General features: G+C 50.9%; 59 protein-coding genes, 1 tRNA gene and 2 pseudogenes (1 of these 62 running past the window's edge). 35 read left to right on the forward strand and 27 right to left on the reverse strand.

Annotated features, from left to right (window positions below; all coding sequences use genetic code 11):
* A partial coding sequence (locus VGS11_11095) for a hypothetical protein (GenBank protein HEV2120630.1) occupies nucleotides 1–587 on the forward strand: 587 nt, incomplete at its 5' end.
* Between the two features lie 281 nt (nucleotides 588–868).
* Entirely contained in the window at nucleotides 869–1,312 is a 444-nt protein-coding gene (locus VGS11_11100; GenBank protein ID HEV2120631.1) for a hypothetical protein, read from the forward strand.
* A 28-nt stretch (nucleotides 1,313–1,340) separates the two neighbouring features.
* Here VGS11_11100 and VGS11_11105 read toward each other — a convergent pair whose 3' ends face one another.
* The 5 genes from VGS11_11105 to VGS11_11125 all read right to left on the reverse strand — a co-directional run bounded on the left by VGS11_11105 (nucleotide 1,341) and on the right by VGS11_11125 (nucleotide 4,539).
* Nucleotides 1,341–2,210, reverse strand: a complete 870-nt coding sequence (locus tag VGS11_11105) for a hypothetical protein (GenBank protein HEV2120632.1) — start codon at nucleotides 2,208–2,210, stop codon at nucleotides 1,341–1,343.
* A 190-nt stretch (nucleotides 2,211–2,400) separates the two neighbouring features.
* Nucleotides 2,401–2,967: a hypothetical protein gene (locus tag VGS11_11110; GenBank protein HEV2120633.1), complete on the reverse strand. Its 567-nt coding sequence runs from the start codon at nucleotides 2,965–2,967 to the stop codon at nucleotides 2,401–2,403.
* 57 nt (nucleotides 2,968–3,024) lie between these two features.
* Nucleotides 3,025–4,113, reverse strand: coding sequence for a hypothetical protein (locus tag VGS11_11115; GenBank protein ID HEV2120634.1), 1,089 nt, complete (start codon nucleotides 4,111–4,113; stop codon nucleotides 3,025–3,027).
* Nucleotides 4,076–4,336 carry a hypothetical protein gene (locus VGS11_11120; protein HEV2120635.1) on the reverse strand — a complete coding sequence of 87 codons (261 nt, stop codon included), beginning with the start codon at nucleotides 4,334–4,336 and terminating at the stop codon, nucleotides 4,076–4,078. The genes VGS11_11115 and VGS11_11120 overlap by 38 nt, the downstream gene beginning before the upstream one ends.
* Nucleotides 4,333–4,539 (reverse strand): hypothetical protein, encoded by a 207-nt coding sequence (locus tag VGS11_11125; protein HEV2120636.1) that lies wholly within the window; start codon nucleotides 4,537–4,539, stop codon nucleotides 4,333–4,335. The genes VGS11_11120 and VGS11_11125 overlap by 4 nt, the downstream gene beginning before the upstream one ends.
* 213 nt (nucleotides 4,540–4,752) lie before the next feature.
* Here VGS11_11125 and VGS11_11130 point away from each other — a divergent pair, with 213 nt between their 5' ends.
* Nucleotides 4,753–5,034 (forward strand): hypothetical protein, encoded by a 282-nt coding sequence (locus tag VGS11_11130; protein ID HEV2120637.1) that lies wholly within the window; start codon nucleotides 4,753–4,755, stop codon nucleotides 5,032–5,034.
* Nucleotides 5,035–5,541: 507 nt separating this feature from the next.
* On the opposite strand, the gene VGS11_11135 is transcribed toward VGS11_11130, so the two are convergent.
* The 6 genes from VGS11_11135 to pyrI all read right to left on the reverse strand — a co-directional run bounded on the left by VGS11_11135 (nucleotide 5,542) and on the right by pyrI (nucleotide 9,173).
* Nucleotides 5,542–6,147, reverse strand: a complete 606-nt coding sequence (locus VGS11_11135; protein ID HEV2120638.1) for a hypothetical protein — start codon at nucleotides 6,145–6,147, stop codon at nucleotides 5,542–5,544.
* A 97-nt stretch (nucleotides 6,148–6,244) separates the two neighbouring features.
* The gene (locus VGS11_11140) at nucleotides 6,245–6,472 is read right to left on the reverse strand and encodes a hypothetical protein (GenBank protein HEV2120639.1); all 228 of its coding nucleotides are present in this window, start codon (nucleotides 6,470–6,472) and stop codon (nucleotides 6,245–6,247) included.
* A gap of 80 nt (nucleotides 6,473–6,552) precedes the next feature.
* Nucleotides 6,553–6,783 (reverse strand): hypothetical protein, encoded by a 231-nt coding sequence (locus VGS11_11145; GenBank protein HEV2120640.1) that lies wholly within the window; start codon nucleotides 6,781–6,783, stop codon nucleotides 6,553–6,555.
* 882 nt (nucleotides 6,784–7,665) lie between these two features.
* Nucleotides 7,666–7,986 (reverse strand): V-type ATP synthase subunit F, encoded by a 321-nt coding sequence (locus tag VGS11_11150; GenBank protein ID HEV2120641.1) that lies wholly within the window; start codon nucleotides 7,984–7,986, stop codon nucleotides 7,666–7,668.
* A gap of 10 nt (nucleotides 7,987–7,996) precedes the next feature.
* Nucleotides 7,997–8,647: an N-glycosylase/DNA lyase gene (locus tag VGS11_11155; GenBank protein ID HEV2120642.1), complete on the reverse strand. Its 651-nt coding sequence runs from the start codon at nucleotides 8,645–8,647 to the stop codon at nucleotides 7,997–7,999.
* 16 nt (nucleotides 8,648–8,663) lie between these two features.
* Nucleotides 8,664–9,173: an aspartate carbamoyltransferase regulatory subunit gene (pyrI, locus tag VGS11_11160; GenBank protein HEV2120643.1), complete on the reverse strand. Its 510-nt coding sequence runs from the start codon at nucleotides 9,171–9,173 to the stop codon at nucleotides 8,664–8,666.
* A gap of 33 nt (nucleotides 9,174–9,206) precedes the next feature.
* Between pyrI and VGS11_11165 the strand changes: the two genes are divergently transcribed.
* Nucleotides 9,207–9,362, forward strand: coding sequence for a hypothetical protein (locus VGS11_11165; protein HEV2120644.1), 156 nt, complete (start codon nucleotides 9,207–9,209; stop codon nucleotides 9,360–9,362).
* A 233-nt stretch (nucleotides 9,363–9,595) separates the two neighbouring features.
* Here VGS11_11165 and VGS11_11170 read toward each other — a convergent pair whose 3' ends face one another.
* The 4 genes from VGS11_11170 to VGS11_11185 all read right to left on the reverse strand — a co-directional run bounded on the left by VGS11_11170 (nucleotide 9,596) and on the right by VGS11_11185 (nucleotide 14,491).
* Nucleotides 9,596–11,104: a DNA-directed DNA polymerase II small subunit gene (locus tag VGS11_11170; GenBank protein ID HEV2120645.1), complete on the reverse strand. Its 1,509-nt coding sequence runs from the start codon at nucleotides 11,102–11,104 to the stop codon at nucleotides 9,596–9,598.
* A gap of 66 nt (nucleotides 11,105–11,170) precedes the next feature.
* A complete protein-coding gene (locus VGS11_11175; protein ID HEV2120646.1) occupies nucleotides 11,171–12,139 on the reverse strand; it encodes a phosphate uptake regulator PhoU in 969 nt (322 codons plus the stop codon).
* Nucleotides 12,140–12,198: 59 nt separating this feature from the next.
* Nucleotides 12,199–13,344, reverse strand: a complete 1,146-nt coding sequence (hflX, locus tag VGS11_11180; GenBank protein ID HEV2120647.1) for a GTPase HflX — start codon at nucleotides 13,342–13,344, stop codon at nucleotides 12,199–12,201.
* Between the two features lie 325 nt (nucleotides 13,345–13,669).
* A complete protein-coding gene (locus VGS11_11185; protein ID HEV2120648.1) occupies nucleotides 13,670–14,491 on the reverse strand; it encodes a polyphosphate kinase 2 family protein in 822 nt (273 codons plus the stop codon).
* Nucleotides 14,492–14,600: 109 nt separating this feature from the next.
* Between VGS11_11185 and VGS11_11190 the strand changes: the two genes are divergently transcribed.
* The 8 genes from VGS11_11190 to VGS11_11225 all read left to right on the forward strand — a co-directional run bounded on the left by VGS11_11190 (nucleotide 14,601) and on the right by VGS11_11225 (nucleotide 27,828).
* On the forward strand, nucleotides 14,601–16,568 hold the full coding sequence (locus tag VGS11_11190) for an MFS transporter (GenBank protein ID HEV2120649.1): 1,968 nt from the start codon (nucleotides 14,601–14,603) through the stop codon (nucleotides 16,566–16,568).
* Between the two features lie 30 nt (nucleotides 16,569–16,598).
* Complete coding sequence (locus VGS11_11195) at nucleotides 16,599–17,522, forward strand: methyltransferase domain-containing protein (protein ID HEV2120650.1); 924 nt, start codon at nucleotides 16,599–16,601, stop codon at nucleotides 17,520–17,522.
* A gap of 143 nt (nucleotides 17,523–17,665) precedes the next feature.
* Nucleotides 17,666–18,004, forward strand: a complete 339-nt coding sequence (locus VGS11_11200) for a hypothetical protein (GenBank protein HEV2120651.1) — start codon at nucleotides 17,666–17,668, stop codon at nucleotides 18,002–18,004.
* A 387-nt stretch (nucleotides 18,005–18,391) separates the two neighbouring features.
* On the forward strand, nucleotides 18,392–19,558 hold the full coding sequence (locus VGS11_11205; protein HEV2120652.1) for a hypothetical protein: 1,167 nt from the start codon (nucleotides 18,392–18,394) through the stop codon (nucleotides 19,556–19,558).
* Between the two features lie 34 nt (nucleotides 19,559–19,592).
* Nucleotides 19,593–25,196: a hypothetical protein gene (locus tag VGS11_11210; protein HEV2120653.1), complete on the forward strand. Its 5,604-nt coding sequence runs from the start codon at nucleotides 19,593–19,595 to the stop codon at nucleotides 25,194–25,196.
* A 60-nt stretch (nucleotides 25,197–25,256) separates the two neighbouring features.
* Nucleotides 25,257–26,120 (forward strand): RHS repeat-associated core domain-containing protein, encoded by an 864-nt coding sequence (locus VGS11_11215; GenBank protein HEV2120654.1) that lies wholly within the window; start codon nucleotides 25,257–25,259, stop codon nucleotides 26,118–26,120.
* A 149-nt stretch (nucleotides 26,121–26,269) separates the two neighbouring features.
* A complete protein-coding gene (locus tag VGS11_11220; GenBank protein HEV2120655.1) occupies nucleotides 26,270–26,563 on the forward strand; it encodes a hypothetical protein in 294 nt (97 codons plus the stop codon).
* Nucleotides 26,564–26,568: 5 nt separating this feature from the next.
* Nucleotides 26,569–27,828, forward strand: coding sequence for a hypothetical protein (locus VGS11_11225; GenBank protein HEV2120656.1), 1,260 nt, complete (start codon nucleotides 26,569–26,571; stop codon nucleotides 27,826–27,828).
* A 322-nt stretch (nucleotides 27,829–28,150) separates the two neighbouring features.
* Here VGS11_11225 and VGS11_11230 read toward each other — a convergent pair whose 3' ends face one another.
* Both VGS11_11230 and VGS11_11235 read right to left on the reverse strand, forming a co-directional pair.
* Complete coding sequence (locus VGS11_11230) at nucleotides 28,151–28,621, reverse strand: hypothetical protein (protein HEV2120657.1); 471 nt, start codon at nucleotides 28,619–28,621, stop codon at nucleotides 28,151–28,153.
* Nucleotides 28,618–28,983 carry a hypothetical protein gene (locus VGS11_11235; protein ID HEV2120658.1) on the reverse strand — a complete coding sequence of 122 codons (366 nt, stop codon included), beginning with the start codon at nucleotides 28,981–28,983 and terminating at the stop codon, nucleotides 28,618–28,620. The genes VGS11_11230 and VGS11_11235 overlap by 4 nt, the downstream gene beginning before the upstream one ends.
* A gap of 57 nt (nucleotides 28,984–29,040) precedes the next feature.
* On the opposite strand from VGS11_11235, the gene pyrB reads away from it, so the two are divergent.
* Complete coding sequence (gene pyrB, locus VGS11_11240) at nucleotides 29,041–29,970, forward strand: aspartate carbamoyltransferase (protein HEV2120659.1); 930 nt, start codon at nucleotides 29,041–29,043, stop codon at nucleotides 29,968–29,970.
* Nucleotides 29,971–29,989: 19 nt separating this feature from the next.
* Here the strand turns inward: pyrB and VGS11_11245 are convergent, their stop codons facing one another.
* From VGS11_11245 to VGS11_11255, 3 genes are all read right to left on the reverse strand, one after another.
* Nucleotides 29,990–33,100 carry a UPF0182 family protein gene (locus VGS11_11245; GenBank protein HEV2120660.1) on the reverse strand — a complete coding sequence of 1,037 codons (3,111 nt, stop codon included), beginning with the start codon at nucleotides 33,098–33,100 and terminating at the stop codon, nucleotides 29,990–29,992.
* Between the two features lie 104 nt (nucleotides 33,101–33,204).
* On the reverse strand, nucleotides 33,205–35,448 hold the full coding sequence (gene nrdD / locus VGS11_11250; GenBank protein ID HEV2120661.1) for an anaerobic ribonucleoside-triphosphate reductase: 2,244 nt from the start codon (nucleotides 35,446–35,448) through the stop codon (nucleotides 33,205–33,207).
* Between the two features lie 457 nt (nucleotides 35,449–35,905).
* On the reverse strand, nucleotides 35,906–36,154 hold the full coding sequence (locus VGS11_11255; GenBank protein HEV2120662.1) for a hypothetical protein: 249 nt from the start codon (nucleotides 36,152–36,154) through the stop codon (nucleotides 35,906–35,908).
* An 8-nt stretch (nucleotides 36,155–36,162) separates the two neighbouring features.
* Between VGS11_11255 and VGS11_11260 the strand changes: the two genes are divergently transcribed.
* Nucleotides 36,163–37,524 (forward strand): ATPase domain-containing protein, encoded by a 1,362-nt coding sequence (locus VGS11_11260; protein HEV2120663.1) that lies wholly within the window; start codon nucleotides 36,163–36,165, stop codon nucleotides 37,522–37,524.
* A 30-nt stretch (nucleotides 37,525–37,554) separates the two neighbouring features.
* Here VGS11_11260 and VGS11_11265 read toward each other — a convergent pair whose 3' ends face one another.
* The gene (locus VGS11_11265; protein ID HEV2120664.1) at nucleotides 37,555–38,031 is read right to left on the reverse strand and encodes a pyridoxamine 5'-phosphate oxidase family protein; all 477 of its coding nucleotides are present in this window, start codon (nucleotides 38,029–38,031) and stop codon (nucleotides 37,555–37,557) included.
* A gap of 102 nt (nucleotides 38,032–38,133) precedes the next feature.
* On the opposite strand from VGS11_11265, the pseudogene VGS11_11270 reads away from it, so the two are divergent.
* The 9 genes and pseudogenes from VGS11_11270 to VGS11_11310 all read left to right on the forward strand — a co-directional run bounded on the left by VGS11_11270 (nucleotide 38,134) and on the right by VGS11_11310 (nucleotide 44,337).
* Nucleotides 38,134–38,659 (forward strand): annotated as a pseudogene (locus VGS11_11270) (nitroreductase family protein).
* 121 nt (nucleotides 38,660–38,780) lie between these two features.
* The gene (locus tag VGS11_11275; GenBank protein HEV2120665.1) at nucleotides 38,781–39,095 is read left to right on the forward strand and encodes a hypothetical protein; all 315 of its coding nucleotides are present in this window, start codon (nucleotides 38,781–38,783) and stop codon (nucleotides 39,093–39,095) included.
* Between the two features lie 122 nt (nucleotides 39,096–39,217).
* The gene (locus VGS11_11280) at nucleotides 39,218–39,391 is read left to right on the forward strand and encodes a hypothetical protein (protein ID HEV2120666.1); all 174 of its coding nucleotides are present in this window, start codon (nucleotides 39,218–39,220) and stop codon (nucleotides 39,389–39,391) included.
* A 180-nt stretch (nucleotides 39,392–39,571) separates the two neighbouring features.
* Nucleotides 39,572–39,699 (forward strand) — tRNA-Pro (locus tag VGS11_11285).
* A gap of 142 nt (nucleotides 39,700–39,841) precedes the next feature.
* Nucleotides 39,842–40,699 carry a hypothetical protein gene (locus VGS11_11290; protein HEV2120667.1) on the forward strand — a complete coding sequence of 286 codons (858 nt, stop codon included), beginning with the start codon at nucleotides 39,842–39,844 and terminating at the stop codon, nucleotides 40,697–40,699.
* Nucleotides 40,700–40,749: 50 nt separating this feature from the next.
* The gene (locus VGS11_11295; protein ID HEV2120668.1) at nucleotides 40,750–41,004 is read left to right on the forward strand and encodes a hypothetical protein; all 255 of its coding nucleotides are present in this window, start codon (nucleotides 40,750–40,752) and stop codon (nucleotides 41,002–41,004) included.
* Nucleotides 41,005–41,178: 174 nt separating this feature from the next.
* On the forward strand, nucleotides 41,179–42,120 hold the full coding sequence (locus tag VGS11_11300; protein HEV2120669.1) for an ABC transporter ATP-binding protein: 942 nt from the start codon (nucleotides 41,179–41,181) through the stop codon (nucleotides 42,118–42,120).
* Nucleotides 42,120–43,079: an ABC transporter permease gene (locus VGS11_11305; protein HEV2120670.1), complete on the forward strand. Its 960-nt coding sequence runs from the start codon at nucleotides 42,120–42,122 to the stop codon at nucleotides 43,077–43,079. Before VGS11_11300 ends, VGS11_11305 begins: the two co-directional genes overlap by 1 nt.
* Nucleotides 43,080–43,143: 64 nt before the next feature.
* The gene (locus VGS11_11310; protein ID HEV2120671.1) at nucleotides 43,144–44,337 is read left to right on the forward strand and encodes an acyl-CoA dehydrogenase family protein; all 1,194 of its coding nucleotides are present in this window, start codon (nucleotides 43,144–43,146) and stop codon (nucleotides 44,335–44,337) included.
* A gap of 97 nt (nucleotides 44,338–44,434) precedes the next feature.
* Here the strand turns inward: VGS11_11310 and VGS11_11315 are convergent, their stop codons facing one another.
* On the reverse strand, nucleotides 44,435–44,914 hold the full coding sequence (locus VGS11_11315) for a GNAT family N-acetyltransferase (protein HEV2120672.1): 480 nt from the start codon (nucleotides 44,912–44,914) through the stop codon (nucleotides 44,435–44,437).
* Between the two features lie 54 nt (nucleotides 44,915–44,968).
* Nucleotides 44,969–45,433, reverse strand: a complete 465-nt coding sequence (locus tag VGS11_11320) for a hypothetical protein (protein HEV2120673.1) — start codon at nucleotides 45,431–45,433, stop codon at nucleotides 44,969–44,971.
* Between the two features lie 165 nt (nucleotides 45,434–45,598).
* Between VGS11_11320 and VGS11_11325 the strand changes: the two genes are divergently transcribed.
* The 6 genes and pseudogenes from VGS11_11325 to VGS11_11350 all read left to right on the forward strand — a co-directional run bounded on the left by VGS11_11325 (nucleotide 45,599) and on the right by VGS11_11350 (nucleotide 49,835).
* Entirely contained in the window at nucleotides 45,599–46,456 is an 858-nt protein-coding gene (locus VGS11_11325) for an LLM class flavin-dependent oxidoreductase (protein ID HEV2120674.1), read from the forward strand.
* Between the two features lie 276 nt (nucleotides 46,457–46,732).
* Nucleotides 46,733–47,317 (forward strand): annotated as a pseudogene (locus VGS11_11330) (phosphotransferase).
* 20 nt (nucleotides 47,318–47,337) lie between these two features.
* On the forward strand, nucleotides 47,338–47,583 hold the full coding sequence (locus VGS11_11335) for a hypothetical protein (GenBank protein HEV2120675.1): 246 nt from the start codon (nucleotides 47,338–47,340) through the stop codon (nucleotides 47,581–47,583).
* A 139-nt stretch (nucleotides 47,584–47,722) separates the two neighbouring features.
* The gene (locus tag VGS11_11340; protein ID HEV2120676.1) at nucleotides 47,723–48,607 is read left to right on the forward strand and encodes an MASE3 domain-containing protein; all 885 of its coding nucleotides are present in this window, start codon (nucleotides 47,723–47,725) and stop codon (nucleotides 48,605–48,607) included.
* 55 nt (nucleotides 48,608–48,662) lie between these two features.
* Nucleotides 48,663–49,145 (forward strand): metallophosphoesterase family protein, encoded by a 483-nt coding sequence (locus tag VGS11_11345; protein ID HEV2120677.1) that lies wholly within the window; start codon nucleotides 48,663–48,665, stop codon nucleotides 49,143–49,145.
* Nucleotides 49,146–49,178: 33 nt separating this feature from the next.
* Nucleotides 49,179–49,835 (forward strand): class I SAM-dependent methyltransferase, encoded by a 657-nt coding sequence (locus VGS11_11350; GenBank protein HEV2120678.1) that lies wholly within the window; start codon nucleotides 49,179–49,181, stop codon nucleotides 49,833–49,835.
* Here VGS11_11350 and VGS11_11355 read toward each other — a convergent pair.
* The 3 genes from VGS11_11355 to VGS11_11365 are packed head-to-tail and all read right to left on the reverse strand — an operon-like array spanning nucleotide 49,832 to nucleotide 51,830.
* Nucleotides 49,832–50,185 (reverse strand): luciferase family protein, encoded by a 354-nt coding sequence (locus VGS11_11355; protein HEV2120679.1) that lies wholly within the window; start codon nucleotides 50,183–50,185, stop codon nucleotides 49,832–49,834. The two genes, VGS11_11350 and VGS11_11355, sit on opposite strands and share 4 nt — an antisense overlap.
* 14 nt (nucleotides 50,186–50,199) lie before the next feature.
* Nucleotides 50,200–51,324: a hypothetical protein gene (locus VGS11_11360; protein HEV2120680.1), complete on the reverse strand. Its 1,125-nt coding sequence runs from the start codon at nucleotides 51,322–51,324 to the stop codon at nucleotides 50,200–50,202.
* Between the two features lie 11 nt (nucleotides 51,325–51,335).
* Nucleotides 51,336–51,830, reverse strand: coding sequence for a hypothetical protein (locus tag VGS11_11365; GenBank protein ID HEV2120681.1), 495 nt, complete (start codon nucleotides 51,828–51,830; stop codon nucleotides 51,336–51,338).
* A gap of 148 nt (nucleotides 51,831–51,978) precedes the next feature.
* On the opposite strand from VGS11_11365, the gene VGS11_11370 reads away from it, so the two are divergent.
* From VGS11_11370 to VGS11_11390, 5 genes are all read left to right on the forward strand, one after another.
* Nucleotides 51,979–52,191: a hypothetical protein gene (locus VGS11_11370; GenBank protein HEV2120682.1), complete on the forward strand. Its 213-nt coding sequence runs from the start codon at nucleotides 51,979–51,981 to the stop codon at nucleotides 52,189–52,191.
* A gap of 87 nt (nucleotides 52,192–52,278) precedes the next feature.
* On the forward strand, nucleotides 52,279–53,238 hold the full coding sequence (locus VGS11_11375) for a GNAT family N-acetyltransferase (protein ID HEV2120683.1): 960 nt from the start codon (nucleotides 52,279–52,281) through the stop codon (nucleotides 53,236–53,238).
* Between the two features lie 6 nt (nucleotides 53,239–53,244).
* Nucleotides 53,245–54,366 carry a C45 family peptidase gene (locus VGS11_11380; protein HEV2120684.1) on the forward strand — a complete coding sequence of 374 codons (1,122 nt, stop codon included), beginning with the start codon at nucleotides 53,245–53,247 and terminating at the stop codon, nucleotides 54,364–54,366.
* A gap of 205 nt (nucleotides 54,367–54,571) precedes the next feature.
* Entirely contained in the window at nucleotides 54,572–55,480 is a 909-nt protein-coding gene (locus tag VGS11_11385; protein ID HEV2120685.1) for a hypothetical protein, read from the forward strand.
* Between the two features lie 133 nt (nucleotides 55,481–55,613).
* Nucleotides 55,614–56,528 carry a peptidylprolyl isomerase gene (locus VGS11_11390; GenBank protein HEV2120686.1) on the forward strand — a complete coding sequence of 305 codons (915 nt, stop codon included), beginning with the start codon at nucleotides 55,614–55,616 and terminating at the stop codon, nucleotides 56,526–56,528.
* 18 nt (nucleotides 56,529–56,546) lie between these two features.
* Here the strand turns inward: VGS11_11390 and VGS11_11395 are convergent, their stop codons facing one another.
* Complete coding sequence (locus VGS11_11395) at nucleotides 56,547–57,359, reverse strand: DNA-3-methyladenine glycosylase 2 family protein (protein ID HEV2120687.1); 813 nt, start codon at nucleotides 57,357–57,359, stop codon at nucleotides 56,547–56,549.
* A 156-nt stretch (nucleotides 57,360–57,515) separates the two neighbouring features.
* Between VGS11_11395 and VGS11_11400 the strand changes: the two genes are divergently transcribed.
* Nucleotides 57,516–57,671 carry the 5' end (the start) of a class I SAM-dependent methyltransferase gene (locus tag VGS11_11400; protein HEV2120688.1) on the forward strand. 630 nt of this gene lie beyond the right edge of the window, so only the first 156 of its 786 coding nucleotides appear in the window; its start codon is at nucleotides 57,516–57,518; its stop codon lies off the right edge, out of view.

Below are 57,671 nucleotides of genomic sequence, written 5' to 3' on the forward strand. Positions count from 1 at the left end.
CCTTCTACTATAGCGATTCCAACTCGAAAATACCCGTCCGGGACATTACCCGTTTTGGGGATAGCAAGTCCGACCCGAACGTAGAAACTGGGACCTACGGGCTGTTCAGCACATGCGAGGAAGACATGCGTCGAAGCTTTGTACAGAAAGGTCTTGAGCACATATTCTTCTTCACAACTCGAACTCGCGCCAAAACTCGGGTTAGAGTTCTAACCGGCTACTATCACATCAGATGGTATCATAGAGGCCCTGACCTTAGGCACCATGCGGGCAAGGCTGACTATTGGTTGGCTGCCGACGAAGTTCGATTTCTAAGTCGAGGTTTCCCGCTGGAGGACCTAACTGGATATCTTCGCGGGTTGAGACTCGACCGTAGGTTCCGGAGGTATCTTTACCTTTACCCGGAAACTACTCAATTACTCCTTTCCCTGATGCGAGAGGCTCGAGATGCGACCCAAGAATTTGTTCGAGAAGTCAAAAGGTTAGAAAATGAAAACCTCCAGAAACACGGATTGACATATACGAATTGGAACAAGAAGGAAGGGTTCGACTGGAATTGGGCCCGAAAATACCTCGGAAAGCAGTGATACTGAAGTGGAAATGCACATCGTGCGGGGCCACGATAGAAAGCGGAGCCTTCTTGAAGATGTGCCCAAATTGCGAAGCCATCGGAACGCTAATGCTAGAGAGCCAAACCAAGAAGTCTCGCGGCTGACTTAACAACGGAAAGTGGGTCGAAGACAGGATGAGCGTCAGAGCGGCTACCAAGCGATGCTTTGTCATAAGTGAAAAGTGTATTCATCCCGCACGCATCGACCCGAGTGCAATGACAAATCAGTTCGCCTCTATCGTCTCAGAGGTAGAAAGAATGAGCGAACCTGAGCTAGATGCAGAAATCTCCAGAGTAGACCCGAACAGACTCATCAACTACAACAACCATAGATGGCGGCGGGAAGTCCTTGACTGGGAGGAAGTTGGCTTGTGGTGCGGAAGCACGGGAGCCAAAGGAATGCCGGTTCATTGGTGTTACGGGTCTTTGAAAGAGACGACGGATTTGGTTTACGGAGCACAACGTAATGGAACTCTCTCCAGTCAAGCCCCAGACGTAGATGCAGCTATGAGAGGAATGTCGAGCATCGTTCGATTCATCTCTCAAGAAGAGATGCTTTGCCCAATCGTTCTCCCTGCTCCCAGAGTTCGAACAAACCCGTGCTGCAGACCAATAGCACTGGGGTTCGATGATGGAAACATGAGGGCACTTACCCTTGCCCTAGCTGGCAAGCAAAAAATACCCACGTACGTTGGAAGATAGTCCACTCTCTTGGGGTAGCGGGGGCAAGTTATTCCAACCCATGGTAGGCTGACCTTGCCACTGAAATTACCGCTTCGAGATTTTCCGGAGTCACGAAAGCCCTACGTTCTTCGCCCCGCGGATAGAAGAAACCTGCCATGGGCTTGAACAGCCCCCCGAACGGGTCAGCAAATAATTTTTTCGGGCTGACTCGGATAGATAGCCTCACTGTCTTCCTTCCCACAAGTACTGTTGCGAACTCATTTTTCCGGACGAATGGTTCTCGAAAGTAGAAGGAGTGCCACCGAAACCGGGGTCTGTGTTGGGTACCCGGAATATCTTTCTCAAGTCTTTGAATCAGTCTTTCCGCTAAAGACCGGGTATCTGGCTCTATCCACTCTAACCTCGCATTCCACGAGGTTTCGTAGGCTGGTTTTTCCTTCCCCCTTTTCGGCATCGAGAATCCGATAGCTGTGGAATAGTCAGAAGTAACCGAGAGTGGAACTTTCACGCGCGCTTTAGGACTAATCATTTCCTCAATTTCTGATTGCTCTGCCTCCTCTCGCTTGAGCTTCTGAATTAGGCTCTTTAGCTCCAAGACTTCGATTTCCTTTGGGACGTTTTTCCAGTCGTGTTCCCAGCAAACAATAATCTGGGCACCCTTGACGGGGTGTTTTTGTCTGGCAAAATGCGAGCTTGTAAACTCAAATTCGATTGACTTCTTGACTCCACGGTTAGGATTGGCTCGGTAGTCAACAACCAAAGCGTCCGGAAAGCCTTGCCGAATTGCCTCAATTGAGAACCCGAGGTCGTCACTCATCATTCCAAATAGAAGGACTACACCTTGCTCGTTAATCGGGGCGTAGGTCAGTCCCGGATAGTCAATCTTTGGACCTACTTCGTCCCTTTCGACTGGCACGGCTGGAGAGTTTCGGACCTATCTCTTACTTAACAATCCTCACGCCTTACCCAAATCATGCAATCTGGCTGTTATGAGAAAGGTTGCCCAGGTGTGGCTTTGTCAAAGTGTCGGGGCTGTCTGCTTCGGTTTTGCGAACCGCATTACCTTGAGCACGCGAAGACTTGCTTGTACAAGTGATTCAAGTTGGCTATCTGAGAACCTCGAAAAGGTCCATGGTTACGTGCGCATTAGCTCGCTGGAAATCACAATAGGAAGGCGCAATGCAATCAACGGTTAGGTAGAGATTCAAGATGCTCTCCGTCACTGGTAGCGTGATTGACCGAACGTATGACTCGTTTGCCAACCCGTAGACCATGAGGCTCTTAGCTGTAGGGTCTTGACCCTCTATCCAAGCGTATCCTGTTACATTTGCTGCCATATTCTGAAACGGTTTGAAATGGAAGGTTACTGTCACCATGGAAAGTCGGCTTACATTATACTGAGGCATGGAATACCCGCATACTCCCGAAATGCAGAGAGGAATAATGTTGTTGACTTGGGAAGTCGCGGTCCTACCGAGTAACATTAACTCTCGGTCGAAAACGGTCTGGCTGAAACTGTGAGGGGCCGTCATGACAGCGAGGGTGACGATACCCAACACAATCAGAACCAAATCGAGACCGATTTTGGCATCGGAAAGAAGGTCTCGCGGTTTCCGTTTCTTGCGAGCACGATGTTTTCTAAGTCCCGGCGGATATGCTTCCAGTAGGGACATATCTGTATCGCGAGCGAACCATCTTAAACAGCTTACGCGGGGATACTTTCGCTTCCGTCATCCTATATTGTCCGGGTCAGAATCCGGATTCTTCAGATTGGTCACAGGGCTTCTTCGAATTCGGACCGCATGCTGGAACCGTAGCTCTGTCTCGCCGTCCAGCCATAGACCAAACTGCACCGGTTTCCCAGGTTGAAACTTGAATTCGTCGGGAACTGGTAGCGCAAGCGTTGCTGTCACACCTGGTTGAACGATAACTTCCTTTCCGAGGGATTTTTTCGGCAAACCTTCGACCGTGTAATCCGTTAATCGTGCTGAGCTATTTCCCGCGTTCATGACATTGATTAGGAGTCCATTGTCCAATTGTGAGGCTTTGGTCACGTTAAGCCATTTAGGCTCAGTTACTCGGCCAATCAACAGAAGCAAGATTTGGACCATATCTGGAATCTTTAGCTTCGATATGTCACGCATCGACCCGAGGTACTCCATCACTTTGTGGGCTTTCGAATTCGCTTCACGTCGGAAATTCGTTTCTGAAATGATTTTCAGAAATTGGTCAATCAGCTCTTGGTGGTTCGGTTCGAATTCAGACCTGTACTTCTTCAGATTGTCAAGTAGAACGCTGAAATCGTGAGCCCGCATTTGTAAACGGTTATAGTAGATGTCTATGCCCGGACCCTTGAAACGATACTCCAGCAAATTGTAGACAAGGTTCTCTATCAGTTTTCGGGACAGAACCAGGACGGCATTTGGTAAGCCTGGATTGTTGAACGCGAGGTTGATTTCGTCTTCCAACCGGTTATAGAAAATAGGAATCGGGAACTTATCGTGAAACGTCAACAGTCGGTGCATCCGCACCGGTGCTTCTTTGGCAACTCTCCTACCCGCACCTTGAGGAACCTGAACTATAGCTTGACCTCTCGACCGCAAATGCTCGTTGAGTGTTGAAATCTTGTCCTCCGGAACTTTGAATCTCGGCTGTCGAATGTCTATCTTTGCGATTCGTGAAGCAATTAGGAGTAGAGCGACATCTCGGTCAAGAATACCTTCCTCCGCCGCCTTGTCCCTTACACGGTTGCGAAGCTGTCGGATGCTTATGCCTAACTTCTTACTGACCGCTTTCCTTAGAGTTAGCAGTTGTGTCATTGAAGCCCTTTCGTCCTTTCTTCTTGTCTTTCGATAGTGCCATGTTCACAGCTGGTTGAGTTATTCCAAGTAGGTCTGCGATTTCCTGCTCTTTCAGCCCGAATACTTTTAGAAACCGAGCCTTTCGCTCCGTTTTCCCCTCGTGCTTTATCTGCGCGTAGGCGAATACCTTGACAAGGTTCCTAACAGCCTCCGCGAGAGCGTCGGATTTGTCTTTGCTCAAGGCACAGCCTTCTTCGATTTTTTCTGTCCCGCGAGTAAATCGTTGACGTTGGATTTGCTGCGGTCAAGAATTGCGCCTATCTCACGAGAGCTATAGCCAGCAGCGTTGAGCAACCTTACATTTCTCTCCAGCTCCTTATCGCTGATTTCTCGGATAGCTCCGAGGGCTGTCACCCTGATGTAGGATTGAATAAGTTCCTTCAATTCCTTGAATTGCAGGTCAGTCAGTATTAGGCTCGACTTCTCACCGGCTTGAGTTTCTCGCCAATCTCACACATTAACATAAAAGATGTTAGGGTCCGGGACACAGGTTGGTAGCATGGTTCTCTCCAAAGTTGTCGAAAAGCTGACACCACTTCTTAGAGCGTAACAAGCTAAATGCAGAAGAATTCCTGTTGAGTGAGTGAGGTATGAGAGTTGTCGAGAAAACAGAAGCTTATCACAGAGATAGAGCTTCAGACTCACCTCGAAGACGGTTGGAAGGGCGTTGGTGTTCTTCAGAATGGTCAGATAGTAGTCGAAGTTGATGACTCCGCTCACAATACGGTTAGGCGAATCATCAACCCGAATGACTTGGAGGCCCATCTTAAGGAAGGATGGAACATTGCAACGATTCGCATCGCCTTGGTCTTGCCGTCGGGAAGATACATTGTCGAACGAACAAAATCGTTCACTGACCCTCAAACTGTGCATCACTAGGTCCAAGACGAAACGATTGTTCGACGACTGAGCCCTTTCACAATCTCAAAAGGATTTTTCTCGAAACAAGAGACTTATCAGTACGAGAGTCCCTTAGTAGTTCTGAGGAATGATTGGTTGAACCAAGAAAAAACTATGAGTGGCTTTGACCAATCATCTGTTTTGACGGAGTAAGGCACGGTATCAATTTAACCTGCGATTTCACCTTTGTGATAACATGCCCGTTTGCCGTTGTCATTCGTTCGATTCTCTCGAAGCCCAGACTGCCCCAATATTGTCCCACGCAGACATATCTGAGCTTGTTACACTGTCAGCCCTTGAATTCATACCCACGGGCACTCTTCGCACCGAAGCGCAAGGACAAGTTATCCACGACAGAATAATGAAATTACAGGAAGATTTCCTTCGCCTGATTGGCGAAAGGCTCCAGGTTTACAAGCGGTATCTAAGGTCTGAATGGCGAAGCTCCGAGCGACTTGCGCAGAAGTTCGAATGAAGGACTCGGACTTAGAGACCTGCACCACAACGCCAACACCGCTCTTTGTCAGAAGCGTTCTTGGCTTCACAGTACTTGCATGAGACCATCTCGACCTGAGCCTTTGCTATCGCCTGCGCGTCTACAACTGCATTAGTCGTTCTGGATTGTTCATTTTTCTGCTTCAATCGATAAGCGGCTTGAAGGATTGGTCCTTTGAACTTCTGCAGAAAGTCTTCATCGGACCAGCGACCAAGGTGGAATAGATGTTCTTGTGAGTTATCGGCAATGCTAACCCAGCTCGCGAGTTTGCCTCCCTTCGCGATTCCCTGAATTCCAAGCAAGTCGAAAGTGACTGTCGGTCGCACCTGTTTCGACATGAAGCCCTGGCGTTCGAACCATACAAGCCTTTGAGAAGTCAGAACAAGAAAGCCGGAGTTCGTGTCCTTTACTGTGTCGAACTTTCCGGTTGTGACCTGTTCGTCGTGCTTACGAATTAGACCACGTTCGACCACCTTCGTTCTCGCCACTTGCGTATGTGTCTCGCGGTCCCCCTCCCACGCGATGATGACCTGTTCTTCCGGCTTTAGAGTTAGAGCGCTAAGCCATGTTTGACCGAGCGGATTGAATAATCCCATTCCAACAAATCCTATGACCCTTTGACTGTCAAAGGAAGCTTGTAACACTTACCGGAGAATGACGGTTTCAGTCTTTAGCGAGCTAAGTGCAGGCATGTCAGTCCCAGGCTACCATTCCGGTTTCGTTGTCGATGTAGCATTTGATAATCCGAGAATAGCCACAACTTGGGCAGACATAGCCTCGTCCTTCAAGCTCGTGATTGTCAATCGTAAATTTCCAGTACTTCCTGTTCACAACGGACAAGTCTGGAATGTGCGCTTCCGACACTTTCACTGGCAAAGGTCCAATCATTGTTCCGTTGCACGCAGGATTTTGACAGTTCATTCCTTACCGATACGCTTCAGGTGCACAATTCGATAACACAAAGAGAACGGCGAAACTGCCCGCCAAGAGATTCCCTTTCCTCATCTGTTGGAATCTGAGACGACAGATTTTTTCCTCTGCCCTTGCGAGGTAGACTGTTTTCCAGATGGAATCGATTTCAACTCGCCCGTTTGGGCAATCTGAACCTTGAGATACCCTTCCAGAGTCTTAATTCTGCGCTCAAGTTCTTCGATGAAACGCCATATCTTTGCGTAACTGGGTATGTCCACCTCAATGCGGCTGACTGAGAGTTCACTATCTCCTTGTAGCAACCACTGACACTTTTCGCAGAAGACTACCCACCGTACCTTCGTACCCTCGGCTTGTAGAAGGCTTCTCAGCGAGTTCTCTACTTGACAGCGAGGGCAATTGCGGTCACGTAGAACAATGTCCGTCACTTCATTTCCCAGTAAACTGACTTCTTACTGATTGCTCTGAGGTCTAATTCGCCTTCCAGAACTATCTCTGCGCCAACAAGCCAATTTCCCCAATCGTGCCTGTTGCTCTTAGATAGCGAGTACCAACTCCAAGACTTTCCAATCCTTCGCTCCGATTAGCCTCGTGAGAATGACTCAATGTCAACTTTAAGTAGGGTAAACCTGCCCTGACTCTACTGAGGAAAGGTAGGAAATGAGGTCGAGCACTGAACCTGTGAAGTCAATCACGTGTCCACGTTGTGGTTGGACCATCACACGCTCGGGTTGGAAAGGCTCTATGGAGCGGCAACTTGAGGTCCACCAGAAAGGAAGGCTCTGTCAGAGAGTGGCTGAGATGAAGGGTTCGGTTAAAGAAGCTGTCGAGGCTTGAGGTCTATGGAATCAAACAGTCCCGAAAATTCCCACGGGATTAAGGGTTCTCGTACAATGATTTCAACTGGACAAACCAAAAACTCGATCATCGGCCCGAGTTTACTATTACGGGGGTCCAAGCAGACCACTCATGCGGTGCGAGGGTCGGTCGCTAAGACCCCCTTTTCCTTGAAATCGTTTCCTGTCTGGCAGTGATAATACGCGAGACAAGCGATTCCGGGCACAATCCAGGCTAAGATGGGCACTGGAAAGATCGCGACAAACCCGAACGAATCTCCGGACACTACACCGAGGCTTCCCAAAAACGAGAACAGGGCTGAGAATGGGCGAGTTCGCCGCTGCTTGCTACTTTACCCTGATCTCGACGCCGACCGTTCGCTTGATCAGGTCGGCTAGCAGGTCAACCTGCGACTTGCCGCCACGCCTCGTTGGGATCGATACAACCAGTGGGAGTTCGATCTCCTTCTTCCCCTGTCCCACTTTGTCCTTGATCCAGTCGAAAACGGTATCGGTAACAATAACAAGGGAGACAGTCTGTCTGGTTTTGATGTCCTCAAACGTCTTGACCGCCTCGTCCTCTGATTTCACGACCCAGCTGTTCTTGACACCGCCGAGCTTGAAGTAGATCGCCGTCTCCTTATCCGCCATAACACCAATCTTTCCCATAATCAATTACCTACTTGAATATCCATCCTGTTTCGCGCGACCAGAACAAGAGATCAAGATCCGCCAACGGTATTCCTATCTCCCGTGAGAAACGACGAAGCTTCTCCTCGATCTCCAGATAGCGCTTCTTCGTGATCGAAACCGGCACTTCAGAGATGACCTCCAGTCTCTTGAGGTTTCGCAGAATATGCCTATCGAGGATAGCAAATTCCTCTCCGAGCCCGACGTTCCTGAGGAAATGGCTAGCCTCCTTGTACCCTAATCCTTTCACGTTCTCTACCATCCATTCCCGCAGCTCGAACAGGTTGGCGAAGCTGGAAAGATGGGATTTGAGGTATAGCTTGCCATCCTTGGTAAACAGGCCTCTGGCCTCGACGATATACTTGGCCTTGCTATCGCCGAAACGGACATCGTTTAGTTGCGGTTGAATCTCATTAGCCTCTCCTTTCAAGAGGAGACTTCGCTCTTTGAGCCGGGAGACTGCAGCCCAGCAAGTCTTCGCAGACGATTGCGGCGTCAGAAGACAGAAGCATAGTTCGGCAAAGACATCGTTATCATTGTGATTGAGAATCTCTTTGAATTCATGCAGACGTTGCTGGATCGCATCGCGTTTTTCACCATAGAGCGTCTGCAGTTCTTTAACCGCTTTTTCATGCTCCATCGGTGATACTTCTACGCTAGAACTGTTTGAGTACATCGGTCTTCTCCATTATTCGGACGCAGTAGTAGCAGCGGAGCCGAAGAGGATCCTGTCTTTCCACACTGAACTTCGGCTCCACAGGCTCAGCGTTCGATACGCAGGCAGGATTTGAGCAACGAACAATTCCCCTGATGGAGTCAGGCAGTTTAACCCTCGTCTTCTCAGCCACCTCATAGTCTCGAATGATACTGATCGTTGCGCTGGGTGAGATCAAAGCTATCTTGTCCACTTCCCCCGGCTTTAATTCTCGATTCTCGACCTTGACGATGTCCTTCTTGTTCTGTTTCTTTGAAATCACGTTCATCGCCACGCTGACGATGTGTCCTTCGCGACCGTCTATTCCTAGAATCTTGAGTACGTCTAGAGCATGACCTTCCAGAATATGATCGATCACTGTACCATTACGGATTTTCTTCACGTAGAGCTCTTTTGGGCCGGTCGCCTTGGACAAAGACCTTGAACCTGTCTGGCAGGCGCTAGGTTTCATTCTTAATTCCTTGCCTGAGATCGGACGCAGATCATGACCGTCGAGTCTCATGAGCTGAGGGTTCAGCTGAGGGTTCAGACCCACATGGAAGGAGAAATTCTTGATATCACAGACAGGATAGGGCCAGATCTGTCGTTGCCATTTCTAGACAAGGAGATGACCATCATCTTTCAGCTTGTCGGTGAGTAGATCAGGGACCCGTACCCCTAGCCTTCCGATGGAGACTTGCAAGAGCTTCCCGTCCTCCTTGCTCTATACAAAATCGAAGATGAAATGGTAGTCGAAAATGTACAGGTCTGCATAAATCATCAGAATGGGAGTTAACCTTGCCAGTAAGTTCATCCAAAAATAAACCTCAGACCCCAAGGTAAGTTTGGTTTTCCAGTGGAAGGCTTGGGGTGGGGGTAGAGATTAGTAGCCAATTACTGGAAGTTGATCATCTTAACATCGAGGGTCTTGAGGTTGACAACGGGAAGTATTCCCGGCTTAGGGATCAACCCCATTCTCTTCTGATAATCAGTCTGGCCCTGCCAAGCGCCGCTGTTCACTATTGTTGTTCCCCGGTAAGTCCCCACACCCGAGACATGAATATGGCCCGAGGTGAAAACGTCCGGGACCCGCTCTAGTACCAGGAAGTCCTCTTGCTCGGGACCTATTGGTGTCGTCTTCCCGTATTCCGGAGAGAGATGGCGAGCTCGCAGTTGATACTCCATCACCTCGACAGGACGTTGATAGTCGAGCCCAGGGACCCCGCTCAGAATATCCATCAAGCTAGTTCCATGGTAGAGTAGAAAGTGTACCCCGTGCAGGCGAACTTCCGCTGGATCGCCCAGTGAGATAATCTTCCTAGAGTCATACACGGGTCCAGCAAAATCCCTCGGAATAGCAGGCTGTGGAAGGGCCTGACGCACGGCATCATGATTGCCTGGGATCAAGACGACCTCCATGTACTCTGGGATCTCGCTGACGAATTTCGCCGCCAACCGGTACTGTTCGTAAATGTCGGGAACGGCGAGATCGACCTCCTGGCGGGGATATACTCCGATACCGTCGACGAGGTCTCCTCCGATCAGAACATACTTCACCCTCTCGGCGACTTCGCGCTGGTTTGGTGTTCCGATCTCCCCGTTCAACCAACTTAGAACCTTGCGGAATTCGTCCTCGAGAAACACTTTGCTTCCCACATGAACATCCGATATCAAGGCGGCATAGATCTCTTCATTGGCGTGGGAGGGTTTTCTATCTGGAATCTCTGGAAGAACGATGCTTTCCGCGATTAGTAGAGGACCTGCGCTCTTGCGGGCTTGAATGAAGATAACTTGGTCTCTGACTATTTTTCTGGCCATCTCGTATACGGTAGAGTTCTGCCGCCCAACGAGAACGGTAGCCTCATCCTCATAGTCGTCAACTGTCAGAAAGATCCTATCGCCTTTCTCCCTCTTGTCAAGGACCATGCAGATGAAGCGGCCTCGCCCATTCGATCCACCTGACAATGCGTCAGAAATGGTCCCGGCGTTTCGTGTGTCCATTCTCTGTCTGAAGAGCAGGCTCATCTTATCGAAACGGTTTCTGAAGTAATGGAGAAAATCATCAAAGGCGCCTGTAGTTCCAAGCTTGCCTGTAGGGTCCGAGACGACTTCTAGTCGAGAGTCAAGATCCTCAGCAAAACGTCGACGGTGCCCTATCCCCGCGTGATCCGTCTCGATGCCCTTACCGGATAGGTCAAGATGCTCGGCTGCCCTTAGGACGAGGTCTCTGTTGATCGACGCGGGTCGTGGTTCTATGGTCCCTGCGACCCGAAGAACTTCTTTGACAAGAGGGTCCAGCTCGCGAGCAGCGCTAACTTCCATGAGGGCCTTGAAGGCGTCGCTTTCCATCTGGAAACCTGCTTCCAGTATGGCACCGATTGCCTTCTTCCTCTCTTCCGACATCGAGCGACCCCTTCTAGACCATCTAACGGTCGATCGCGACTTATCCGGTTATCGCGAACATAGAGTCTACCTTGTGATCGTGAGGTCCGATATGTCCACCGAGACTTCGCACATTCTATTCAAGGCTATGAGTGCGGCGACGAGGTGGTTAACCATCGGACGCGGAGCTTTCGCGATGCTTGCCTCAGCCTCGGCAAGAATCTTCTTGGTCTCTTTGAACCTTGGACTCACGGATGAAGCTAGCTTCAGGTCCCGTGAGAGGACAGACCCGACTGCGTCCTTGTACATTGTATTTACGGAGGCTCCAATCTTCTGGAACAGACTCTGTTGTTCCTGTGGAACAGGAACCTTGTCTTGAGTGTTCTCGGCAACTGTTACCGAGTAGTCGGCGAAGGTTTCGATATAGCTTGCTAGGAGGCGGAAGTCTAGGCAGTCGACTGAGGAGACTTTGATCTTCTCAAGCAGGTATGTGTCTGCGATGGCTGCTCTTACCAGTCGGACCAATAGGAAGTACCATCTGTCCACTTCCTCATCTCTCTCAACGACTCCATTCGCAAGTTCGGTGTTGGATTCGACGAAGGCTTGGACCGCGTCTATCTGCATGGGCATGGACAACATTTCGAGGCGGCGAAGGATACGCTCGGGGTTGAGAAGCGAAGGTTCCATCAGGCATTGTAGGACGATCTTTTTCGCGTCCTCTTCTAACACCTCCAGACCTACGAGTCGTTTAGTGGTTTTGCGGACCTCGTCTCTTGTTTCAGGCGAAAGGCTGTCTTTGGACTGGATGCGGATTATGTCGTATCCGAGGAGGTATCGCTCGATGATTTCTCTTCTAACAAAAGGAGAGGCTTCCAGTATGACCTCGAGAGGCGGTCTCTCTTCATCGATTCTCGGGGAGAGGAGGAGTCTTCCGTCTTGTCTTTCTTCATAGGAGACGACGGACCCTTGGTCGAGTCCGACGCGTTTTGCCCATGCTTTCGGTATCGTGACTAGGTAGGTTCCGTCCGGTGTACGCTGAAGTTTCCGTAATTCCACTTAGAACATCCCGTCTCCAACTAATGGCAATGAAGAATTTTAGGATTTCCCGGGATCTACTATGGAGAGGAGTGTAGCTCTAGAGAGCCAATAGGAGCAAGGGATGCGTTGGCGCCGTTAAGGTGATGGTAGGCCTGCTTCACAACCTCCTCTGTATTGTTTCCTTTCAAGGCGCTCAGCTCTACTAGTGGAATGCCTTCGAATGTTCTGGAGATCAGTTTCTTTCCTTCTTCAAGTCGTTGGTCGTCGCATTGATCTGTTTTGTTCGCGCAGATAACCAAGGGTATTTTGGAGGCTATCTTGGTGAGAATCTCCTTCGAGGCTGTCAGCTTTCTGAAGACTGACTCTAGGTCCTCGCTAACATCAACGAACAGGAGGATCAGGTCTGCGTTGGATATTTCGCCGAGGGTTGTGTTGAATGCTTTGAGGATTGTTGAATGCATGTCTTCGATGAAGCCGATGGAGTCGATGAGTATGAAGCTGAAATTGTCGCCGCCATTGTTCTGGTCGATTCGTCTCGCGAACGTGGATAGTGTTGTGAATGGTCCTAGGCCCGTGTCCTTGTGTTCTGCTGACATTCGGTTGAAGAAGGTGGTTTTTCCACTCTGAGTGTAGCCTGCGAGAGCTACGATTGGGAAGCCTCGTTCGCGCCGATGATCTCTAAGCAGGTTTTTTTTCGAGTAAAGATCTCTCAGCTCCTTCTCCATGTTCGCTATCCGCTTCTTAGCGGTTCTCTCGTAATCATGGTATGGATAGTCTCCGGGTCCGCTCCAGCCGACCTGTCCACCCAGTATTCCTTCGAGTCTAAGGAATTCTCTACCCCAGGAGAAGGTGTACTTGAGTTTGGCGAGCGCGATCTGGAGTTTCGCCTCTTTCGTCATAGCGCGCTTGTCGAACACTTCTAAGATCAGGAGGTTGCGGTCGATGACTTTGATGTCTGATCCGCCGAGGACGCGCTGGATCTTGAAAATCTGCGCGCTCGGAAGTGTGTTGGCGAAGACAACCGCTTCTATGTCGTTTTCGGCGACGAGCATTTTGATCTCTTCCAGTTTGCCGGGTCCGATGCAGTAGGTGTGGTGGAGGCTTTTCCTGTGTTGGACGATGGTGTCGATTATCTCGTAGCCTATGCTCTCGGCCATGGTCTCAACCTCCCCGTACCGGGAGGGAGCCGTGGGTATCTGGCATTCAGCTACAAGGGTCCGCAACTGAGAAGACTTACCATAGTATAATCGCTGGCGCTTATTTGAAGGCCCCGTGCCCCGGCAGGGTCTTGGACAAGCTTGTGCTTACCTGGCTATGAATTTCTGTTATGTTCACGAAGGACGGGGGGCGCGGGAAAATCGACCACTCCCCGGGGGGTCGGATAATAGTTAGCAGAAAAGAAAATGTTAGCAGAAACAAATAGTTACGAAAAGGCAGACCTTGATGAATTTCTCAACTAGGACACGCTTGTCGAGGGCGTCGTGGGAAGCGCCGCTGACGGCGTTCTTCCCTTCATCTGTTGCCGGTTAGAGGAAGCCCCGCAGGAATTCACTCGATCTTCGTTGGGACTGACTTCCGGTCAATTCTTGGATAGTGAAGGTTCAGTTTTTCCATGGCCTTGACGATAATTCGGGAAACCACGAGGTCGCGGTACCATTTGTGGTTGGACGGGATAAGATACCAGGGGGCATAATCTGTGCTGGTTTTGTTCAAGGCGTCCTCGTAAGCCTTCATGTAATCCTTCCAGAATTTTCGCTCGGGAATATCAGTTCCGCTGAACTTCCACGTCTTCGAAGGATCATCCAGGCGCTGTTGCAGCCGTTTCTTCTGCTCATCTTTGTCGATATGTAGAAAGAATTTCAATATCGTCATGTCTTCCTCAACTAGCAACCGTTCGAAATCGTTGATCTGCCGGTATCGATTCCTCCAGACTTTCTCAGGAACGATCCTGTGGACTCTCTCTATCAGGACTCCTTCGTAATGGCTTCGATTGAAAATCGTGAGTTCTCCTTTTCCGGGGACTTGTTTGTGCTCTCGCCACAAGAAACCGTGATCGAGTTCCTCAGGGGTAGGTTCCTTGAAGTGTGCGACACGAACTCCTTGGGGATTGACTCCCTGAAAAACTCGGTTAATGACTCCGTCTTTGCCGCCGGTATCCATCGCTTGTAGAACGACTAGGACCTTCTGTTCGTGCTCTGCATAGAGCATCTCCTGAAGCTGTCTAAGCTTCTCGTTGAGCTTCTTCGACTCTTTCGCTTCATCCTCATCCTTTCCCTCGAAACCCGAAGTATCGTTCGGGTTAATATCGTTCAGGTGAACCTCGTGTCCCAGCTCGATTCTGTAGCGGCCAGTGTGAAGGTCCTTTGGCAATTTGGGACTGCGACTTGTCCTCATGAGACTTCTTAGGGTTTCACAGCCTGCAGCTCGCAAGCCTTGACGGGAATGTTTGATTACCCCCAGACAATGTGATTCGGGTTCAATGTCAGCGGAGAGCCAGGGAAAACCCTCTGACCAGACAGGGGAAGGAGCACGTCCAGCCCCATCAGGAGGCTCGACAAAGATCGAGCCGAAGCAGTTCTTCATCTTGCTCGTTCTGAGCCTCTCCCTAGCAATAATCGTCATTGACGCGACGATCGTGATTGTTGCTCAATATCAGATTCAGAAGGACTTCGGGATCAATCTGAAGGACCTAGAATGGATCACCTCGCTCTATGCACTGATCTTCGGCTCGTTTCTACTTACTTGGGGAAAACTCAGCGATGAGTTCGGCAGAAAACGAATCTTCGTGGCAGGAATCTCTCTCTTCATTGTCGGGTCGATCGTTGATGGATTCTCGCAAGATCTGGCTCAGATTCTCGTGGGCCGGGTTCTCCAGGGATTCGGAGCATCAATGGCTTCCCCGGCCACCCTATCAATCCTGACAACCACCTTCACCGGCAAAGCGCGAAACCTCGCCTTCGGAATATGGGGTGCAACCGCTGGTGCGGCTGCAGTTCTCGGACCAGTCTTGGGAGGCTACTTTACGAGCGACCCCACGTTCACATGGCGTTGGGCCTTTTTCATCAACATCCCAATAGGAATCATAGCCCTAGTTGGCGCAGCATTCGCGATCAAAGAAACCCGATTCAAGGATCCAAAATACACTACCGACTTTCTCGGCCTCATCCTCATCACACTCGGTCTGGCCAGCCTCTTGTTCGGCTTTATTGAAGCCCAAACCTATGGTTGGATTGTTCCTAACAATGAATTCGCAGTGAGCGGTTTCTCATGGCCGATCTCGAACCCAGTATCTCTTCCCCTAGTTTCGATCATAACGGGGCTCGTCTTGCTTGCGTTGTTTACTTTCTACGAGATTCGCCGGCTAAGAATGGGGAGGGTTCCCCTCTTTGATTTCAGTCTCCTCAAATTCAAGGGATTCAGGTACGGGCTCTTCACCGTCACGATCGTTGCAATGGGCGAGTTCGGAGCAGTATTCATCATCTCAATATTCCTTCAAACAGTCAAGGGCCTCTCGGCATTCAATGCCGGTCTCACATTCCTTCCCATGGCGATCTCAGTCTTCATCTTCGCACCAGTAGCCGGGGTTCTCGCAACTCGGTTTGGACCCAAGTGGGTCGTCACCACAGGCATGGCTCTTGAAGCCACTGCGCTCTTCAGCCTGTCCCAGATCATCAGTGTTGCAAACCCCGTCTACTACATGTACCCGATCCTCGTCATCTATGGCGCAGGAGTCGGTCTCGCGATCAGCCAGCTTACCAGCACCGTCTTGCAAAGTATACCCTGGCAGAAAGCCGGAGTAGGATCCGGCGCTAACAACACTGTTAGACAGATTGGTTCTGCTTTCGGAATCGCTGTAATTGGCGCAGTTCTGGTGGCTCAGATCTCGGCAGTGGGAGGGGCCGACTTAGCAACTAGTACAATTGGTTTCTCGGTGCAACAAAGGGCTCTATTGACTGGTGCCCTTAACTCTGGACTCTCGGGGGGGATCGACCAATCCTTTCTTGCTTTCTTCGGTAGGCACGTTCCTGATGTGCTGCAAATCCTGTATGATGCGATTACCCAAGGGGCGCGCTGGGCGGCCTTCACAGCCGGCATCTTTGTCTCACTGGGAGCAATCAGCTCACTACTAATCCCGAACCCGAAATCCGCCCAGACTGCGAAAACCACCTCTACACCCAAAATTAGCACTAGCGAGCCATCGCGGACTTTGAGAACTATCATAGTCGTTCAGCTCGCGATTACCGTAAGCTTACTCTTTGCAATCTCAAACGAATACCAATCCAACTATTTCATGCAGCAATGGATCGACCAGAACGCATCGCCGCTCGGCTTCCTCCTTGCTGGCTACGTTGGACCCGCGGTAGTATCCATCATTGGAGGGATCCTCATTTTATGGAAACTTGTCCCTCGAAGACGAGTGGGATCCGAAGCAAAACCGAGAGCTTGAAATCGGGAGAGAACTGAAGTAAGATACTAGTTGTCTCCCAAGAAAACTGGGATCTCATCACACGCGTTCTGCGTTCGCTATCTTCGGCGTAGCAGGGAGATCTATCGTCGCTATCTGGAAACCAAGCCATGGATCAAGCTGATGCACTCTACTTTTCTCGGATTGAAGCCTGGGATGAAAATTGTTGACGTTGGGTGTGGAACTGGAGACTTTACCAGATATATAGCGAGCCTGATACTTTGCAAGTGCAAGATCATTGGTGTGGACCTTCGAGCGGCCAATATCAAGACCGCCGAAAAACAAACCAAGAAGGAAGGAATGGCCGGCAAGATTAGTTTCCGCAAGGGCGACGCGTATAATATCCCGGTTGAAGATGGGTGGGCTGATCTCGTGTGTTGTAGGACGCTCTTGATGCATCTCACGGAACCACTGAAAGCTTTTCAAGAGATGGGCGGAGTCGCCCGTAATGGAGGAACAGTCGCAGCAATCGAGCGCGGTCGGATCGAATCTGTCTATATTCCGGATGATGAGAAGCTCACGAAGCTAGCCATTAGACTAGAAGAGGCATACGTCGACGGAGTGAGAAAACTGGAGGGGAAATACTTCGACATTGGCAATGGATTACCAACAATCTTCCGCAAAGCGGGGCTGCAAGAAATAATGGCCGAGGTTCAGGCAGATACCTATCTAGCTTCGGACCCTAGACGGAGACTAGAAGACAAAAAGGATGAGCTAACTTTTTACCTCGCCACCTTGAAGGAGACAAAAAAACTCGACACCAAAGCCATGCGCGCGGGTGGAGCACCCAAAAAGAAAATTGACGAATACAACCGCTGGGTTGAGAAGTGGATGAAGGGGATGACAGGCGACGACGAGAAGCTCCGAAACGACACGGTCTTCAACACCGAAGGAATAGTTTCTGGTCGCTGGACGCAAACAAGCCGCATAGTCTAATTAGAAAAGAGCCCTTTCCCGTCGATCATATCTCGTTAAGGAGAAGCGGTCCTGTTTCGGAGGAATCGACGCCTGGGTTAAGGAACGCTTATGCCCGCCGTGAGCCTCGTTTCTCGCGAATAGGGGTCCTAGGTGGGTATTCTATGGGAGATGGCGACAGGGGAGAGATGTTTGCCGAGCTGGAGAGGGCCAGCGATGAGCTCGATAGGGCGCTGGAACAGCTCAAGAAGGCAGGATACACCCTACGCGAGTTCTCCAAAGTCCTCGAGACAGACCCCACGGGAATACTGCTGACCCACTATCCCAACGGGTACATGATCTATCCAGACGAGATCAACAAGACTCCATGGGAGTACCCGGCCCTTCGCCCGATAGTCGACCTGGACTATCTTATCGAGCTGCTCAAGCGCGCTAGACAACTGAAGCGGGCAAAGATGGACATAGAGAGAAGACTGGGCAAGAAGCTCATGTCGGTCTCCTAGAGGACCCGAAACGCGGGATCGAGCTTTAAGATTCGAGGTCCTCGGACATTCTCACCATGCGGAGACCGGTCGTTAGGGCCCATTATTTCTAGAACACTCGCCTTCTGAGAGTGATTCTGAGCGGGAGGACCGATGAGGTAGGGTCTAAGCGTAGATGGCTCGGCCGTTTTCGTGTTTTCCAGCTTGGGCTCGCCCCTTGGGGTCGACTACCGGTTTCTCAGAAGAGTCTAAACCTGAATTGGTTGAAGTGTCCAAACACCCAACCTAAGCTCTGGCCCGTTTCAGCAGCGTAGGCTTCGACCGAGGAAACACAAGAACCGCAGTTCACAACGAAATTATCAAGCGGGTCCGGCCCTGCTTACTTTCCATTAGCGGTAAGCCCAAAAGATGCTAAATACCATACGGTGCGGAAAGCGGGCTCAGGGCCGAAATATCCTGACAGCCCGTAATAGAGATGGTTGGTTGAACGGTCCATATCGTCCCATCAGAATGGCCTATCCCGGCCGCAAAACTCGCATTGCTCTCAGAATTAGCAAGAGTTCTGTTCTGATCATGCTAACTGTTCTGAGCCTCATTTCAGGAATCCCCCTAAACCTCGCCGCTAATGCGAGCGTAAGCTCCACGAGTGCTAGCAATTCTCCGTTAGGGTCTAAGTCAATTTCTGGCGTTGGAGCGAACCCTGTTCCCGACCTCTCTCTGCCCAAGCCAATCCTTTCTGGAATCAACAGGCTACTTGGAGCCGGGGGAATCATTCAAACATCATCGGACAATGTCACTCTTTACAATCTCGGAATAGCATTTCGACTTCTTGGCGGGCGTACGCCCCACGATGAGCTTCTTGGTCGAGACCACAAAGTCCTAAGCTCATGGTCCTTCTGGAGCATCGAGGCTCAAATAGCGAATACGGATTCTTGGACACCTCTTTCGCCAACCTCAAGCAGTTTCCAGATCTTAGGCACAAACGAAACCGGAAGTTTTGTAACTAGAACCATGCTGGTCAGCGCAGGCCAATATTCGGGAACTCTCCAAGTTGGATACAGAGCATTGGCTTCAGGTCCCCTCAAATGGAATCTCAAGTTTACCGCCCAAACGGCGGGTACATACCGCCTCGCATACACTTGGCGTGACTTGAAAACGATCTTGCACCCACCCGACCATGCAAGACATTTTTCGGTCGGGTATGGCTTACAAGACTTCAATTTTTCTTGGAATGACGTCCCACCTGCTTTGAACTCGACAGCAGAGCTACATCCCTCCTTCTTCACACTGAGAATTAACGTCGGAACCCTAGCAGCTGGTTCCGCAACCAGCATAGATCCTCAGACAGTTGGCAGGGCCCCTAATGGAGCAAGTTACTCATTTCAAAGGAATGTTTTCTACGACCCCAAAGGAGGCTACTATTTCGTCTTCTACTACAACGGTTTTTTCCCGGTCTACTCCTCCTCAAACGACGGGACGAACTGGTCCACCTACTCGATGCCTGCGGATGGCCAGCCTACAACGATGCTCCCTCATCCTCTCCTTTTGCTCTCAACTCCGGTCAAACAGTCGTAGTAGCAACTGGGCAATCTCTGCAGAGCACCTTTGCGTGCCCTCCAAGCCCTGCGGATACGTCGCACCGTCACTCTACTATGCTTCAGGCAGCATCTCCGGTCCGACCATTACGTGGAACCCCAATAAACAAGGCCAACTCGTAACCCAAGCTGTTACGATTCCTCGAGGATGCGCGACCACATCAACATCGTGCACCGAAACGGTCGCAATCAGATACGTATCACTAGCTCTAGCGGCTACCGGATCTAGACTTACTCCCGCTTTTTCATTCAACTTCTATGCCTCCGGCCCCGTGATCAACGGTGACGGTGACGGCATCTGCCAACCTAACTGGCCAACAGAGAGCGATTTGGTCGCGGCATATCAGGGGGCTCTACTGTTTGCGGGTTGTGAAGCTGACTCAAACGCGTTGTACTCCCAGGTCCTTCCGGCTGATGCTGCAGGGAGCGTCCGTGTCATATACCAATCCTATTCGGGCACATTCGTCCAGCTCAGGTCGATTCTCATCGGCGCCAACATCGGAGTCCAGACATTTACGCCAGCGTTAGATACCTACATTACTGCTTGCTGTGGCCTCGACAATACTCGGGAGGACTCGTCCCAAACTCTGACCCTCGCTGCACCATTCCAGTCCTATGAAGCAGATGAGCTGGTAAAGTTCAACCTGCAAACCCTCAAACCTGGCGCAGTAGTAACATGGTCAACCCTCAATTTCACATCTGATGGCAACGGTTTCGGCGTAGAGAACGTGGATGCCTATCAGCCGAACCAATCATGGTCTGGCAGCGTTACCTTCGACCAAGGTAAGCCGGGGGTCCTTAGGTCCTCGGTCTCAACAACCTTCAAGGTGAATTTCGCAAACTATCCCAGTGGAAAGACCCTTTCCCTGAATGTTACCAACCCGATCATGCACGTAGTCCAAGGAAGCTGGAGTTGGGTTGACAACGGCCTCTTCATCGGAGAGGCCCCTAACGCGACATTCGACCCTGGAATATCGCTCTGGTCGAGCAAATCTACCCATAGCGAGGTCTTGAGTGTCCGGTACATTTGTTGTGTAGGGAACTCCGAGGTCGTAGAGCCCAATGAGAGTCCGAATACTACATTCTCGGCCGTGGCCGACTCGAAGTATGGAATTCATCTAGTATACACCGGAATGCCCGACGGCAACACCACGTACCAGTATCGGGCAAGCGGATCTCCGTCGTGGGCTACCCCAGTAAGACACATTTTCAGTCCAGATCCACAAGACGTCTGCGGATCTCCCCCCGCCCAATGTTATGACACGGACCCCACAATTACGGTCGATAGCTCCACAAACGATCTCTACGCATTCTCGATCTACTCTCCCCCGGCAGGCTCAGGACTGACTCCCTCGATCGTAATGAAGCGGAAAACCTTCTCGCAAGACTGGCATGATGCAAGCACAACAACGGTCGCCAACAAAGAAGGAAGCGGCAACATCAACCTGATCTCACCACGAAACCTGCAATCAAACTATGCCCTATTCAGCGGAACCAACCCAAGCTGGATTACACTCACATGGACAGACTGGCCAATACTCTTCTTCGAACAAGTTCCAGTACAGACCGTTTGGTCCCCGTTTGCCGCACCTCCCGACCCATGGGACGGATACGGCGTCGCACCGTACGGCGAATATTTCCAAAACCTTGGCGAGTCCGTTTCGACTAGTACCGGACTGCTGACAATTCGGCAGACAGATCTCAGCCTTCCAGGGCGTGGACTGAACTTGGAAATTGCCAGAGTCTACACAGAGCCCTACAGCTTCCTGTCCGGTAGCCCGTACCCGTTTGAAAAATATCCATGGGCTCCAATGGGCGATGGATGGCAGCTCAATTTTCCTTGGATGACAAAGGCTAACGTCTCGTTCTACATTCATCTCTGGAACGGTGAAGGATACAGAATACCATACGGTTTCTGGTCCGGGACCACCGCTTTCTTCGAGAATCATCAAGGCGAGAACTTCCGTATGGTGCGAAACTCCAACGACATTCTCCTAATCACAAAAGATGGGGTATCCTACCGATTCGCCCCATCAAGTCATGCGCTCACTACAATCACAGACCCTTCGGGCAACACGATCACCTTCGCATATTCGAACGGCCTAATCTCAACGATAATAGACACAATCGGCAGAACGCTTCTTTTCTGCTATAGCGGACTGCTTGCAAGGATAGACCAGGCCACAGGCCCATGTTCAAACGAGTTAGGGAAAATCAGAGGAGTAACTTTCATTTACAATGGTCAAGACCTCGCTTCCGAAACCGACCCAGCCGGAAGAATCACAAGCTACAACTATACTGCGGCCTCAGTCAGCCCTGCGATTGCTCCCTGGATTCTATCTTCGATAATATATCCCACTAATTGGCACACGAGTTTCGCCTACGCGAATTCTTCGATCGGAACAGATGCCCTAACCTTCAGAGTCGCGAGCCAAACTGTTGGAACATCCCAGGGGGCTACGGTCCGCCAGTTCAAGTTCAGCTACGTCCCAGCCCCCGGAGGTTTTGTTATCGGATCGACGGTTCAATCGTACGACGGAACGCAACTTGCCGCCTACACCGACTATTCCTTCTCGTTTGCCGGAATGAACCAGAACGTCTCCGACTCGAACCACAATTTCGTCCGGGGCGTGGAAGATCTCTACGGCGTCGCCGGTCTACCAGTAAAGGAGATCATCCTTGTCACAGACGGTCACGGAGCAATTCAAAGTTTCACAAACTTCTACGGCTACGATCTCTGGGGCAACCTGATCTACAGCAGCAAAGCCATTGATAATAGAGCTTTATCCTACCATGATAGTTTCAGCTCCTACTACAATGACGGTGTCCCAGTAGGCTTCAACTCTTTCCAAGATAGTTTCAGTCAGGCAAACCAAACTCTGCCAGACAACAACTGGTCGATATCGAAAGGAAATTGGGCGGTCCAAGCTAGTTTTCTCAGTCTCGTCACAAACGGCGCATACAATGGAACAGGCACATCGGGTAATCAAGGGGCTATGTTTGCCTCGGCCGATCTAGGCCACCCAATCCTAAGCTCCAGCTACATCTCGACAAGTACCAACATTATGCTGGTCAACATGGAGAATTTTAGTAATCCAAGGACAGGCATTTTCGTTCATTATCCTGGGAACGGAATCAACAAGTTTTCTTTGGTCATCCGCAACGACACATATCTCGAACTCACAAACGAGACAAGCTGGCTCGGAGACACCCAACAAAATGCTAGGTGCCTAATACCCTCTGGGGTGACATATTGGGCTTGGTACACACTCAATCTATCCGTTCAATACTTAGGTCTCCTAAACAGCTACTACGCACAGGGAACCCTGAGCTACTCGGGAAGCATCCTCTGCAGCGTTACCGGCGTATTCCAAACCACTGGACCGGATGCGACAGGAACGGGATTCGGGCTCTACGCGGGAGGATACTCAGTCATGTTCGACAATTTCACAGCCGGCCCTGGCCCGACAGAGTTTTCTAGCTCTTTCATACCCGGTGGTTCTCCCGGCCCCAACATTCACGGTAAGGTCTCCGGAACTGGAGAGTTGCAGAGTTCTATCGGCGCTAGCGGGTTTGTCGAAAACTATTACGGTTACACCTACCAGGGTGGACTATCTCAGACTAAGAAGCGGTTCGATTCTTCGACTGGCAGGCAATGGATTACAACATCTAGAACTTATGACAACTATGGCAACCAGATCACTCTCACGGACCCCAGAGGCAACATTACGCGGTACGGCTATTCGGCAAAGTACCGGTCGGCCTACCTGACGAGTCGCAACCAAACCCTGGTTCCCGGTGGGACTCTGATCTTCAGTACATTCGGCCATAACATTAACACGGGGGACATGCTGTCTTCCGTAGACCCCCTCGGACACAACACGACCTACGCCTATGACATTCTGAGTCGAGTCACAAAAAAGACGATGCCCTCTAACGAAGGTTACACATCGTACTCGTATAACGATCAACTCACCTACTTCAACGTAACCAACGAGAACGGATGGCTAGCGCAACGCGTCTATGATGGTATCGGTCGTCTTTCCAAAATTATCCGTTTCCTAAATGGACAGCCATATTCGACAGAGGTTTACACCTACAATTGGCAGGATAAGATCCTCAGCGACACAGATCCGGTGGGCAACACGATCTCATACCAGTACGACGCTCTCGGCCGTCTAACTCTCGTCAAGAAACCCGACCTCAACACGACAACAGTCACCTATGACGATCTGGATTCGTGGGCTAGGAGCGCGGACGAAAACGGAGTATCAAAGTGCATCTGGACAGATCGTCTAGGCCGAACCATCGACGTCGTCGAAAACGCTCTCCTCTTCTGCACGCCCGCAACCATCCTGACCGCGTACTTCTATGATGAGGTTGGAAACCTCCTACGTGTCACCAGCTCGACCGGCCAATCCACAAGCTACACGTACGACAACCTGAACCGCCTTACAAAGACAATCTATCCTGATACAACGGCCGAAACCTACCTGTACGATGTCGGCGGGAACATGGTGACCAAGACGGATCGGAATGGGATCCGAACCTATCACACCTACGACTCTCTTGATCGTCTTGCAAATATCACATATCGCGGGAGCACAATTACGACTGACTTGTACGTTTACGATGACAACAGCAACCTGTTCCAGTTGTTGAGTCAGAATGCCACAACTACTTTCTCGTATGATAACCGCAACAGGGTGACGTGTGAGAGCTACGCGGTCAACGGTATCCTTCCTAGCGCAGTGAGTGGTCCATGTGCATCGGGCGGTGGTGGGAGTGTAGCCGCGGGAACACTCATAACCATGGCCGATCATTCACTCGTTCCTGTCCAGAATCTGAAGGTCGGGGACCATCTCCAGTCCTATAATGTCACTACAAACCAGTTCACTGTGTCATCTATCATCCAGACTGCTAAGGTCGATGTGCATGACATGCTGATCATCAGTACACGAGACGGACGCGACCTTAGAACGGATAATGCGACTATTCAGAAGCTCTGGGTCGAACAGTCCACCGGGAAGATCGGTTGGCTCTCAGTTACCCAGCTGCGAGTTGGAGACAGGCTCTTCATCCCACAATCACAGACTTGGACCATCGTCACAAGCATCAAGGACATCCCGGGCCAATTCGTCATGTACGATGTCTACGATACTGCACCAGGCGATTACATCGCCAACGGATACCTCGATCCCAAAAAGAGTCCTATCCTTGGCCCGACGCCGAGCGGAACCAGCTCGAACGGCTACTCTTTTCAGTACTGGTACACCGGGGAGACAATATCATCGATTACCTACAACGACTTCACCTACGCCAGCTACAGCTATGACCCTCTCGGCAGAGTCCAGACCATGACTCATAGTTTTGTGGCTGGCACAACAAGTTTCAGCTATTATCCTAACGACCAGTTGAAACGAGTGCAGTACGCGAATGGATTAGTCACTAATTGCACTTACACCAATCTAGACCAGATTTCGACCGTCAAACTGAAGAACGGTGGTGCAGTCCCGCTTTATCTCGCCTACCAGTACAATAACACGGGCACCGTCGCTAGCGTCACCGGCTGGTTGACGAACACCTCCAACGTCCAAGTGAATGTCAGCGAGAAGTAGGCGTATGATCCTCTTCAGCGGCTCATCAACTCGAACGTTACATCCGGCACAACGAAGACAGTGGCTTCGTTCCAGTATGATAACGCTGGAAACAGGCTTCAACAAGTTCTGAACGGGGTCACAACCACCTACAGCTACAACATGTCGAACAACGAACTCACCCGCTCAACTGTATCCGGAATCTCAACAGATTATCGTTACGATAGCGATGGTAATCTCATCTCCAGAACCACAGGACCTAATCGATGGACCTATTTTTGGAGTCTGGCAGGAAGACTCGTTAGCGTGAGCAACAACACTGGGGCCCAGGGCTTCTATGCCTACGATGGATTCGGTCGGCGCGTAGAATCCAAGGAGGCACAAAGTACAGTCTTCTACGGATATCTGGGAACAGAGACATTAGCAGATCTAGGAACCGGCTCGGAGAACGACTACATTTACTCCGCAGGACTACGAGTCCTCCGCAGTGCCGGGTCAAGCTCGACTACGTTCTTCTATCACCCGGATGCCATTGGAAGCACAAGGCTGATCACAGATCCGAACAAGACCGTCGTCTTCAGCGACAGTTACCAACCATATGGACAAGACAATGGGACACCCACCGGCTCAGACACGTACAGGTTCACGGGCAAACCCGTTAGCTCAACGACCGGCTTGTACTATGAGTATCAGCGCTGGTACGACCCGTCGACAGGACGATTCATCAGCCAGGACCCCTTGGGCTGGAACCCGTGGGACTCACAAAGCCTCAACCCATACGCCTACGTGGGGAACCAACCCACTCTGCTGACCGACCCTACCGGAGCCGTTTACAACTGCGGGTCTGAAGAAGGATGCCAGGTTCCTGGAAACGCTCTCCCAGGGAATGAGATAACACCCACAACACAGACGTCGCACCGGCGCCGCCGCCTGCGGAGGCAGTAAACCCTGCAAGCATAGCTGTTGAGCCCCAGACCACACTAGACCAGTATGCAACAGAACCACGGCTGTCTGAGGAAACAAGCCATGGAGGAGGCGCAGGATCCGTCAGAATAGGAAACATCTACGAGGGCGGAACTCTTGGAAAGCTGGCCTTGAGGGGAGTCAATGTCCAAGAGGAGGTGGAATCTCGCCCCTCGATCGAATTGCCCGGAGGAAAGATAAGACGACCTGACTTCGTGGTCCAGAGCAGCGACGTTGGATTCAAGGGTATAATAGAAACAAAGGGGGGATCGCTTAGGTTCGGGGATACGCGTTCAATGAGACAGTTCGAGGATAATCTCAGGATATCTCAGGCAACCGGTCTGCCGCTTTATTACGATGTATATGGAAGAATTGACCCTTGGTGGCAGGAGCAACTCCGAGTCAATAATGTTCAGGCTTTGTAGAAATAATGGAAAGCCAAAGGGACTCGGATTTCAAGCCCATAGTTAGCTCTGCCTTATTCACCCATCAACCCGGATTCCGGGAGTTGTTTCCAGGGATCCTTCGTGTACTCCTCGCTCACGGCGAGGCTTACACCCCTGACACGGTTTCGCTTGGAGAGGCCTATGGGTTCCGCAAGATACCTTTCAACCAAGAACAACATGACAGTCTCTTCCAAAAGTGGAAAAACGAAGAGCCCGGAAGGGCGACTTGGATCTTCGGAAGAGAGTCCACCGCCGGCCTTATTGTTCTCCTCGCTGATGATCAATCGGACTATGGTACGGTATCGGTTTCTCTTCAACGTGAATATCTGGCTAGGGACGGGAAACCAGAAGAATTTCTAAGCGTTCTCAAGAAGCTGTACGGTCTGTTACGTCCAATGTATGGGATGGCATTCGTCGGGGAGATGTTCAAGGGAATCAGCTCTCAGCGACGAAAGCAGCCTGCGGGCATGGATCTTAAAAGAGGCATTCCCGATATTTTCTGGGCCAACTTTCTTGGACCCGAATATGTCGAAATGTTTGGAGTGGACAAAGTGTTTTCAGCTCCCAGTTACTCCGTCGAGGGGCTGCAAGACGGAGGAGCCCTTATGCTCCTTTCTGCCTCTCCTCAAGAATATCTGAGGGCCCAAGAACTCTTCGATAGGAGAAGACTGGAGATTAAGAACCATCTTGGGTCGGAGGCATTCAATACTGGTGAAGAATCTCATCAAGTCAGAATTCCGAAATTCCGCTACGAGGAGGATTGGAAGGCGGAGCAGGCAAGAATCCTCGCTCTCCCTAGAAAGGTGGACCTCCTTGCGAGCATTCCACGCAGGGAATGGGAGGACTGGATCGAAAACAATGAAGCTATTGCGCTCGCTTTCATCTCTGACTTGAAACTCGAAGGTTTTGCCTCGGATTATTCCAAGAACAGTCTGGAAGATCTCGACACCTATATCGAGGCGTTGGGGAAGAGACAGAGAGAACTTTCAATCGACCTCATCAAGAAAATAGCAGCTTATGTGACCCAGATAGTGATCAGGGAAACTGGGGCGAAATGGTCCTATCCTCAAACTGAGGACATACCATCGGTTAAGGTTGGAAGAGTTATCATTACTCCTCTCGCGAGAACATTAAAAGTCTTGGAAGAAGGCGAGAAATTCGGACCATGGTACAACACTATTACCAAAGTAATTAGCCGAGTTGAAGTAGGAACGCACGCTGGCAAGAAGTTTCCAGCTGCATGATTGAAGAAAGAAGTGATCTTGACGAATTATCCCTGCACCAACTGGCGCTTTGTCAGGCCGAGGCTGTAGCAAGAAGGTAAGAGAAGGGATGGTTCGCACGAATCATCCCATGAACCGGACGTGCCGCACGGTCAAAGCCACCCCCACTCGATGAGTAAAAGTCCGTTCAAGGTGCTCGTAGATAGCGGACGTATTTTGCTCTCGATTGCAAAGTGGTCAGAGCCTAGTCAGGTTGGTCTGCAGCTCCGCAAAGCTTGGCCACCGAGCCCCAGACCACACTGGCCCGCTCATAGCAGAACCTGTCACTATCTTCTCCAAGTGTTCAATGCTCCGGGTGTTTCATTCCGTAGCCATTTACGAATATCCAGTCGAGGAACTTTAGGACCTTGGGTGTTATGTCGCACCATAGATGGATCCCGCTTGGCAGACAGTCTATGCGTCCAGCGGACAGATTTGTCCTGAATCCTTCGTGGCCAAAACGGGCCGGGTCGAAAGATTGTGGGCTTAACGGTTGAATCGCTCGCTTGAGATCGTCTTCCGTTATTGTTTCGAACTTCTTCCTGTTCTTGTCTACTAGAATGCTTACGTTTCTGCGTCCAATGCGGGCGGCTTCTGGTCTTTCTTGGCCTGGTGGAAAGTTGATCTGTATCAGAACACCACAGCGTTCGCCAACTTCACTGGCAATCCGGTTGATTGTTTCGAAGGCTCGGAGCGTACGATCTTGCCAGAGACTTTCGAATTCTCCGCGGCGCCTGTCCAACGTGTCCCAGAGGTCTTTGACGATCCAGCTCAATTGCCCCGGACCTCTTTCTCGAGGACACGCTTCAGGGTCCTTAGGAAGGCTGAGTTTGGGACAATGTAGTCGACCCTCTCCTTCTCAGCTTTCAGTTTGAGGTCCGTTCTGATGTGGGGGAATATGGCCAGTATCTTCGGGGGTGAGGTCATGGTCTTCAGCTTCTGTGCGCACGAAAACGGGTCATACTCCGATGAAGCTAGGTCGAGAACCACCAAATTTGGAGTACTCAAGCTTGCTTGTCTGAGCAAGTCCTCCTCGGTCGTTACAAACGTGGGGTTTGCACCGAGTGACCTTGATAATTCTGAGATTCTTGACTGGAGGAATAGGTCTGACGTTATTGCGAGAACTTGAACCGTCATGGTTCCTATCACCCCTGAAGATAGTTATAGGACTCCTCGATTCAGTTTGTAATCGGAATGCCGCCCACATCTAGCTTTGCTGGCAGAGATATTGTCAGCGTTCGCGACCTCTCCCGGTCGGAGATCGATCACATTCTGGACATGGCCGAGGTCATGGAGCCTCTGGCGAAGACCGGGTCCGACATGCTTCATGGGAAGATAATGGCGACCCTGTTCTACGAACCGAGCACACGCACCAAGCTGAGCTTCGAGTCCGCCATGACCAGACTTGGCGGAACCGCTCTCGGATTCGCAGAGACAAAGGGAACGTCTGTCGAGAAAGGCGAGAATCTGGCCGATACCGTCCGGGTCGTTGAGAATTATGCCGACGTGCTCGTAGTCAGGCATCCGCTAGAAGGTGCGGCAAGGATGGCAGCGGAGTTTTCGAGAGTCCCGGTGATCAACGCAGGGTCAGGAGCGGAGGAGCATCCCACCCAGGCACTGCTTGACCTGTACACGATCAAGAAGGAGCTCGGCGCCATTGATGGCATTACGATCGGGTTGATTGGAGACCTTCGATACGGCCGGACCGTTCATTCCCTCGCGTACGCGCTCGCGAAATACAAAGTGAGACTGGTCCTCATCTCTCCAGAGATACTGAAGATGCGGAAGGAGGTTCTGGAGGAGGTCTCGAAGAAAATAGACGTCGAAGAAACCACATCGCTGCAACAGCATCTGAAAGAGTTGGACGTCATCTACATGACAAGGGTCCAGAAAGAACGCTTCGGAGATCTGGCAGATTATGAGAAGGTAAAGGGGTCCTACCGACTGACATCTGACGAGCTCTCGCGAGCAAAGAAGAGCTCTATCGTCATGCACCCGTTGCCTAGAGTGGATGAGATAGACTCGAGCGTTGACTCGACAAGTCACGCGAAATATTTCCCACAAGTCGGGAACGGCGTGGTACTTAGAATGGGATTGCTCGGCCTTGTATTCGGCGCAATCTAGGGCCTACACTATGTTCTGGTTATTGGACTCTCAAAACTGTAGCTGGAGTTGTACTGTTGTCAACTACAACCGTGAATGTACTTGAAATGTTCGTGTTGTTGATCTTGAAAATGTCAGTTGTCGTCAAGGTCTCTACCTTCGCAAGAACCTGAACCTGCCCGCTAGTCGTGTTTATCCCGAGAATCCATCGAGTGTTTCCTCCTTGCTCGTATTGGTATCTGTAAGCCAGAGTTCCGTTAACAGTTGTCTGTGTTCCAGTGGATATTCCAATGTTGTTGACTGCTTTAGTCGTGGCGTTCCCTACTTCAGTGTAGCTGTTGGGATTCGAGATGAAGTACGAGCCCACCTGTTTCGTTGAAGCATCGACGACTGCTACCATTTCGGGTACTGTGAGATTGCCTTGGGTTCCATAGTAGGGTATGACATAGATCAGGCGGCCGTTCACCGAATACAGTAGTATGTTTCCAGTAGTCCAGTCAGGATGGAGTGTCAATTGGGTCTTCACCCCTGGGTCAGTGGTTACGGCTGAGACGGCTGAATTAGGTCCAATGACTGTCGTTCCCTCGGGGAATCTTATCAGGTAGACTTGCCCCGTCCTTATTCCTGCTGGAGCTATGTAGAGGCCTGCTAGGTTCTGGGATGGGCTATGATAGATTTCTACCAGTCTCACGGCCGCCCACGTTAGAGTTCCGTTGATTGGTGTGATTATGAACCGAGTAGTTTCGGTCGATTGCAGAAAGACATTCCTTTGCCATTGTAGCGGGTCCGTTTGGAAATAGAAATTGTACACTTCCTGTTGGGCGTTGAAGTATGATTCAGGATACCTCAGCTGAGGGAGAAGCCAGGCCGGCATTTGCTGGTTCCACTGCGGATACATGGAGTTGTAGAATGATCTAACGTAGTCGCTCTTGCCATTATTGTAGAGGTACCCCGTAACTTCACCGGTTTTCATGTTGGTCAGTGTTGCCGCAAAGAGTCGAAGGATCGACGTGTCGGTATGGTCTGGGTAGTCGGCGAAGTCGCTGGGACTCTGCCACTTGATCCAGACCCAGTGCAGGATGTAGATATTTCCCTGTTTGTCAACTACAGGGTATGGATCTGGGTCTGATTGCATGTCTGGCAGTAAGATGTTGGAGAGTCTGGTGTCTGCGTCCCGGTATTCCAATGCCTTGATATTGCCATATGCACCGTTGGCGAAGTCGAATCTTCCCTGCCAGAAGAACTTCCAGTACAGCCAGAATCCCTTGTAGGTGTAATCGGCTGTCCCATTGTAGGAAGGAGGTCCAGTGTAATTGGAAAGGTGGGTCTCTGTGAATCCTGGAATATTGAGGTAGACCTCGTCCACCGACTGCCATAATCCTCCTTCTCCGTAGTAGATCTGGGGAGACTGGGTTAGGTTCCAGATCTTGGTAATGTCAACCGCCTGAGTGGTCGCCGCGTTCACCGCGAGGATCTTCTCGGAATGCGTTAGTAGCAGATGCTGAGTACGCCAAACATCAGGATCATTCTGGAGGCCAGCGGGCACAAGCTGGAGTACGGACACCCAATATTCGGTGCCATTGAGGTAGATGATGTCGACTGGAGCGTTATCGATGGACATCCAGTTCACGCCAACCAGGGGTTTCATGTTCAGACGTGCCGATTCGTTTGTGAATATTCGGATATGGTCGAGTGTGTTGGTTTGAGTTCCCAAGCTTGTTATGAGAGACGAGTCCGCACTAGTAACTGAGTCTATCCCGTACGCCCACCGCGTGTACTGAATAGTTGGCACGTAGGCTGGATTCCATTGATAGTTGATGTACTGCCCGGACTGGGCGCGTAGGTACGTCCCGTACACGGGAAGCGTGATTGTTGAAACTAGGACGATTGCGAGTATCAAGAGACCCTTGAAACGAGTAATCTTGACGTGAAGAATTCTCTGAGTTCGTGTGTATCCGGCCAGAAATGCTACCCCGATCATCACAATGACGAGGGTTGAGAGAACGAAGGATGTGCCCACGTCATAGACCCAGGCTCCACTGCTCAAGACCGCATAGATGATCGGGAGCCAGATAATGATGAAGAAGTTGCTTAGGGCGACCCGAGACATTCCGAAGGCTCGCTTGGAAAGTCCAACCATGGCATTGGCAACGAGCGAAATTCCAAGTCTAATCCCTAGGACTCCAAACGCCAGACCGATAATCGACAGGATGAACTTGAAGGCTTCAAACGTGAAGACACTGTCAATGCCGAAGGTCGGGGACACTTGGTAAGTGCCGGATAGCCTCAGTCCAAGTATTGAGAAGTAGCTCTGTACCTGCGCGAACCATGAACTGTTCATTTGGACAAGATAGTTCTGGATGGTGACAAATCTCAGAGCAATGTCATTGGCGATGCTCGCCGCGATTCCGAGTGCGAATAGAAACTTGATAGTTGTCCATGCGAGAAACGGGGGAGACGAGACTAGAAACTTGTCATTCCATTGCAATTTGCCATTCTTCGAAAGGACCGCATGATCAGGTGTCTCTCCAACATCCCAGTCGAACGATGGTCTAGAACTGGATGATTCATAGTAGCTCCGTCTGGTAGTTTGTATGATAGCTCCAAGGTTCGTCCTTGAGAGTAATCGAAGAATCCCGAGAAGCTTGCTGTGCGTGTAGAAATGTCTCTTCCCATCGCTTCCGGTTACTACTGAGACTCTCGGGTCGCTTAGCATGAAAAGAGCCGTTAGAAGGAGGGTCGTCCAGATGACGGCTCCGTTAAGGTACTGGAGGTTGAGAAAGTTAATTCCTGCCTTAGTGGCGTAGGTCGAGTACTTCACGTCGAAGGTTAGACCGGCGTTCATTCCAAGGGTGAAGGCGGCGAAGGAAGCGAGTCCAAGAACGATGTAGTATCCAACCCAGGCGGCGCGAGAGCCTGACTGGCGTTGTATTCTTGCAGCGAAATATGAGCCGACGAACACCAATGCCAGAAGTAGAGCAGCCGTCGAAACGAATTCTGTGGCCAGGACCCAGAGCCCAAGTCCCGTGTTGAATACAGAAAGCTCTCTGAGCAAGATGAACTGCATTCCTAGAACAATTAGGATGGCTAGAATGCCCGTTAGGAGCCCTATTCTGAACGGCTTCCTTGAACCAACACGGATCTCTGTCAAAAGCCACCCGTTCCTATCTCATCTGGGTAGAAGGCGAATGAGATAAACTCAATTGAGTTCCGTCTCGCGTCCCTGAATGACGGATTCTATCTCAGGCGTTTTGTCTATGCGAGATCATATGTCACGATTCTGTCCAAATCTTTCCTCCTCGACTCGGTCCAGAGGTCGAGAGGAATCAGTCTACCAGCCGACTTTGCAACGATTGTCAGCTTGTCTGAATTGCACTTGGAGCATTTTGCACGGACGCCCGTATCGACGTGATAGCAAGATTGGCACCGGTCCAATATTTCGGAAAACGTGAAATGTTTTACGCCTGATTGTGCAAGTAGTTGGGACGCTTTTGTCAAGCCTACCGTATCGCTTTTGTCTCCTAAGAGGAGCGGCAGGATCGATCCTCCGTCGAGGTATCTCTGAACCTCCCCCTCCAAAGAGGCGCGTGACGAGAATGGAATCCTCTGTGTAAGCGGGATTACCGGCACGTCACTGTAGTACGGATACCGCTTGGACCCTTGATACACAATGGTTGAGAAACCGTATTTCTCAGAGTCGATACCCGCAAGCCTCGAGGATGCTTCGGGGGATGGATGAAGCCCTACTCGAATTCTAAGCTTGCGAGAGTCGCTTTCCGATATCGCGCGTCGCGCCGCCTCGATGATCTTTTTGACGAAGACAAGAGAATCCTTGTTGTCCACGTCTTTCTTCATGTGATACTTTACCGACTCGTTAAGTCCGAGAAGGCTAATCTCCGCCATCGGTTGAGACCCATAATACGCGCTCCCATCTGTTTGCCAAGAAAGCAACGGCAGCAGTCCCTCCCTCAGCCGTTCCTGAATAGCTTGTCCGCGAATCTCCAGAGCCCCAACCGACTCGTCAACGGCGTTGGTAACTCCCTGGAGAAACCGTTCGTCTTTCCCTGCTGACTCGTATGCGATTCTTGGCAGGTTGACTTGGACCGTTCCGACTAGCGCTCCCCTAGCCACATCGCCCATGCTTTCGGTAACGAACATGGATCCGTCCGAAGATACAGTGTAAGTTTCTCCCGGATTCTGGATGAGATAATTCATGACGGAGTATCTTAGAGAAGTCTCGTGGCTCATTGCGAGAAGCCCATCGGGCTCGGAGAGCTTGTCGCGATTCAGTCTAAGAGTGATCGATGGATTGATAAGTGGATTGTCTTTGGCAATTTCTTGGACTGCGTCGATCAGCGTGCGGAGTAACTCCTCCGCTTCACGCGCGTAGTCTGCATACTTGCCCTCTTTCTTTCCGTTGGGACCAATAGCATCGGACTGTTCTAGGATGTTGGGGGCGGCACGATCGAGCCCTATGGTCGAAGGGGAAGGAAGGGTGTTTGAGAAACCATTCCAGTTTAGCTGGAGGAGAAAAAGTCGGACAGATTCTTGGACCCTTTGACTTGGGACACCTTTGATGAATGGTGCTAGGAGGACGTTGAAGTGATCGAATATTTGCTCTCCGGATACCTGCCCTTCTGTCACTCTGGCTAGTCGTAGCAGATTTCCTAAGGTGCTCTCGATAGAGGTAGGGGGTTGCGATCCAGGTAATCCTTTTCGGAAGAACGGACGAGGATCATGCGAGAAGACGCTGGGGTTGAGGATCCAGGACTCGGCGTCTTCTAGATGGACTTGTCCCGAGAAATGCGCATCGACCAGGGGTCGTGGAAGGCTGTTGAGGAGGACGTACTCTTCGGTGACGGCTGCGCCTGCGGACGATTGAACCCATGATGAGTCAAGATGCTTCTGTCCTGCCTCCTTCAAGAGAACCGTCACGTCATTGACGGGAAGTCCAAGTCGGGTAAGCTTGTGGCGATACTCCTCGAGCTTTCTCTCGACGAGGATAGTATTGACAAGCTCGCGTACAAGGGGTGCAGTGAGGTAGGTTGTCCCGAACCGCAGGAGCCTCTCCTCCGCCTCAGACGCAATCTCATCGGCGAGGCTCTGAGGCATACCTGCTTCAGTGACAAGTGATGAAGCGATTCTGGTCCGGTCAAATTCCTCTATTGTCATTTTGGAGGTTCGGACGAAGAGGCGGCCGCGTTTGACAGCGATCCACTCTTCAAGATCGCGTGAGAACTCGACTAGAATCTTGCCGAGGTCTGTTATGCTGTACTTTTTCGTGCCTTTTTCGATCGTCACTAAGCTGGCTTTACGAAGGGTTTTGAGGTGATAGACGAACTTTCCAGCGTCCCGCACAGGGTCCAGCTTAGCCTCGTACATGATCTCGGTATACGGGAGGGGGCCCTTGGAAACCAAGAGCTTGAGAATGTGAAGCCTAACAGGTGCAGACGCAGCGTCTAAGACGTCCGAACTGAAACGTTCGTAAGCTCGCTGCAAGAAGAATCCAGGTCCTCCGGGCTTACCTTGTTTAAAAAATTGTACTTGAACTACGCTTGCACCCTATGACGATCCAGTTCGCTGTAGGGTCCTTGGGAGAGGGCCTACAACCAAAACTTGCTGAGTTTGACTAAACCGCTGATGTAGCCGTGAACGACTCTGCTTAAATTGGGCTCTGGCTTCTATCGGGCGCGGTAACGCGGCAGACGGTGCAGGTCTTCCAGCCCAAGGTGTCTACACTGAAAAGCTGTTCTCTTCCGCAGTTCGTGCAGTACTGATGGAATCCCCTGGGATGTCGCGGCTCTGACAGAGTCTCGGTGGATGCTGCCGCCCGCATGTTCGGATCTTTCTTAGGAATAGGCTTCGTCAAACGCTGAAGGTAGTCCTTGCTGAACTTAAGTTTCGGCACACTTACCCAGCCAATACAGCGTAACCTCTAGGCTTTGAAGACTAGGTTCTAGCCGATCTGGATTACGCGGTCTAGATGTTCGCCTAGAAGGTTACCATTCTGTTTTGACTCAATTGTAGAGGTGTGGATAGTCAACGTGACATTCCAATCAAATCGATTTCCCGTCTGAACTTGCAACGGATACAAATTCTTGAAATCTTTCACATATGCTTTCACTCTGTGGAAGCAATAATTTGATAGCCTCGGCGCCGAAATCAGATCCTCAAGCGCTCGAATCTTCCGTAGTCCGCGCGACATCGTCCCCCATGATGAATATGTTTTTGGAGTTTCTCGAAGTCCCAGGAAATGTATTGCTTATCCAAGGTGCCCCTGGCACGGGAAAGACAACTCTCGCGTTTGAAATACTGAATGCGATTGGGGACTCGCGTAGGGTCTACGCGTCCAGCAGGGTCTCACCAGTCAAACTACGCATACAGTTTCCATGGATTGATGAAGTCATCGATTCAATGTCTGGAAGATCCTCGAAAGCTAGCTGGAACGACGAGTTCCACGACCTCCGAGGCTCCGACACTGACAGTGTCTTCTCGAAGATAGTTCGACTGAAACAGGCTAAACAGAAGTCAGTGTTGGTCGTAGACAGTTGGGAGGGCGCGCTGAGAAACGCAACAACTGAAGGACGAAAGATGCTGGAGTCAGCAGTCATGTCCGAACTTGATCAGACAAAGGTAAGCGTGATTCTAGTCAGTGAGGCCGAAAGAGCCGACAACCTCGGCTACCTGGTAGACGGAGTTGTAACATTGAAACAAAGTGAGCTAGATGGGAGACGAGTAAGATCTCTCGGAATAGACAAGCTAAGAGGATTCAAGGTCGAGAGCCAGTACTCCCCATTCTCCTTAGAAAGGGGACGGTTCACCTTCCTGGACGAAGAATACGAAAACGGCCCACCGACCATTGTGAGAAGCCCAGAGAAAATCCCACACACAGCAACCCACTACTCCACAGGGAGCAGGGAACTCGACCAAGTACTGGGAGGAGGAATCCGAAAAGGCTCATTCTTCCTGATAGACTCCGAGAGCAGTGTCGCCCCTCAATCGCTGAGGCTATTGATCAACATGATCAGGTCAAATTTCGTAAACCAAGGCGGCGCCTGCTTCAGCGTTTCTACCGGGACCTTTAGCTCCGAATCCGCGGCGGAGGCTTTGAGACCCTACATAGGTGACAAGCCTCTCGCAGAGAGAGTTAGGATTGTCGAGTTTAATCCGCAGCTGCCTTCGAAGCCATGGAGGCTAAAGGTGCGTGGTCAACTGATGAGTGACGTCGCCGAGTTTTACAAGGCATGGAATGTGTTGAAAGAAACCTCGACTGGCATGATGCTGACTATGAACTTCGACAAGCTCGTGCAGGTCTATGGGGAAGACCTTACGCTTCCGGGGTTCACCGAGATGGGTGAAGGCCTGCGGGATGAAGGTGCCTTCAGCATCGGAATATCGTCACGTCCCACTAAGGTGCGTGATGAGTTTCTCAGACAAGCCGACTATCACATAAAGGTCCAAAGCTGGAACGGGCATCTTCTTATCTACGGCGTAAAACCGTTCACACATATTCACGGGGCCACTTTCAATTTCGACAAAGGATATCCGTCCCTCGACCTGATAGAGATTGTGTAAGGCCGTCTCGAAGGTCTCAGGGCGAACGAACTAGAATTTCGACTTGGAATAGTCCCAAGTTGAGAAATAGTGTGGAGTAATCTCGACCAGCGCTTCCGAGCCTTTCTTTACCTCATCCATCATGCTCTGCGCCATCTTGCTTCTGATGTCGCCCAGATATTTTGCTATGATCTTCTCCGATACGGACAAAATTTTCCCGGTATCTTTGACTATAGTGGCTGTCCCCTTTCCTTTCACTCCCGTGTTGGGCATCGCATCGGTATCAACGGAGAAGTAGACCGTCTTGTTCTCTTTCACGTTCCGGACTTTCAACGCGTCTTTCCAGCTCATGAAATAGATCTTGTTGTTCACGTACTCGTACCATACAGGGTGTATGTTGGGTTCGCCCTTCGCGTTAGTTGTTCCAAGCCGGAGAGGGGTCTTGCTGCGGGCTAGAAATGCGTCAACCTCGGACCGGCTCATTCCTGGAGCGTTCTTCATCGCCTTGTAGATTTTGAGAGTTGTCAAGATGCTGGAGAAATGGGTCGCGGTCGGTACTTGGCTCTTTGCGTATTATCTTGGAACAGTCATAAAAGCGGAGCAGTTCTAGAATTCTTGGCTGTAGACCCGATGGAAACTTACGAGACGATTCTGTCTAAGCTCGATATTCGAAAGTTCAGCTCCAAGAAAATACCGCGGGAAATAGTCTTGAAAATTCTCGAAGCTGCGAGATCTACGGGAACAGTGTTCAATTCTCAAAACTGGAAGTTCATACTCGTCCAGGATGCCAGTCGACTAATGCGGCTAGCAAAGGATAGCGCTCGAGGCCAATGGGGTGGAAGACGCTCCCCTGGCAATCATCGTGCTCATAGATCCCAGTCAACCAGACAACTATCTGGATGCGGGAAGAGTAGCGCAAAACATGCAGCTCGCCGCTTGGAGTCATGGCATAGGCTCGGGCTTGTTCACAATAATGAAAGAGGACGCCGTGAGGAAGGACTTCAAGATCTCTAAGAAAATGGATGTCGCTACAGTCGTTGTGTTTGGCTTCCCTGAACGAAAAATCTCAGGCAAGAGAAAGAACCGAAAGCCCCTGTCGGAGATAATCTATCTCGATGAATATGGGCGCGGTTTTGATTCCAAGAGTCTAGGCTAACTGCTTGCCCTCCAAGGACCGCGTTCCAGAATTACGGAAGATTGACATTTTCTTTGTTCGACTGGTACGCAGTAGAAAAAGTCGGGTCGCCTTTTCTATCCTCCTATAGCAGCTATACTACATGAGCGATCTGTCGTACAAGCTGGCGGAGCTACGACCAGTTCTGCGCCCGGTGGCCGAGTCCGCGGCATGGGTAGCCAGCTTTGTCATTGCCAACGCCATAAGCCAAGAGCCCGTTTACTTCCTGATACTCCTGCTCGTGTTGGGTTCCGATGTTCTCGATACCTCAGACAAGAGCAAAGGGCTCTTCCGAGACTTCGTGGCCGGAGGCATCACAGCAATCCTGGCTTTGGCTCTTAACGATCAGTTAGGCCTAGCAGTCGGAGCTGTAGTCGCGATCACATCCGTCGCCAGACTATTGCAGAAGTTCAGGTAGAACGCAACTAGTCGGGGGCTCTGAATTCCCAATCTCATGTTCTTATTCTTTGCCGATGGGATGCCGGTGCAGGGGATAAGCATAAAACGGCCCAGAGCTATCCACAGTAGTCTAGAGATACCATGGGCAAAGTAATGATCTCTCTATCGTCGGAAGCAGAACAGCTGGTAAGGCGAGAAGTTGACAAGGTATACTACGGAAGGACCGGGGGATTCAGCATCTTCTTCGAACATCTAGTCAGGACATACTTCAACGGACACAAGAAAGCCCCATCGGATCACAAGCAAGCGAAATAACAAGATCTCTGCCAAGAAAAATCATCGAGTCAAGTACGGCCAGTTACTCTAACAGAATATAGTTCAGTTCAACGTATTCAGATCGGTTCGCAGAGCCAGGAATCTGGCAGGGACCAACCTGCCTACTCCGATGGCCATCGAACCAAAGCATTTTGAATCATTGAATTCAGGCACGCGGCAGGGGCGGTGGTCCAGACCACCCGCATGTGGGGACAGCTTGGTCTAAGAGAGCTGGTAGGGAACTACCAGTTCGGGCAAATACTGGTCTCGGGCACCAGTGATCGTGGGTTCAAATCCCACCCGCCCCACTAACCCAACCTACCCTACCTTCGAGTCAACATCTCTGACATTCGTGACTCGACCTCTTGAATTTTTCAATTCTATTGTTCTTTAAATCAGGAGTCGGTTGTCGTATGTGAACTGGTTGGAGTCGCAGCGAGTCGGGGAATAGTGCCAGTCTACAGCCTAGTCGGTGGTATTCAGGTTGAATACGGAATTGGAGCCGGCCAGCCTATTGTCAAGCTCAAGTCGAGCCGGGGAATAGCGCATAGAGCTGTTTACACTGGGACTGGAGTTCTCTTATTCCACTGGGTCCAGGAGGGAAAGACTCAGGCTTGGAGGTGCGACTCTTCGATGCTGGATTCCCAGATTATTCAGCCTGAGGAAGCAACCGATTCTGACGGAAGCCAGACACTGACTTTCACACTTCAAGAGTCTATGCCCGCAGCTGGATTATTGCGGCGCCGATGGGAGGGAATGTTCCTCGCTCCAGCGATCCACATCGACGTCCCAATGGGACGCGACATCTGGGTTTTTCTCATAAGATCGCCATGGTTCCCCTTGAAACCCTCTGTAGGCAGGCCGCTCCTCTCAATCGCCCACGATCAGTCGATCGCTAACGCTTCCATAAACATCGACCCCACGGGAGGTCTAACAGCTTCGGTCTCGTACACGGGAACATCGTTCAAGAAAGTCTCCTTGGTGATAAGCCGGAGAGTAGGTGAGTTCGTATCCGAGGAGGTAATAGGAGAAGTCGGTTCTGGCACCGGAAATCTCTCTTGGCGTCCGATAATGCGAAGCTTCGATCTATGCTTTGCAATGTCTAGTTCGATGTCGATGGGAGAGCTTGCAGGAGTAGCCCGAGGCCTAGGAGCGCAGTTCTCCTCGGGATTCTTTGGACCCGGTTCTATAATCGGAGACTACATCCTATGTGACGGTCCAAGAACAGGATATTCACTGTTGTTGAGGGGCGATCTTGGCCTACTTCGCCACGAAGAAGATACGACTCAGGCAAGTCTTGCCTGGTGATGAAGACTCCCACTATGTTGTTATAGAACTGGGGATCAGTCTCTGACAGGTTGAGCGGCCAGCAAAATCGATCCGGGGTCATTGTTGCCATCGTTCTCCTCATGATATTCCTCTTATTCGGAGGCGTCGCAGCCTTTGCCACTGGACCACCCGGTGTCGCGTTTGGTGGCATTTTCTTCCTATTCTTCATTGTTATCATATCATCGTTGTTGCAAGGGCCGCAACGCAATCTGGGCCTGGGGTCCAGCGTCCGTATACTCAACAGATGGCTTTTTCTCCCCCGCCTCCTCCAGACACAATACTAGTGAAATGCCAATACTGTGGGATGAGTCAGCCGTTCAGAGAAAAATGCGTTGGCTGCGGGGCGCCTCTTCCGAAACCCAGTCTCTACTAGCGGTATCGCAAGTATAGAGAAGCGGCTAGTAAAACCACTAAATAGACCGTGCCGCGGCGATGCTCGTCACAAGTTGTGATGAGCGTTGCCTGAAGATCGTGCCATCGAGACTCATGATCTCTCGAAGAAGTATGGTGACAGGCTCGCGGTCGACAGGCTGAACCTCACAGTTGCCTCAAAGCAGGTTCACGGTTTTCTCGGCCCGAACGGGGCAGGCAAGTCTACCACGATCAAGATGATGGTCGGCCTGCTACGGCCAACTTCAGGCAGTCTCAGCATCCTCGGCCAAGGGGTCAACGGGGACAACCCCAAGGTCCGTCGCAGGATCGGCTACATGCCGGAGCTGCCAAGATTTCCAAAGCATCTCTCGGGGGAAGAACTGCTCGACGTTTACGGTCGCATGTATGGAATGTCGAAGACGGAAAGACGGGCGAGAATTCCAGAGCTCATCAAGATGGTCGGTCTTGAAGGACGAGGAAAGGACCGAATTGGAAAGTACAGCAAGGGTATGCAGCAACGTATCGGGATCGCTCAGGCTCTAGTCAGCGACCCTGAGCTAGTAATATTGGACGAGCCAAGCATAGGTCTCGACCCCGTCGGGATGGTCGAGGTTAGAAACATGGTCAAGGACATTGTCAAGTCCGGCACCACGGTCTTCTTCTCGTCACACCTTCTCGCTGAGGTGCAGCAGGTTTGCGATCACGTGACAGTTATCCATCTGGGTGTCGTGCGATACACCGGGACCTTAGAAGGCATCTCTAGCAAGGTTCTGGCGAAACGCAGGCTCGTCATCGAGCTTGAGAAACCAATAGACCCGGTTCTTGCCGCCTTGAAGACGTTGAAGTACGCGACTGTCGAAGCTAACATGAACACCTACACGCTCCACTTGGACACAACTGAGGACGTACGGGCGGAAGTCTCGCGCGCCATAACTGGGGCTGGAGGAGTAATTGTTAGGATGCAAGAGGAAGGAGGAGGACTTGAAGACGCCTTCCTCAGTTTGGTTGGGAAAGAGGGAATGGCCTGATGGCACAGCAGAAGAAGAGAGCTGGGATGCTAGCTGCCTTCGCCGCGATTCTCTACTACGAGTTCCTCTGGAACATTCGAAAGAAAAAGATCATCGCGATATTCATCATCATATTCGCCATTGCAACCGTCGAGCTCGCATTCACTCCTATAGCCGACGCTGTTGCAAATCCGCCCCAAACGCTCCAGGCGAATCCAACGTTCGCCTTTGATGGTATCGCGGCTCTCACTGGAATCTTCCTCTTCCTGGTCGGTGTAGCCACGACGATGAACAGTATCTCAGGCGAGTTTGAGTCCGGAACAATAGTTCCACTGTTGACAAAACCTGTTTCGAAAACCCTTGTCTTCGCAGGAAAGATAGTCGGAGCAGTAGTGACGCTGCTCGCCGCCTACGCATTCCTCGTCGCATACGTAACAATCGGTGGCACTGTGATCTACGGCCCGCAAAACAATCTGAACGTGATTCCTCTCGGGATCTTAGGCTTAACCATAGGCAGTATGGTTTGGGCTTTGATAGCACTAACCCTGGGCACGCTCTCCAAGAACTCTGTCCTTGCAGCCTTAGGGTCCTTCGGCTTCTACATCGGACTACTCATAGGCGGAACGCTCATTGCGGCACGACTAGGAGCATCAACCATACTGTTCTACGCACCTGGCATGGGCGCAACTGGGACAACTGGCGAGTGTGCGGGCGTGACCCGTGGCGAGGGCCAAACGTTCAGCACCGGAACGGACGCGCTAGGCTCAATGCTAATGCAATGGGTTCTGAACCCGGGACAAGTGTTGAACTTCTGCGGCTTCCAATTCCGTGCATCAGGGGCCCCGACCACGACTCTGCTCGCATCAGACACCTTCGCAAATGTCGCATTCAGAGATCTCTGGGTCTCTCTCGTCTACATAGCAGCGCTCTTGCTTCTAAGCTGGTTCGCATTCCGCCGATCCCAGATCTCGGAATCGTAAGTCTATCGCGATTCAAAGTTTAAAGGAACGACAGGCTCCCAAACGCCCCGAGCACCTGTTCGAATTGACAAGTACCATTCTTCCACGTTCAGCCGACTACGAGGTCAAGTTGACCCCGGACCATGAAAGCCTCCGGAATACCATCCGTGATTTTGCCGAGAAACAGATCCGGCCGATAGCTAGCGAGATTGATCGCAAGAACCACATTCCCCGTGAACTGCTCAACCAGCTTGCAAAGCTCGGCCTGACAGCGATCACCTACAAAGAAGAGTATGGTGGGCTGGGCGCCGACTTATTATCGATGGTTATCGCGCTCGAGGAATTGGCCCGCGTCTCAGCTGCCTGCTCGACAGTTTTTGTTGCTAGTCATCTTGTTTCTGAGCCGTTGAATGAATGGGGAACGGAGGAGCAGAAGAAACGCTACCTCGTCCCGATGATCGCAGGCGAGAAGATCGGGGCTCACGCCATGACCGAGCCGGGCGCAGGGTCAGATGTGGCGGGGATCAAGTCCACCGCGAAACTTCACGGGACACATTGGGAAATCTCTGGACGAAAGACCTTCATCACAAACGGCGAGATAGCGGACCTCTACCTTGTCTTCGCAAGAACGAGCCCGCCGCCTAGCAGACAAGAGAGACACAAGGGGCTCAGCGCATTTCTAGTCGAGAGAGGAACCGGGGGATTCGAGGTCGCAAGCAAGATCGAGACAATTGGACTGCGCGGCTCGCAACCATCCGAGCTCGTCCTTGACCATGTGAAAGTTCCCAAGGACAACTTGCTAGGAAAAGAGGGCGACGGTTTCTATGTTGGAGTGAGAACCTATGACCGCGGCAGGATCGACGTCGCCGCGCAAGGAGTTGGGATTTGTCAGGCAGCATATGAAGCGGCGGTAAGCTACGCGCAGACACGAACCAGCTTTGAAAAACCATTAGTGGAGTTCCAACAGGTTCAGTACAAGCTTGCCGAGATGGCCATGGGATTGCACACCGCGAGACTGTTGACATATTGGGCTGCGTCTCTCAAGGATCAGGGAAAAGACTTCGTGAAAGCATCGTCCATCGCGAAGGTCACCTCGACTGAGGCTGCAGAGAAACTGTCGTTGCTTGCGATGATGATACACGGCGGTTATGGTGTCGCGACGGAATATCCGGTGGAACGGTTTCTGCGGGACTCGCAGATCATCAAGACATACGAGGGCACTAACGATATTCAGAGACTGACAATCGCGAAGCAGTTATTGAGGGAACTGAAAACATAGCCTTGAACAAAGTCTCTGATCGAGAGGATGGAAAACCGCACTGTTGTCGCGATCGTGCTTCTTGCAACGGGGCATTCTCCAGAAGAACATCAAAAGTCTACATATACTTCTCTAAGTAAATCACGTCTGCAGTTTCCCCCGGCGTCACTTTATCTCGTTCGCAATGTAGAAAACGAAATCCGATCCCGTAGTAGAATGGAATCGACGCAGTATTTCTCCAGGTAACCCAAACAAGTGCGCGCTTCGCACCAGAACTTTTCATAGCTGATACAACTGATTCCACGAGCTTTTTCCCGAGGCCTTTTCGCCTATGATTTTCAATGATGGCAAGGTCTTCTATCTCGCCCTGCTCTTCTTGTAGACTCCCCATGACAAATCCAACTAACTTGTCATCGTCTACTGCAACGAAAGCTAGGTTTGGAAATTCTTTGAATATTTTGAGGATGTATTGCTTGTATAAGTCTCGACTGGCTTTTGGATTTGCCAACAGTGCAAGTTTCATGATCTGGTCTAGCCTTGCATCGAAATCAGCTTGCACCATGGCTCTGATATTGCCGGTTGGCCTGGATTGCTGCACCCTTGACCATCCTTGCTACTTGGGCGGTTCAAACGACCTATGAGAAGTCCGGTATCAGATTACACGAATTGGCCTTGGAGAGGAGCTTTGAAGCTTGTAATGGCGAACTATCGTTTTTGCGACATTTATTGGAGTTCGATCTGTCGTATCTATACTCAAACTTGCGCGAGATGGGATTTCTGAATCAAGATTATGTCTTTGGAAGAGGTCGCTAAGCAGCTTCTCGCTCCCAACTTTTCCCATCCGTCTCCTTTGACTCGCCTTGACACGCCTGACCAATTCTATGCGATCGCAGTAGAGCCGCACGAGGCACACTTGTTCACTATGCGACGTTACCCTTTGGATGTCATTCTTCACAAACTTGTCGTCCTCGCTCTTGCCGTAGACAAAGGTGAAAATTGTATCAATTCCTTCCCTCGCAGCCTCCTCTAGCATCTCAAGCCGGTACTTTCCGGTGAGGCGCCCGAAGGGCTTTGTTCCAAACTCGAAAAATGGACTGTACAAACTGGATCGAGACATGATTGTGGAAAAGTTTGAACCCTGTCAGCTTTGCCAATTCAGTTGCGACTGTTAGCTTGCCAGACGCTGGAGGTCCGTAGATGAAAACGAGTCTCATTAGGCTGAAAGACAGCTCTCCCAAGTTGAAATAAATAGTTGCCAGAGCTCAGCGTAGGGAGTTGAGTTTTGAGGTTCATTCTCTCAGGTCTCGGAAACTGGTACAATGGCTGGAGCCTCACCGATCAAGCAGTTCAGCTTGCCGACAAGCTCGGGTTCTGGGGCGCGGTTATCCCGGACCACTACATGTGGGCTGAAGCCTACGGACAGCAACAGAAAGACTCGACCCTAGAAAGCTGGATCGCCCTCACCTACCTCACGGCCAAAACCCAGAACATCAAACTCGGAACGCTCGTCACCCCGATCCCGTTTCGTCCACCAGGAATGCTGGCCAAGATGGTGTCCACCATGGACATACTGTCGTCAGGACGAGCAGTCCTCGGCGTTGGCGCCGGATGGTCGCAGACGGAGTTCGAGGGATACGGCACATGGGACGATTCGAAAACTCGGGTCGAGAAGACAAAGGAAGGCTTAGAGCTGATCCTACAGCTCTGGCAGAAACCACAGGTCAACTTCAAGGGAAAATACTACCACGCAAAAGGAGCGATTCTAGAACCCAAACCAGTCCAGAAACCCCATCCACCACTACTATTCGGAGGCGTCGGGACACAAATGCTACGGCTCGCCGGCCAATACTCCGACATCTGTCACATCCCGCCCTGGGTCCATGTTCCTATGGAGAAGGCACGATCAATCGTCAAGCAGGAGGCGCGAAGGTTCCATCGAGAGGACAAGGTGGCTATTGCGGCGGGGTCCGTTGCTAATCGAGACCCGAAGTTCGACCTGAAAGCAGTCGGGCATGATGTGGAAAAGGCCGCGAAAGACGGAGCCCTATACTACATTGCACCCCTCCACCGCAGCGGGTATCTTGACAACCTCAAAGAATTCGCAAAAAGCATCATACCCTCGTACTCAGGCCTAGACTAGAACGAGCATCGCGTACGACAACTTTCATCGATTACATATCTTAGCGGAACGCCATTCCATATGTACTGACAAATCCGAGAGGAATAGATCACACTGGAGGAAGCATTACTCTGCGAATTCCCTGGGAAGTCAAGGATGCAACCCCATCATGGAATATTGGTCGAATCGTAACATGTAGACGCGCGAGAAAGGGCGAAGTCAACCACAACTTCATCATCAGAACACCCAAAGGAAAATACGTCCTGCGACAAAGTTTCCCATACTCATCACAAAACCCCTCGTGATATGAATTTTGAACTAGACTATCTTGACTATCTCAGGCAAGGCGGTTTCCCGTACCAGATACCCTCTGCGATCCCAACTAAGAATGGTGAACTGTTCGTTAACGTCCGCGGCCGCTACTGTTGGCTCTACACATTCATCGAAGGTGTTGCCACACGCAGATTTAGCGAGAAGTGTCTCGCCCAGCTTGCGAGAACGATGGCAACATATCACCTGATGATAGAAAAGTCACACCTCACCAACGGAAAACCCCGCTCGGATTTGTTCAATAGGACTCCTGTGTTGAGGGAGATTGGAGATTTCCGGGCGGAGATTCTTCGCGGGAATCGAGCCAACCGAGCAGATGCTGGGTTTGTGAAGGAATCTAAGATATTAGAGAGAATACTGCGTGGTTTGGATGAAAGTCAGTATTCGAACTTGAAACGATATCCAATTCATGGTGAGATTAATCCAGAAAATCTGGTCTGGAAAAATGGCAGCCTGGTTGGGCTGCTTGACTTCGAGAATGTTAGCACGACGGATGGACCAACTGCAACACGGCATTCAGAGAACAAAAGGTCAAGTCCCAACTGGACCTAAATCTCGCCAAACGATTCCTGTTGTACTACGAGCAATATCATCCCATCCCCGACATCGAGGTCCGGCTTATTCAGGACCTGATGACCGCAAGTTTCATCGAGGATTTTGTCTACGCGTTTTGGATGTTGAGGAACGATCCTGAAAGGGCGAGGGGGTACAGGCTTACCCTGTATTCGAGAGCTGCACAATGGAGTCATTCGAACAGAGAGCGAATTGTGGAGACCTTTCTAAGAACGAAAAATAACCTGATCATGGCGGATCAGTAGAGTTCTTCGAGAAATTATGAAACTCTGATCGGATACTAGCACGATTAGCTGTCTCATGAACGAGGGTTACAATCTTCTCATATCAGCGGGAGCCCAGCGATGGCTGGCCCAGTAAGAGGTCCGGTTGCTGCGACGGCCTTTGCCAAGAACAAACAGAAACATTCGTGAACCTAACTCAATCGGGCAAGTCGGACAGACCCAGGGAACAATTCCGCCCCGGTGGAGACCGAGCCTAATCGTTGCGGTTCCACTCCCCGTTGTAATAGCCTCGGTAGTTGTCTTCGACATCATCCTGCCGCCCACGGCACAGTTTAGCAAAGGATTGGCGTTTGAGCCTCCGTTTCTATACGCGGTGCTGTCCACTGTCTTTCTTGCCATCACGTCTTTCATGGTAGGCTATGTTTCCTTCAAGAGTTACATGCAGAACGGCTGGACGTTTCTCGTCCTCATGGGCAGCGGAGCATTAGCGTGGGGTTCAGCCTCTCTCCTCTCAGGTTGGCTATCGAATCTTCCAAGCGGACCCAATGCAGCGATAACAATCTCGAACACTGGAGCACTAGTTGCATCAATATTCCACACGGCTAGTGCGACCTGGTCCAAAGGCCCATCGTTGAAGAAGGATCCTCGAGTTCGAAGGTCAGTATTGTTCCTCGCCTATGGGGGTGTTCTCGCATTCACTACTATATTCGCTGTGGTCGCACTCGAAGGTATGACTCCACTCTTCTTCGTTCCGGGAGTTGGCCAGACGCCCTTACGCATGGCCGTTCTCATAAGCGCAATCGCTCTTTTCGCGGCATCATCGACCCTCTTTACCAGACGATATTTCCTTTCAGGGTCGAAGTCAAGCACTCTCTACTGGTATTTTCTTGCCCTCGGACTGACAGGAGTGGGACTAGCTGCGGTCTTCTTCGGCAGAGCTCCTGGCGATCCTATTTCGTGGACCGGGAGAATTGCAATGTTCCTCGGGGGGACGTATTTTCTGAAAGCTGTTCATACGGCTTTCAATGGAATAGGCGCCCGTTAGAGATCCTGGAAAACTTAGAAACCTCGGGACCCATCGATCCTGACGCCCGGTACTCATGAAGATATGCGTCATATCTGATACTCACACGGACTCCATTGACAATCTGCCACAGCAGGTTCTTGACGAACTGTCGGGCGCTGATATGATAATTCACGCCGGGGACTTCACCGGGAGGAGTCTAGTGGACGCGTTGCGCAAGATGCGCCCGTTCAGAGGAGTATATGGAAACATTGACGGGCCCGATGTCAGGAGGGAATTGCCGGCGGTCGCTCTCGTAGAGGTAGAAGGTTTGAAGATTGGTGTGAACCATCCTGCGGAGGGAGGCTCTCCGCTTACCCTTGAGCAAAGGTTGAGGCCCAAATTTACCGGGGTCCAGGCGATTATTCACGGTCACAGTCATCGGACGAAGAACGATTACCGTGACGGCATTCTTTGGTTCAACCCAGGCAGCGCGACAGGAAGGCTTCCCGCCACAAAGAAAACCTACGGTATTCTGACAATCAACAAAGAGATTCGTGGAGAGATCATCACCATCTAAGTAGTCCGATGAGTTACTGCTGGTTGACACTCAATGCGTCCGAAAGAGGCTCATCCATGGGAGCTTGCCTGGCGGGAAGAGAGATGGGCGGAGACTTCCCCACCATTACTTCTTGTTGCTGATTTCGCAGAGGATCTGAAACGAGATGGCGCAAGGAGAGTTCTTGACCTGGGCTGTGGCGCGGGTCGCCATTCCATACTTCTCGCAAAGGCGGGTTTTCAGGTCGTAGCTCTTGACATTTCGGAAACTGCGCTTAAGACCGTCGAGGATCGTTTGAGGACTGCTTCCATCGACAATGTAACTCTTGTCGAGCATGAGATGTGGGAGCTTCCGTTCACAGAGGATTACTTTGACGGCATTGTCTGCACAAACGTTCTCCACCACGGGAAACTCGCGCAAATCAAGCAGGCGACCAAGGAAATTCATCGGGTCATGAAAAAAGGAGCCTCAGCTTTCGTTATCGCCTTATCTACGGCAGACTTCAGAAAAGGTAACGGTAGAAAACTGGAATCAAATACCTACGTTTTCACAGAGGGGGAGGAGCGAGGAATAATCCATCACTTCTTCCCGCGAAAGGAACTAGAATCCTGTTTCAGAAAATTCGAGACCGTATCCTTCGAAGAGAGGTTAATCCCTATTGAAGCCGGAGGAAACCGTGCCCACTTTCTGGTGAAACTAAGAAAGTCCTAGGGTGCTCGGTTAGTACCTTGGACCCGCTTCAACGTGTGAGCCGTCATCAGCTTGTCTGCATTATCATACGCTAGGCGAATCAGTTCTTTCGCCTTCTCAGAATCCTCTTCTGAACGGATTCTGAACGTGACCCAACCGGCTTCATGATGCACGAAGCGATGCGGTTCAGCCTTACCCTCCTTCAACATTCGCTCTTGGTCTTGTTTGGAGAGCCTGATGTCAAGCTGCAAAGTCCCATGAGTATGCATGAATTCAAGACCGTGGACCTGAAATTCTATCCCGCCGAGTCTGTGCAAACCCTTTGTGACATTCGGGAGCTGCAGAGTCCAATTTTGAAGAGACTCAGTCAACGGCGATTCGTCTCCTATCTAACAAGCAATCTTCCGTCCTCCATAACCCTCTGACCGTCAATTGTTACTGTGGCCTTGGTCATCGAGGCCCACCATGTACCGCTCGCGATATTTTTCCCTCCCTCAGCGCTGCTGTGGCCGAATCCCAAGATGATGCTTCCCAGGACTTTGTCATCCTGAGTAAACCCGTGGCGAAGCTTGGGGTTCAGTCCGAATCCGAAATAGGCGAAGCGATTCTCATCGCCCGTTCCCTCTCTAAGATAACGTTCGAAGATCTCCTTTCCAGTTCTCGCAGAAAACTGTTTTATTCGGCCCTGTGCTACTTGAAAGGTCAAGCCCTCAACCTGACCTCTTTCAGAGCGGATTAATGTGTCATAGACTATTCGTCCTACAGCGCTATCCTCTGTAGCTGAAACTTCGATTCCACCAGTTGGCAAGAAAACTACCTCTCCTCTCTCGGCTTTCTCTTCTGTTGCCAGGCCGTACGAATAGTCGAGTGGGCGGTTGTCGAGTCTGAATCTGATATCAGTTCCAAACGGTGTTGTTACGTGCACCTGTCCTTCTCCGCTCATCAAGGGTTCCAATGCACGTCCACGTGAAGCCATCTCGCCCGAGTCGGCGGTACACCCTTCAAACATTACTCGTCTCCAATCAGCTAAATCCAGCCCCATTCCCTCTGCACGCTCTGGGGTCGCGAGTGTAGCCTCGATTGCCACCATCCTCACCTTGTTTCTCCTAGCTACTTTTCCCCAGTGTTCAGCAAACCTGCTCTTATCGTATCTAGCGTCGAGCCATACACTAACCGACTTTCGTCTCTCAGCAGGAATCTTATCCCACGGAATGGGCTTTCTCGGTCCCAAAGTGTAGATGTAGATGTCAGTCTTTTCCAATGCAGCGACAAGATGAGCTGGCAAATTGTCAAGGAGTTCCAGTGGAGCTTCGATCATAGATCGCAACCAGAGGTCTTCTGGCTGAACCGTCAGAAGTATCTCGCAGCTACGTTTCTTGGACTCCCAGGCGAGGTCTGACGCTAGTTCAAGAGTGTGGTCCCAGCTGTTGATCCACACGCGCTGACCAGGCTTTGTGCTAAGACAGCCATCAAGGATTCGTTTTGAGAGTGTTACTTGCTCGGTATCCATTCCTGCGAGTCCTACTTGTTCCGGGGTCTCTCCCTGAGGTGTTTCCTGCCAATGTATAGCAGATGTTCAGCGGCTCCATGCAGGCTCGGGTCTTTTCCAAGTCTATAGTTTAGGTCGATCCATGAGTCGAACTCATTGCCCTTCAACTCATTTATTTTTTCTTCAATCATACTGACCGCTCCTTCACAACCGATGAGGTCTAGGTCTTCGAATCCATTTCTCTTCATCAACGGCCTTATTTCAGTAGGATGGACGAAATGCGAATTCGTGAATCCCACACCCGCCTTTGAGGGAATGCCAGTAGCAGCGGGACGCCACACGCCTATTTCCAAGAGCTCTTTTCCCTGCGAAAGCCACTCAGGTTCATTCTTCGCTGACCAGCGCAAAGGAGCATATCGGGTGATGAAGGTCGCGAATACCAATCCATTCTTCTTGAGGACCCTGTGAGTTTCCTTCACAGCTTGCTCCCGGCTGTCTACATCGAGGAGATGATACAGTGGCCCCATCAGCAAACACAACATCGAAACTACTATCTCTGAACCGACGGAGGTCGGTTGCGTTTCCACGCAGACACTCGGCCAAGCTCACGCCTGCTTCCCCGGCCTTTTCCTTAGCAAGTTGAAGGCAGCCCTCAGAGAGGTCCAACAAAGTGACTTGATAACCAAGTTTAGCAAGGGCGACAGAATATCGGCCCGGACCCCCGCCTACATCCAACACGTCAGCAGGCAAATGCGGGAGATAGTCCTTGAGCGCTCTCAGCGTTACGGCGAATTCGGTCCTATGACGGTCAAGTCTGTCCCACTCATTCTCAGCGTTCTTATCATAGAAGGCTTGAACCTCGTCCAAGGTTTCAGGTCCAGATACTGACCGACTAAGGTGCACGCAGGTCACTACAAAGGTTTAATCGCTCGCTCCTCCGTCTCGTATAATATGTCGAGACAGTGGACACTCCCGTTGCAAATCAGCGAATTCAAGGCTGATGATTACGGGAAGTTGGCCCGCGTCTTCGGCTCTATCTTTCCTGATTATGACCGGACACCCGAAGAGTGGCGGTTTGAAGATGAGAGTCTCGACAAGTCGAAGTTCCATTTCAAACGTTACTCCTGTTTTGGCCCGGAGGTTCAGGACCTCGTTGGGTTTGCTCAGTGTCAACACATTCCCTGGATGTATCATCCGAAGAAACTCTGGTTCGATATCTGGGTCGATCCGCAGCATCAGGGAAAAGGCATTGGTAGCGCACTCTACGACCGGCTGAATCAGGACTTCAAGGAACTTAGAACTGTCACATCTTGGACCGGCGTAAAGGAGGACATGCCCTACCCGATCAAGTTCGCATTGAATCGAGGGTTTCACGAGAAGATGCGAGCCTGGGAATCACGACTGAATCCATCAACGGTCAATCCAGTTCTCTTCAAAAAATACGTGGACAAGGCATCCCAGCACGGCATCAGTATAGTCACCTTTGCAGACGAGATGAAGACTGATCCCGAGTGTCATAGGAAACTCCATGCGCTTGTACAAGCGATTTCTGAGGATATTCCGCGACCAGAACAGTTTACACCCGTCTCTTTTGAGCAGTGGTCTGCCTTCGAAATGAAGAATCCTAACCTGGTCCCTCAGGGATACATGATAGCCAAAGACGGCGACAAGTATGTGGGAATGAGTACCGTATGGAAGGATCAGAAACATCCCAAATGGCTCTACCAGGGTTTGACAGGGGTTGTCCGAGAATATCGAGGGCGTGGAATAGCCATCGCGTTGAAACTCAAGGTCATCGAGTTTTCAAAGAATAACAAGTATGAGAAGCTCAAGACATGGAACGACTCTACCAACGCACCCATGCTCGGGATCAACGTGAAGCTCGGCTTCAAACGAGAAGTAGGCTGGATAACTCTCGAGAAGAACCTGGCATAGATCAGAATGAACACGCCCCTTCCCACCCTGACCCTCAAGGGCTCACCGTACCAGATAGGATACAAGCATGGGAAGAAGGCTCGACCAGAAATCGAGCACAACCTGGGAGTCTATTTTCGACGCTTCAAAAGCGAAACTGAACTTTCGCACGAAGTAGCTATCAGTCGGGCTGCAAAACTTCTAGACGTCATCAACAAAGTCAGCCCCGAATATGCTACAACGATGAAGGGCGTTGCCGCTGGCTCGGGCCAGGAAATACTTGACATCACAGCATTGAACGTTCGGTACGAATTGATGTACAGTCAGTTCTCGAAGATTGGATTAAAGCTGATTCCCAAGACTTTCGGTTGCACAGCCTTCGCCACGCTTCCGACGGCAGTTGACAATGGACATTTGATAATGGCCCAGAACTGGGACTGGATACCCGAAGTCGACGGGCTCTTTCTAAAAGTCAGAAACGAGAACGGACCGGATGTCTTGTCGTTTACTGAAGCGGGAGTTGTCGGAGGCAAGATCGGTTTGAACTCTGAGGGGGTCGGTCTGCTCATTAATGGAATCGTATCCAGTAAGGATGACTGGGCACGGCTCAAGAAACCCTTCCACGTCCGGTGCTGGGAAATACTGAAGTCGAAAACTCTGGGACGCGCAGTTAAGGCAGTCGCTGAGGGTCAGAGGAATTGTTCAGCCAACTTCATCCTAGGTCAACAAAGAAAGCTCGGGTCGGGAAAAGTTGTCGACATTGAATCTGCGCCAGATGCAGTTTGCGAGCTTGAACCAGATCGAGGGGCAGTTGCTCACACGAACCATTTCTCGAATCCAAAAATTCTCGGCGTCAAACAGGTCGACGACGAGGAGCGACTGTCAACTCGTCAGCGATATCGGCGAATCCAGAAGCTCCTAGACGGAACAGTCCGGTCCGGAGAAAAGCTGGACCTCAGCATGGCTCAAAGTATGTTGAGGGATCACTATGGGAAACCCGAGTCCGTGTGTCGACATGCGAATTTGAAACTGCCCGAGTACGAAAGATACGAGACAGTGGTCTCGGTGGTCATGGACCTGTACTCGAGAAAACTATGGGCGACAACCGGAACACCTTGCTCTGCAGAGTACCAATTTGCCAAACTGTGAGAAAGTCGCGCGGTTCATTGTCAGTGATCACACTATTACGAAGGTTTGTTCGGATCTGGCTCGCCAATCTTGCAAGCCATTCATGCCCTCAAGAATACCCGTAGGTATCCATTTGTTGCTCGATTGACCACTAGACATCACTTTCCCAGCGTCTCCTTCCTCCACCCTTAAATTCTCTGGAGCCAAACCCTTAGACGTCCAGATCATGAGGACACGCGATCATCGAATAATATTACTCACTCTAGCATTAGCCAGCCTGCTTGGCTCAAACCTTGAAGCCGCTCATGCACAACCTATCGACTCTGGCCATGCGTTGAAAATCTTCAGCGTCAATACCATCAGTAACCCGGGCTTCGAAGAGATCGTGTCCGGGACCAATCAACCTGCGAGTTGGCAGGCAGACTACTACGACTCTAACGCTGGAAGCAGCGTAAGCGGGAACAGCACACTCAGTCACTCGGGAGATTACTCTGCGCGCATTGACATTGCGCAAAATCAGTCATTGGCCAGAACGGGCAATCCTGTCACCTTCGCCACGACAAGGCTCTACCAAGTATTCTCTTCTAACATACTTGTTAGCAATCTGACGAGTCGTCCAGACGGGCTTAGCGTCTGGTTCTATATTCACCCAAAATTTTCCGGTTTTACACTTCTACAAGTAAAAGTCAAGGCCGCTGACACGGTGGAGCTCGACTATGAGCTGGGAAACCCGGCTCTCGGTATAAGTTTCATCAACTCGACGAATGGTGGGGAAGCGGGACTTCCAGTCAAATCAATAGTGCTCCCTCCCCCCAGCCTAAACCAGTGGAACAATCTCGCCAGAAACCTCAGACAAGACTGGTTGGCCCCGCTGACTCTTTCAAATGGTACCTCAATCTCAGGATTGTTTCGAGAGAATCAGACGCTTTTCCGGCTTGAGTTCGACGCCTTCTTTTTTGAAGACCAACTATCGGGGACAACTTATGGAGAAACTGTTTGGATAGATGATGTGGCAGTCTACTTGGACACCCTAGCCCAACCTGGTCATGGCTTCGACAAAGGCTGCCAATCTGCCCAGAGTAATCTTTTCGAGCAGCCACACCCCTCACTGAATCATTGTAAGGATCTGGTTTGAACAACTTTCATAGAACCAAGAATTCCGACGAAATTCATGGATCTAACTTCTGCCACCCATAGAGACTATTCCTCGAGTCTCTAACCGAATCATATTTCAACAGGCAAGACATCGACGCCTGTTAGAGAGTTAGGTGCCCTCCCCACAAAAGCGTCGAATCATAGAAAAGACGCGCAGACGAGAAAAACGGGGCAGAGTATTCCTCGTAGCACTAGTTCTGATCATCATCGCTGTCGGGATTGGCTGGTACGTTTACTCTGTGGTAACTGCCCCTGTACCGGACTTTACTGTCGCCGCTCCGGTGGGCGTAACAATTGTTGCGGGTAGTCCAACCATTTCAACAATCACGGTGACCGCTGTAAACCAGTTTAGTGGAACAGTTCTTCTGACTGTGAGTGGCTCGACTGGTTTGAACGCAACAATCAATCCGGCATCAATTACGGGCGGCTCTGGCACAGCTAAGCTAACGACAACCGCGGCGAACAATGGTAGTTATACCGTAACGGTAACTGCGAAGAGTGGAGGTCTGACGCACTCCGTGACGCCTAGGGTGGCCACTCCAATGTTCGCAACACTATCTACAACCAACGGAACCATAATGGTCGAGCTTTACCCTGCTTCAGCCCCCAAGACAGTGGCAAACTTCGTCAGCCTTGCCCAACGGGGATTCTACCAGAACCTCGTCTGGCACAGAATTGTCAAGGGCTTCGTAATCCAGACAGGAGATCCAACCTCAAAGAACGCTGGAGGCAATAACAATACTTGGGGACAAGGCGGATCCCAACAGACAGTCCCGTTGGAGATCGATAGTTCTCTTCAGAACCTGAGCGGTTATCTTGGAATGGCCCGTTCTTCAGATCCGAATAGCGGGAGTTCCCAGTTTTACATCAACCTGGCCGACAATCATTCTCTTGACGGTAATTACACGGTGTTCGGAAAAGTAATCACTGGTATGAACGTCGCTCTGACTATTGGAAATGTCGCCGTGTATCCTCGGAGCAATCAACCGATTAACCCCGTGTTCCTTACGGATGTCACAATCCGATAATCTGTGACCGATTGGGTTTCAGGGTCCCGCCGCGGTTCTTAGATAGTATGCCCAGTAGCCCTTCCATCGTCCATATTTCTCTGCGATAACGTGAAGTCTCTGAGTCGTCATAGGTTTTCCATAGACCCTCGCTGTTGCCGAGATCAGATGCTTCTCGACAGCTAGTTTCTCCATCCGACCAAGACCTCTGAGAAGAATGAGTCTTGCAGACCATTCTCCTATTCCTCTGACGTTCTTCAGCCAATCCTCGACCTTGTCATACTCGGCAGTTCTCAAGAATCTCTCATCTACCTCATTGAACGCCTTGATTACCTCAGCTAGATACTCTTCTCGACGCTCATGCTTAATCAGAGCCTTCACCTCTGCTGTGGAAGCGTCTTGGAGCTGGCCAGGCTCTGGAAAGGCTCGGTACACGTGACCATTTACCTCAAGGCTCGTGCCGAAACGCTCGAGCAACGCCTGCTTAGCTTTCCGCGCGGCGCTCAACTGATTCCGTTGTGAAAGCACAGCCCAGCAGGCACATTCGAACGGAGTCAGGAACTTGACCTGGTGAAGCCCATAGAGCTTCTGCAGTACAGGTGCAAAGTTGGAGTCATTGATTGCTGTTCGGTAGAACTGTTCTAGATCGTCAGATAGGCTTAGGAAGAACGAGATCCGATCGGTTACGACCTCAGTCAGACCTCGAGAGAGCGGGTGGTCGGCGAAGAGAGCATACTTTAGCCCTGGCATCTTTATTGTCCCGGTCGGTCTTAGCTGGAACACGATAGCTCGGCCCCCGACCCTGACCGCTTTTGTCATCGAAAGCTCGCTCACAGTCTGATCTTCCCGCATCGGCGGAAACTTTCCAAGAAAGTCCAGCGACTTTGCAAAGTCAAAAGGCGGGGTCGGCCGAAGCGAACCCTCTTCAGAATACAATCCCATTCTCGGCCCTTCTTCAAGAACTAATCGTATGATTGCCTACTTAGGTAGGCCGGAGGGCTAACGTCTATGAGACGAGAACCAGAGAGAATCGAAATGCGACAAATTGTCAGTGATCCCAGGAATGTGGAAACTGCATACGCCCTTCAATACGAGAATCTCGCGAAAAAGATCGTGAGTCTTGTTCGTACCAGGAATGGGACTCTCGTAGAGGTCGGGTGTGGA

The organism is Candidatus Bathyarchaeia archaeon (assembly GCA_035935655.1).
Classification (GTDB): domain Archaea; phylum Thermoproteota; class Bathyarchaeia; order 40CM-2-53-6; family 40CM-2-53-6; genus 40CM-2-53-6.

Coding starts and splice junctions, on each gene's coding strand:
- VGS11_11395 (HEV2120687.1), bottom strand. CDS start 57,359: ATGCGGGAAGATCAGACTGTGAGCGAGCTTTCGATGACAAAAGCGGTC.
- VGS11_11140 (HEV2120639.1), bottom strand. CDS start 6,472: ATGAACTGTCAAAATCCTGCGTGCAACGGAACAATGATTGGACCTTTG.
- VGS11_11225 (HEV2120656.1), top strand. CDS start 26,569: ATGGAAAGCCAAAGGGACTCGGATTTCAAGCCCATAGTTAGCTCTGCC.
- VGS11_11200 (HEV2120651.1), top strand. CDS start 17,666: ATGGGAGATGGCGACAGGGGAGAGATGTTTGCCGAGCTGGAGAGGGCC.
- VGS11_11380 (HEV2120684.1), top strand. CDS start 53,245: ATGAACACGCCCCTTCCCACCCTGACCCTCAAGGGCTCACCGTACCAG.
- VGS11_11110 (HEV2120633.1), bottom strand. CDS start 2,967: ATGTCCCTACTGGAAGCATATCCGCCGGGACTTAGAAAACATCGTGCT.
- VGS11_11345 (HEV2120677.1), top strand. CDS start 48,663: ATGAAGATATGCGTCATATCTGATACTCACACGGACTCCATTGACAAT.
- VGS11_11275 (HEV2120665.1), top strand. CDS start 38,781: ATGAGCGATCTGTCGTACAAGCTGGCGGAGCTACGACCAGTTCTGCGC.
- VGS11_11350 (HEV2120678.1), top strand. CDS start 49,179: ATGCGTCCGAAAGAGGCTCATCCATGGGAGCTTGCCTGGCGGGAAGAG.
- VGS11_11385 (HEV2120685.1), top strand. CDS start 54,572: ATGAGGACACGCGATCATCGAATAATATTACTCACTCTAGCATTAGCC.
- VGS11_11320 (HEV2120673.1), bottom strand. CDS start 45,433: ATGTCTCGATCCAGTTTGTACAGTCCATTTTTCGAGTTTGGAACAAAG.
- VGS11_11205 (HEV2120652.1), top strand. CDS start 18,392: ATGCTAAATACCATACGGTGCGGAAAGCGGGCTCAGGGCCGAAATATC.
- VGS11_11365 (HEV2120681.1), bottom strand. CDS start 51,830: ATGGGGCCACTGTATCATCTCCTCGATGTAGACAGCCGGGAGCAAGCT.
- VGS11_11135 (HEV2120638.1), bottom strand. CDS start 6,147: ATGGGATTATTCAATCCGCTCGGTCAAACATGGCTTAGCGCTCTAACT.
- VGS11_11280 (HEV2120666.1), top strand. CDS start 39,218: ATGGGCAAAGTAATGATCTCTCTATCGTCGGAAGCAGAACAGCTGGTA.
- VGS11_11165 (HEV2120644.1), top strand. CDS start 9,207: ATGACCGTCGAGTCTCATGAGCTGAGGGTTCAGCTGAGGGTTCAGACC.
- VGS11_11170 (HEV2120645.1), bottom strand. CDS start 11,104: ATGTCGGAAGAGAGGAAGAAGGCAATCGGTGCCATACTGGAAGCAGGT.
- VGS11_11255 (HEV2120662.1), bottom strand. CDS start 36,154: ATGTCGCGCGGACTACGGAAGATTCGAGCGCTTGAGGATCTGATTTCG.
- VGS11_11360 (HEV2120680.1), bottom strand. CDS start 51,324: ATGGATACCGAGCAAGTAACACTCTCAAAACGAATCCTTGATGGCTGT.
- pyrI (HEV2120643.1), bottom strand. CDS start 9,173: ATGAAACCTAGCGCCTGCCAGACAGGTTCAAGGTCTTTGTCCAAGGCG.
- VGS11_11190 (HEV2120649.1), top strand. CDS start 14,601: ATGTCAGCGGAGAGCCAGGGAAAACCCTCTGACCAGACAGGGGAAGGA.
- VGS11_11155 (HEV2120642.1), bottom strand. CDS start 8,647: ATGGAGCATGAAAAAGCGGTTAAAGAACTGCAGACGCTCTATGGTGAA.
- VGS11_11260 (HEV2120663.1), top strand. CDS start 36,163: ATGATGAATATGTTTTTGGAGTTTCTCGAAGTCCCAGGAAATGTATTG.
- VGS11_11305 (HEV2120670.1), top strand. CDS start 42,120: ATGGCACAGCAGAAGAAGAGAGCTGGGATGCTAGCTGCCTTCGCCGCG.
- VGS11_11115 (HEV2120634.1), bottom strand. CDS start 4,113: ATGACACAACTGCTAACTCTAAGGAAAGCGGTCAGTAAGAAGTTAGGC.
- VGS11_11100 (HEV2120631.1), top strand. CDS start 869: ATGAGCGAACCTGAGCTAGATGCAGAAATCTCCAGAGTAGACCCGAAC.
- VGS11_11150 (HEV2120641.1), bottom strand. CDS start 7,986: ATGGGAAAGATTGGTGTTATGGCGGATAAGGAGACGGCGATCTACTTC.
- pyrB (HEV2120659.1), top strand. CDS start 29,041: ATGCCGCCCACATCTAGCTTTGCTGGCAGAGATATTGTCAGCGTTCGC.
- VGS11_11235 (HEV2120658.1), bottom strand. CDS start 28,983: ATGACGGTTCAAGTTCTCGCAATAACGTCAGACCTATTCCTCCAGTCA.